At 44.6% G+C, this 57,671-nt stretch carries 46 protein-coding genes, 1 pseudogene and 1 riboswitch (2 of these 48 cut by a window edge); of the genes and pseudogenes, 11 read left to right on the top strand and 36 right to left on the bottom strand.

What is annotated here, in order from left to right; genetic code table 11:
• Nucleotides 1-911, bottom strand: the 5' portion of a protein-coding gene (locus AC50YO_RS21445) for a DMT family transporter (RefSeq protein ID WP_494850222.1). The gene continues 37 nt to the left of window position 1, outside the view; 911 of the gene's 948 nt are visible here — the first part of the coding sequence; its start codon is at nucleotides 909-911; the stop codon falls past the left edge of the window.
• A gap of 252 nt (nucleotides 912-1,163) precedes the next feature.
• Here AC50YO_RS21445 and AC50YO_RS21440 point away from each other — a divergent pair, with 252 nt between their 5' ends.
• A complete protein-coding gene (locus tag AC50YO_RS21440) occupies nucleotides 1,164-1,811 on the top strand; it encodes a transmembrane-type terpene cyclase (protein WP_494850221.1) in 648 nt (215 codons plus the stop codon).
• Nucleotides 1,812-1,838: 27 nt separating this feature from the next.
• Here AC50YO_RS21440 and AC50YO_RS21435 read toward each other — a convergent pair whose 3' ends face one another.
• The 12 genes from AC50YO_RS21435 to AC50YO_RS21380 form a co-directional block, all read right to left on the bottom strand.
• On the bottom strand, nucleotides 1,839-2,975 hold the full coding sequence (locus AC50YO_RS21435; protein WP_494850220.1) for a WG repeat-containing protein: 1,137 nt from the start codon (nucleotides 2,973-2,975) through the stop codon (nucleotides 1,839-1,841).
• Between the two features lie 163 nt (nucleotides 2,976-3,138).
• A complete protein-coding gene (locus AC50YO_RS21430) occupies nucleotides 3,139-3,885 on the bottom strand; it encodes an amino acid ABC transporter ATP-binding protein (protein WP_494850234.1) in 747 nt (248 codons plus the stop codon).
• 15 nt (nucleotides 3,886-3,900) lie between these two features.
• Nucleotides 3,901-4,560, bottom strand: coding sequence for an amino acid ABC transporter permease (locus tag AC50YO_RS21425; protein ID WP_494850219.1), 660 nt, complete (start codon nucleotides 4,558-4,560; stop codon nucleotides 3,901-3,903).
• A gap of 76 nt (nucleotides 4,561-4,636) precedes the next feature.
• Nucleotides 4,637-5,416 (bottom strand): amino acid ABC transporter substrate-binding protein, encoded by a 780-nt coding sequence (locus AC50YO_RS21420; protein WP_494850218.1) that lies wholly within the window; start codon nucleotides 5,414-5,416, stop codon nucleotides 4,637-4,639.
• 648 nt (nucleotides 5,417-6,064) lie between these two features.
• Nucleotides 6,065-7,390 (bottom strand): ABC transporter substrate-binding protein, encoded by a 1,326-nt coding sequence (locus tag AC50YO_RS21415; protein WP_494850217.1) that lies wholly within the window; start codon nucleotides 7,388-7,390, stop codon nucleotides 6,065-6,067.
• A 2-nt stretch (nucleotides 7,391-7,392) separates the two neighbouring features.
• Nucleotides 7,393-10,041, bottom strand: a complete 2,649-nt coding sequence (locus tag AC50YO_RS21410) for a putative bifunctional diguanylate cyclase/phosphodiesterase (RefSeq protein ID WP_494850216.1) — start codon at nucleotides 10,039-10,041, stop codon at nucleotides 7,393-7,395.
• 136 nt (nucleotides 10,042-10,177) lie between these two features.
• Nucleotides 10,178-10,261, bottom strand: a riboswitch (cyclic di-GMP riboswitch).
• Between the two features lie 341 nt (nucleotides 10,262-10,602).
• Entirely contained in the window at nucleotides 10,603-10,845 is a 243-nt protein-coding gene (locus tag AC50YO_RS21405; protein ID WP_494850215.1) for a cold-shock protein, read from the bottom strand.
• An 89-nt stretch (nucleotides 10,846-10,934) separates the two neighbouring features.
• Nucleotides 10,935-11,135: a cold-shock protein gene (locus AC50YO_RS21400; protein ID WP_494850214.1), complete on the bottom strand. Its 201-nt coding sequence runs from the start codon at nucleotides 11,133-11,135 to the stop codon at nucleotides 10,935-10,937.
• Nucleotides 11,136-11,338: 203 nt separating this feature from the next.
• Nucleotides 11,339-11,902, bottom strand: coding sequence for a beta-class carbonic anhydrase (locus AC50YO_RS21395; RefSeq protein WP_494850213.1), 564 nt, complete (start codon nucleotides 11,900-11,902; stop codon nucleotides 11,339-11,341).
• Nucleotides 11,903-12,004: 102 nt separating this feature from the next.
• On the bottom strand, nucleotides 12,005-12,844 hold the full coding sequence (locus AC50YO_RS21390) for a hypothetical protein (protein ID WP_494850212.1): 840 nt from the start codon (nucleotides 12,842-12,844) through the stop codon (nucleotides 12,005-12,007).
• On the bottom strand, nucleotides 12,835-13,611 hold the full coding sequence (locus tag AC50YO_RS21385) for a nucleotidyltransferase domain-containing protein (RefSeq protein ID WP_494850211.1): 777 nt from the start codon (nucleotides 13,609-13,611) through the stop codon (nucleotides 12,835-12,837). The genes AC50YO_RS21390 and AC50YO_RS21385 overlap by 10 nt, the downstream gene beginning before the upstream one ends.
• 642 nt (nucleotides 13,612-14,253) lie before the next feature.
• Nucleotides 14,254-17,040: a glycoside hydrolase family 3 C-terminal domain-containing protein gene (locus AC50YO_RS21380; protein WP_494850210.1), complete on the bottom strand. Its 2,787-nt coding sequence runs from the start codon at nucleotides 17,038-17,040 to the stop codon at nucleotides 14,254-14,256.
• A gap of 533 nt (nucleotides 17,041-17,573) precedes the next feature.
• Between AC50YO_RS21380 and AC50YO_RS21375 the strand changes: the two genes are divergently transcribed.
• Complete coding sequence (locus AC50YO_RS21375) at nucleotides 17,574-18,329, top strand: class I SAM-dependent methyltransferase (protein ID WP_494850209.1); 756 nt, start codon at nucleotides 17,574-17,576, stop codon at nucleotides 18,327-18,329.
• 287 nt (nucleotides 18,330-18,616) lie between these two features.
• On the opposite strand, the gene AC50YO_RS21370 is transcribed toward AC50YO_RS21375, so the two are convergent.
• The 5 genes from AC50YO_RS21370 to AC50YO_RS21350 form a co-directional block, all read right to left on the bottom strand.
• The gene (locus AC50YO_RS21370) at nucleotides 18,617-19,612 is read right to left on the bottom strand and encodes a GNAT family N-acetyltransferase (protein WP_494850208.1); all 996 of its coding nucleotides are present in this window, start codon (nucleotides 19,610-19,612) and stop codon (nucleotides 18,617-18,619) included.
• A 370-nt stretch (nucleotides 19,613-19,982) separates the two neighbouring features.
• Nucleotides 19,983-20,345, bottom strand: a complete 363-nt coding sequence (locus tag AC50YO_RS21365) for a response regulator transcription factor (RefSeq protein WP_494850207.1) — start codon at nucleotides 20,343-20,345, stop codon at nucleotides 19,983-19,985.
• A gap of 23 nt (nucleotides 20,346-20,368) precedes the next feature.
• Complete coding sequence (locus tag AC50YO_RS21360; RefSeq protein ID WP_494850206.1) at nucleotides 20,369-21,997, bottom strand: response regulator; 1,629 nt, start codon at nucleotides 21,995-21,997, stop codon at nucleotides 20,369-20,371.
• Nucleotides 21,998-22,057: 60 nt separating this feature from the next.
• Complete coding sequence (locus tag AC50YO_RS21355) at nucleotides 22,058-24,907, bottom strand: ATP-binding protein (RefSeq protein WP_494850205.1); 2,850 nt, start codon at nucleotides 24,905-24,907, stop codon at nucleotides 22,058-22,060.
• Nucleotides 24,908-25,056: 149 nt separating this feature from the next.
• Nucleotides 25,057-25,377 carry a winged helix-turn-helix transcriptional regulator gene (locus AC50YO_RS21350; RefSeq protein ID WP_494850204.1) on the bottom strand — a complete coding sequence of 107 codons (321 nt, stop codon included), beginning with the start codon at nucleotides 25,375-25,377 and terminating at the stop codon, nucleotides 25,057-25,059.
• A 380-nt stretch (nucleotides 25,378-25,757) separates the two neighbouring features.
• Between AC50YO_RS21350 and AC50YO_RS21345 the strand changes: the two genes are divergently transcribed.
• From AC50YO_RS21345 to AC50YO_RS21335, 3 genes are all read left to right on the top strand, one after another.
• Nucleotides 25,758-26,513, top strand: coding sequence for an SDR family NAD(P)-dependent oxidoreductase (locus AC50YO_RS21345; RefSeq protein WP_494850203.1), 756 nt, complete (start codon nucleotides 25,758-25,760; stop codon nucleotides 26,511-26,513).
• A 150-nt stretch (nucleotides 26,514-26,663) separates the two neighbouring features.
• Entirely contained in the window at nucleotides 26,664-27,929 is a 1,266-nt protein-coding gene (locus tag AC50YO_RS21340) for an MFS transporter (protein WP_494850202.1), read from the top strand.
• A 335-nt stretch (nucleotides 27,930-28,264) separates the two neighbouring features.
• The gene (locus AC50YO_RS21335; protein ID WP_494850201.1) at nucleotides 28,265-29,533 is read left to right on the top strand and encodes an MFS transporter; all 1,269 of its coding nucleotides are present in this window, start codon (nucleotides 28,265-28,267) and stop codon (nucleotides 29,531-29,533) included.
• 80 nt (nucleotides 29,534-29,613) lie between these two features.
• Here the strand turns inward: AC50YO_RS21335 and AC50YO_RS21330 are convergent, their stop codons facing one another.
• Both AC50YO_RS21330 and AC50YO_RS21325 read right to left on the bottom strand, forming a co-directional pair.
• Nucleotides 29,614-30,693 (bottom strand): copper resistance D family protein, encoded by a 1,080-nt coding sequence (locus AC50YO_RS21330; protein ID WP_494850200.1) that lies wholly within the window; start codon nucleotides 30,691-30,693, stop codon nucleotides 29,614-29,616.
• Nucleotides 30,693-31,280 carry a copper resistance CopC family protein gene (locus AC50YO_RS21325; protein WP_494850199.1) on the bottom strand — a complete coding sequence of 196 codons (588 nt, stop codon included), beginning with the start codon at nucleotides 31,278-31,280 and terminating at the stop codon, nucleotides 30,693-30,695. The genes AC50YO_RS21330 and AC50YO_RS21325 overlap by 1 nt, the downstream gene beginning before the upstream one ends.
• 183 nt (nucleotides 31,281-31,463) lie before the next feature.
• Between AC50YO_RS21325 and AC50YO_RS21320 the strand changes: the two genes are divergently transcribed.
• Nucleotides 31,464-32,540, top strand: a complete 1,077-nt coding sequence (locus tag AC50YO_RS21320) for a CopD family protein (RefSeq protein WP_494850198.1) — start codon at nucleotides 31,464-31,466, stop codon at nucleotides 32,538-32,540.
• A 6-nt stretch (nucleotides 32,541-32,546) separates the two neighbouring features.
• On the opposite strand, the pseudogene AC50YO_RS21315 reads toward AC50YO_RS21320, so the two are convergent.
• From AC50YO_RS21315 to AC50YO_RS21305, 3 genes and pseudogenes are all read right to left on the bottom strand, one after another.
• Nucleotides 32,547-33,499 (bottom strand): annotated as a pseudogene (locus tag AC50YO_RS21315) (5'-nucleotidase).
• Nucleotides 33,500-33,566: 67 nt separating this feature from the next.
• On the bottom strand, nucleotides 33,567-34,931 hold the full coding sequence (locus tag AC50YO_RS21310) for a sensor histidine kinase (protein WP_494850197.1): 1,365 nt from the start codon (nucleotides 34,929-34,931) through the stop codon (nucleotides 33,567-33,569).
• Nucleotides 34,909-35,649, bottom strand: coding sequence for a response regulator transcription factor (locus AC50YO_RS21305; RefSeq protein WP_494850196.1), 741 nt, complete (start codon nucleotides 35,647-35,649; stop codon nucleotides 34,909-34,911). The genes AC50YO_RS21310 and AC50YO_RS21305 overlap by 23 nt, the downstream gene beginning before the upstream one ends.
• A gap of 154 nt (nucleotides 35,650-35,803) precedes the next feature.
• Between AC50YO_RS21305 and AC50YO_RS21300 the strand changes: the two genes are divergently transcribed.
• The 5 genes from AC50YO_RS21300 to AC50YO_RS21280 all read left to right on the top strand — a co-directional run bounded on the left by AC50YO_RS21300 (nucleotide 35,804) and on the right by AC50YO_RS21280 (nucleotide 40,535).
• Nucleotides 35,804-36,454 carry a hypothetical protein gene (locus tag AC50YO_RS21300; RefSeq protein WP_494850195.1) on the top strand — a complete coding sequence of 217 codons (651 nt, stop codon included), beginning with the start codon at nucleotides 35,804-35,806 and terminating at the stop codon, nucleotides 36,452-36,454.
• A gap of 166 nt (nucleotides 36,455-36,620) precedes the next feature.
• Nucleotides 36,621-37,403 (top strand): MerR family transcriptional regulator, encoded by a 783-nt coding sequence (locus tag AC50YO_RS21295; RefSeq protein WP_494850194.1) that lies wholly within the window; start codon nucleotides 36,621-36,623, stop codon nucleotides 37,401-37,403.
• Complete coding sequence (locus tag AC50YO_RS21290) at nucleotides 37,390-38,097, top strand: DMT family transporter (RefSeq protein ID WP_494850193.1); 708 nt, start codon at nucleotides 37,390-37,392, stop codon at nucleotides 38,095-38,097. The genes AC50YO_RS21295 and AC50YO_RS21290 overlap by 14 nt, the downstream gene beginning before the upstream one ends.
• The gene (locus tag AC50YO_RS21285; RefSeq protein ID WP_494850192.1) at nucleotides 38,097-38,411 is read left to right on the top strand and encodes a DMT family transporter; all 315 of its coding nucleotides are present in this window, start codon (nucleotides 38,097-38,099) and stop codon (nucleotides 38,409-38,411) included. The genes AC50YO_RS21290 and AC50YO_RS21285 overlap by 1 nt, the downstream gene beginning before the upstream one ends.
• Before the next feature lie 162 nt (nucleotides 38,412-38,573).
• Nucleotides 38,574-40,535: a hypothetical protein gene (locus AC50YO_RS21280; RefSeq protein ID WP_494850191.1), complete on the top strand. Its 1,962-nt coding sequence runs from the start codon at nucleotides 38,574-38,576 to the stop codon at nucleotides 40,533-40,535.
• A 199-nt stretch (nucleotides 40,536-40,734) separates the two neighbouring features.
• Here AC50YO_RS21280 and AC50YO_RS21275 read toward each other — a convergent pair whose 3' ends face one another.
• The 13 genes from AC50YO_RS21275 to AC50YO_RS21215 all read right to left on the bottom strand — a co-directional run.
• On the bottom strand, nucleotides 40,735-41,958 hold the full coding sequence (locus AC50YO_RS21275) for an amidohydrolase (RefSeq protein ID WP_494850190.1): 1,224 nt from the start codon (nucleotides 41,956-41,958) through the stop codon (nucleotides 40,735-40,737).
• A gap of 53 nt (nucleotides 41,959-42,011) precedes the next feature.
• The gene (locus AC50YO_RS21270; RefSeq protein WP_494850189.1) at nucleotides 42,012-42,689 is read right to left on the bottom strand and encodes an ankyrin repeat domain-containing protein; all 678 of its coding nucleotides are present in this window, start codon (nucleotides 42,687-42,689) and stop codon (nucleotides 42,012-42,014) included.
• A 725-nt stretch (nucleotides 42,690-43,414) separates the two neighbouring features.
• Nucleotides 43,415-43,867 (bottom strand): CcdC family protein, encoded by a 453-nt coding sequence (locus AC50YO_RS21265; RefSeq protein ID WP_494850188.1) that lies wholly within the window; start codon nucleotides 43,865-43,867, stop codon nucleotides 43,415-43,417.
• Nucleotides 43,868-44,025: 158 nt separating this feature from the next.
• Nucleotides 44,026-45,210 carry an MFS transporter gene (locus AC50YO_RS21260; RefSeq protein WP_494850187.1) on the bottom strand — a complete coding sequence of 395 codons (1,185 nt, stop codon included), beginning with the start codon at nucleotides 45,208-45,210 and terminating at the stop codon, nucleotides 44,026-44,028.
• Between the two features lie 213 nt (nucleotides 45,211-45,423).
• Nucleotides 45,424-46,089 (bottom strand): cell surface protein, encoded by a 666-nt coding sequence (locus AC50YO_RS21255; protein WP_494850186.1) that lies wholly within the window; start codon nucleotides 46,087-46,089, stop codon nucleotides 45,424-45,426.
• Nucleotides 46,090-46,108: 19 nt separating this feature from the next.
• Nucleotides 46,109-46,642 (bottom strand): matrixin family metalloprotease, encoded by a 534-nt coding sequence (locus AC50YO_RS21250; RefSeq protein ID WP_494850185.1) that lies wholly within the window; start codon nucleotides 46,640-46,642, stop codon nucleotides 46,109-46,111.
• 1,669 nt (nucleotides 46,643-48,311) lie between these two features.
• Complete coding sequence (locus AC50YO_RS21245; RefSeq protein ID WP_494850184.1) at nucleotides 48,312-49,145, bottom strand: carbohydrate ABC transporter permease; 834 nt, start codon at nucleotides 49,143-49,145, stop codon at nucleotides 48,312-48,314.
• A complete protein-coding gene (locus AC50YO_RS21240) occupies nucleotides 49,142-50,023 on the bottom strand; it encodes a carbohydrate ABC transporter permease (protein ID WP_494850183.1) in 882 nt (293 codons plus the stop codon). The genes AC50YO_RS21245 and AC50YO_RS21240 overlap by 4 nt, the downstream gene beginning before the upstream one ends.
• 92 nt (nucleotides 50,024-50,115) lie before the next feature.
• Nucleotides 50,116-51,408, bottom strand: a complete 1,293-nt coding sequence (locus tag AC50YO_RS21235) for an ABC transporter substrate-binding protein (protein ID WP_494850182.1) — start codon at nucleotides 51,406-51,408, stop codon at nucleotides 50,116-50,118.
• A 193-nt stretch (nucleotides 51,409-51,601) separates the two neighbouring features.
• Nucleotides 51,602-53,125, bottom strand: a complete 1,524-nt coding sequence (locus AC50YO_RS21230; protein ID WP_494850181.1) for a glycoside hydrolase family 31 protein — start codon at nucleotides 53,123-53,125, stop codon at nucleotides 51,602-51,604.
• Nucleotides 53,126-53,211: 86 nt separating this feature from the next.
• Nucleotides 53,212-54,777, bottom strand: coding sequence for a response regulator transcription factor (locus tag AC50YO_RS21225; RefSeq protein WP_494850180.1), 1,566 nt, complete (start codon nucleotides 54,775-54,777; stop codon nucleotides 53,212-53,214).
• Nucleotides 54,778-54,788: 11 nt separating this feature from the next.
• Complete coding sequence (locus AC50YO_RS21220) at nucleotides 54,789-56,546, bottom strand: cache domain-containing sensor histidine kinase (RefSeq protein ID WP_494850179.1); 1,758 nt, start codon at nucleotides 56,544-56,546, stop codon at nucleotides 54,789-54,791.
• A 116-nt stretch (nucleotides 56,547-56,662) separates the two neighbouring features.
• On the bottom strand, nucleotides 56,663-57,671 hold the end of the coding sequence (locus tag AC50YO_RS21215) for an S-layer homology domain-containing protein (RefSeq protein WP_494850178.1). The gene runs 3,545 nt beyond the window's last position; the window shows 1,009 of its 4,554 coding nt (coding positions 3,546-4,554); its start codon lies off the right edge, out of view; it ends in the stop codon at nucleotides 56,663-56,665.

Here is a 57,671-nt window from a genome sequence, read left to right as displayed (position 1 = left end):
GTCGTAATAACAGCCGCGAATAGCAGTCGACGAGGCCCATGCGCCTCCTTCAACAAGAAAACGCCTAGCAAAGTGCCAAATACGGTGCTCATTTCGCGGATAGGAGCAAGGTGCGACAGGGGCCCAAGCTTAACCGCAAACAGGAAGAGCAAATAAGAGCCTGGAGACAGGATCGTGCCGATTATAATCTTTTTCCAATTCAGCCTAAGCTCTTCTTTTACCTTGCCTGAGGCGAGTGCAATCGGTGTCAGCACCAGCATCATCCCGATATTGCCTACCATAATGAGCGAAAAGGGAGATATCGCTTGCACCAGCACTTTATCATTCAGCGTATAGCCTGTAATACATAATCCGACGCCTAGAGCTGGCCACATCGTATACAAAAATGGGCGGATGCCCGTTCCAGCCAAGCTGGTCGTATTAATTGCGAACAGCCCCGTTACAATAACGATGATGCCGATCCAGCCCATCCAGGATACATACTCCCCGTAGACCCATACGCTAATAATAGGGACAAGCAGCGCCGCCAATCCACGCATAACGGGATAGGACTGAGACATATCCGCACGCTGGTAGGCGACTGGAAGAAGATAAGCATAGCCCATCTGGAATAATATCGTTATGCCCATGAGGGCATAGCTTCTAGCAGGTATGCCGCTGACGATATCTTGTATCAAGAAAGGGAGAAACACAATCGTGCCACAAAGCGTGATAAGCCAGAGAAAAACATTCTTATTGCTGCTCGTCTTCGTGAACAAGTTCCATACGGCATGAGCCATACCCGAACACAGAACTAACCCAATAGCAGTCGCCATAACCATAACCCCATTTTCTCTACTGACAAAAAGGCTACCTACCGGTTCATAAGGCTTCCTGCTTCGCAGTCTGTTAACGACTGTTCCCTTATTCATGTGGTTTTCCGTTTTATCATGTGTATTTATCTACTAGAACCTCATCATATGTCACAATTATTGAGGAGTCAACATAAAAAAACATGATAACACAATATAAATTATAAAGTCACAATAATCAACACAAAAAAAGCACCTATAAGGGTGCTTTTGCTTTTTAAGTAGAAAAAGAGCTTGTTTATTCACAGGCATAGACAAGCCGGATGAATCATATGGATGTAAGACTAAGCTTGGAAGGGTGAGCGCGTAAGTATGGAACGTATAGAAAATCTATTGTCACCGCAAAATTTGCTCCTATTCGGGATGGCGATTTTATGGATCATCACTTATATTTTGATTATTTATAGAGGCTTCCGGGATCGGACCTGCGGCATGCCTCTCGCCTCCATATGTGCCAATATAACTTGGGAATTTATATTTTCCTTCATTATGCCCTTTAATGCGTTCCAATTCATTATCACGGTCATTTGGTTCGCCTTAGATTGCATCATTCTACTTCAGTATCTCTATTACTCCAAGCGAAAGCATGCCTCGTGGAATAGCCGGCTGCTCATCCTTCCACTGCTTGGCATCGCCTTCCTGCTGAACTACGGCATCTCCATCGAGTTCCATGATTATGAAGGCAAATATGCAGCATTCGGCATCAATCTATTAATTTCGATGCTCTTCATTAGAATGTTGATGGTCAAGGATATGCAGGGACAGTCACTTGCTATCGGATATGCCAAAATGATTGGAACACTATGCGCCTCTATATTAGCTTACACGCAGAATCCGCATTCCTTCCTGCTCATCACAATGGCTCTACTGATTCTTATTCTAGACGTAGCCTATATTCTGATGATCCACAACAAGTCCGTAAAGACGGTTTCTCATTCTAAGATAAGTAGATCCTTATAAACGACTGTATGAGCATTATTCAATAATTTAGCTTCTACTCACTTCCGTCGTAGATTTCCAAACCACGTTCCCTTTTTTATCAATATAGCCGGCTCTCGTCTTTTTGCCATCGGGGTTAATGAACGTAACTTCTGCCATACCTCCCTCAAAGGAGTTAGCATAGTCAAATTGGGCGGGGATGACCATATCACCTTGTTTATTAATAAATCCGTACTTGGAGTCTTCCCCCATCTCTACTGCAACAGGCGCCAATCCTTCTGAAAAGGAACCCGCATCGTCATAAATAGCTGGAATCACATATTCACCTTTCTTATCAATGAAGCCCCACTCCCCATAATGTGTAGCAACAGCGGCAAGACCCTGAGAAAATTCAAGAGCCTGCCCAAACTGAAGGCCAATAACGGCATTTCCTTTAATATCTATATAGCCCTTATCATCTGCTTTACCAACCACGGCAAAACCCTCTGAGAAAGCTTGTCCCACTTCGTAGTCGGTAGATATAACCATTTCGCCTTTCCTATTGATATAGCCAATGTAGCCCTCTTCATCCGAAGAGAGCAGCAGCCCCTCGCTGTATACATTGACAGAGGGAGACGCACTCCATTCAGAAGTAGCTTCTTTTATAATCTTGCCCTGGCTGTCCATTAAACCTTTCTTGCCTCCAAACATCGTATTGTGGCCTTCTTCATCAAGTATGGTGAACTCAGCTAGGCCTTCATAAAATGCTCCAATGTAAATGTAGTTGTCTTGAACCTTGATGTTGCCATCTTTATCAATCAGATAGCTCTCAAATTTCCTATCCTCCATATTGGTATACATCACCGAAGTCCATTTTTCGTTAAAATCATTGACCATGATATAACGGGGTTCTATCACTATATCCCCTTTTTCATCTATGAAGCCCCAATTACATTCATCATCATTAGGAATATTTACGCACACACCAGCACGTCCATTAACGAAATCGTAAGCATTCTCATAGGTTGGCTCGATAACAATGTTCCCATCTCTATCTATGTAACCGAACTTCCCATCCTCCTCAATCAAGAACCTGTTTATCTTCTGTTTCTTCCCTTCCTTATCTTCTAACAGACTACAAGAACTAAGAATTACAACCATCGCAAAAATAAATACCGCGCTTCTAAACCTATTACCAATCATCATACTATTCCTACTTTCGACAGATCGTTTTATAGTACTAGAATAACATAATAATTAGGTAATTTAACCCATACAAATATTAATATTCCATATTAAAAAAAGCTATGACATGAACAAATGTTCACTTCATAGCTTTTCGATTTCCTACTTATGCTTAACGGTAACCTTATTTCAAGCTCCGATTCAAGAAAGCCTTGGTCCGGTCGAATTGCGGATTAGTGAAGAGCTGCTCTGGAGAGCCAGCTTCAATTACTTCGCCATGATCAATGAACATCACCTGATTAGCCACTTCTCTAGCGAAGCCCATCTCGTGCGTTACCACAATCATCGTCATATGCTCCTCGGCAAGATCCTTCATAACCTGCAGAACCTCGCCTGTTAATTCAGGGTCAAGCGCAGAGGTGGGCTCATCGAATAATAAAATATCCGGATTCATCATCAGTGCCCGCGCAATCGCTACCCGTTGCTTCTGGCCGCCTGACAGCTTCCCAGGATATTCAGACGCTCGATTAGTTAAGCCTACTTTTTGCAGGAGCGCTTCACTTCTTTTGGAAGTCTCCGCCGGAGATTCTCCCTTGACCATTCTTGGAGCAAGCTCCAAATTTTCTTTCACCGTCAAATGAGGAAATAGATTAAAATGCTGGAACACCATGCCCATTCTGGCGGTAATCCGCTTGATCTCCTGTGGACGTGAATAGACCCCGTCCTTGACCAAATACTCCCCCGCTACGGCGATGCTCCCGCTATTAATCTCCTCCAGATGGACAAGGCTGCGAAGCATCGTGCTTTTCCCCGAGCCTGAAGGCCCGATTACCGCTATTACATCATGCTTATTCACTTGAAAGGACATATTCTTCAAAACTTCCAAAGTACCATAGGATTTGCTCAGTTGAGAAACTTCAATAATCGCCACATTCGCCATTCCTTTTTATTCAAATTTAAATTTGCGTTCCAGCCATTTGAAGAACAAGGTTAACAGAAGCGTCATGATCAAATAAATAATGGCGGCTATAAAGAACGGCATAATCGTAAAGTCACGATTCACCGCCGTCTGGGCAAAGTGAAGCAATTCAGGAACCGCAACCGCATAGAGCAGTGCCGTATCTTTAATCAGCGTTATGGATTCATTCGCCACAGAAGGCATAACCACGCGAAACATCTGAGGCAGAATAATGCGCGTCATCGTCTGCCACTTGTTGAAGCCCAGCACCTGTGAAGCTTCATACTGCCCTTTATCAATAGACAGCAGGCCGCCTCTGAAGATTTCCGCAAAATAAGCTGCATAGTTCAAAATAAAGCCAAGGCAAGCCGCGGTAAAGCGATCCAGCACCAAGTATTCACCAACTACGGGCAGCATCGGCAGGCCGAAGCAAATAATAAGCAGCTGCAGCAATAACGGCGTGCCTCGCATAACGTATATATACGTGTTGGCAAGCCATGCAAGCGGCTTACGGCTGCTCTTAACCGCTAACGTTAGTAAGAAGCCCAGTGGAATAGATAAAATGATGGCAATCAAGAACAACAGGACCGTCATCTGAGCCCCTTCAAGCATAGGCTTAATCATTGAGGCATAATAATCTTCGAGCATTGCATATTCCCCCAAAAGCAAAACGGGATTCCTCAGATAGAAACCCGTGTGCTTGAATCCTTATTCGGTTAATCTACTATTTCAAGAGTTTATTTTCGCCAAACCACTTTTTGGAGATCTCAGCAGCAGAACCATCTTGATTCATATCATCCATAGCCTTCTGCAGCTTCTCTAGAAGCGCTTCATTCCCCTTCTTGACGCCTACTCCGTATTCTTCTGGGGCAAGGGACTCCTCAAGCAGCTTGAAGGTTCCTTCTTCTTTGGACATATAATAGTTGATTACGACTTCATCAATCGCAACTGCATCGACGCGGCCAATCTTCAAATCGCTTAGAGCAAGAACATTATCAGAGAACTCCGTAACCTTTTTAAGCTTGGCTTGAATCGGATTCGCATTCAATGCATCTAATGCAGAGGATAACGACTGGATGCCTACTACTTTGCCTGTTAGGTCATCAAGCTTCGACAGATCCGAATCTGCTAGTGTGACAACTACCTGTGAATTCTTGAGATAAGGCTTCGTGAACAGCACTTTTCCCTTGCGTTCTTCTGTAATGGTATAGCCATTCCAAATAAGGTCGATGCGACCGCTATTCAGCTCCGATTCTTTTGTCTTCCAGTCGATAGGCTGAAATTCTGCCTTCATGCCCATTTTCTCTGCCGCTGCTCTAGCATAATCAATATCAAAACCGACGATCTCATTCTTCTCGTCCCGGAATCCCAGCGGAGCAAACTTATCGTCAATACCGATAACTACTTTCTCTCCATCGCCAGCTGCATCTTTTGAGCTGGAGCATCCTGTGAAAATGGCAATTGCTGCTGAGATGACTAGTACCATAGCTGCTAAACGTTTCATGAATTGAAATACCACCTTAATTAATATTTACTTTACTACGTTAACACGTTATCAGAGTCGATAATATCATATTTCTTTAAATTTTGTCGAGTGATAAGCGTTCATATCAAATTATTTACATATTAATATTCCATTTTTTGTTATGTAAAATATGAAAATCGACTGTTGTAGCTGCTTTTTGGTTACATCTTCTTTTCTATAGCCCCAAGGATTAGCTTTAAGTTAAGCAATGCGAAACTGCTGGGCGTTGGAGAAGGCTGTAGCGAATGCTAAACCCATCTGCAACCCTTCCGTAACCAGCTACTCAACTAACGTCTCCTCAACTGCGAGCACAATGACTGCCTCACTAATCTGTGAGGCTAGGCTCACCCATACGGTCTGCTTACCCTATACAAGCAGCCTTCTATGAGCCTAGACTCATAGCTCAAGAGCCTAGCTTCCTGAGGGATGAGGCTAGACTCATACTTATCTGTTTCCTGCGCTGATCGCCGAAATTATAGGTGGCTTCCCTCATAGTTATGTGAGCTTGCCTCATACAATCCAAAGCAGGAGTGAAGGAACCTGAGTGAATGAGCCCCCTTAGATAAGCAGAAAAAACCTCCGAAACCACCGGAGAGTGGCAACGAAGGTTTTTAGTTCAATTATTAGTTATTTATTATTCGCCATACTTTTTCGACTCTGTAGAATAGCGAGCTCTTTGCCTAGTGCGGTTTGTATGGATTGCTCCGCAAGATCCAGAATAGTCTGCGAATCCATATTGCGTTCAATGCCCGAGTTAAGCTGTCCTACCCATAAGGGTTTCGCTTTAAGATCGAGAGGAGTTACAGTGAACTCTTCCATTTTTTTCACCAATTCCTCGTGCAGCGCATATAGCTTTTGTCCGCCAAAGTATTCATTGGTTACCTCTAGCTTTTCTGCATTGCCGCGGGCAGGAATATACGCCGGTACACCGCCATTAACCCCTTGCTCTGCCCACTCAGTGACACAGAATTCAATAAATTTCCATGCCCAGGCCTTCTGCTTGGCATTAGACGGCATCATAAAGTTGGAGCTATTCATCCAGCCATATTGATTGAAGGGCAGGCGTGTCTCTCGCCACTTGCCAGCTAATTCAGGCGCCCATTCCTTAATCTGGCTGGCCCCCCAAGTACCTAGATACATCATTACAAGATTTCCATTCCTGACATCCTGTTCCCCTGAGAGTGTCCATACATCGGATGCGGAAGCCAGTCCTTCAGCATGAACCTGCTTGGCAATATTAATCGCACCCAGAAATTTCTCATTATTGCGCGCAAAGTTAAAATTGGAATCAAATATGCCTTGTGTACTTTCGAATACCTGCATAGCCTCCAATGTCCACTGTGCAATATAACGATTGTCCTTTTTCATCGCCTTGCCCATACTAATCCAATTATCAGGGTTCTCCATATATTTCCCCAATTCCTCCGGATCAGAAGGAAACCCGTACTCTTCCATAATATCTGCTCGATAATACGTCCCTAATGGTGAGGTTGCGGTTGGAAACCCGATCAATCGCTCCCCATCATAAGAAAGATTGCTATTCCACAGCGATTTGCTGAAGTCGATCCGATGCTTGTCCGCCCCATAATCCAGCAAATTCTCCAGTCCTGTGATTGCTGTAAACTGGCCGAACTGCTCACTATCCGTTAACATGACATCGGGTGTATTCCCGGCTGCGATGGCCCCAAGATAGAAATTCGCATGATCACTGTACCGAACTAACTTGTCATTTACTTTGACATTAGGATACTTTTTCTGAAAAGCTTCAATGGCGGGGCCCCAACCAACGTAATAAGTCCAAAATTCCAGTTCCACTGGCTCTGTCGATAAAGTGTCGATGGCTGCTGGAGCCGTTGGCTCTACTACCGGATTCGTGGCACTCGGCTTGCATCCTGCCAAGGACATCGCAAAGAGCGTAACGCATATTCCTATAACGCTTAATGATTTCTTCATTATCAAGCCCCTCCAATTGGGTTCACAGCATATTCTGCTAACATATATTGCTCGAATTGAGCACACCGCAACGGCTTGCTGAAATAGAAGCCCTGGAGTTCGTCGCACTGCAGTTCGGTTAAGAAGTTTTGTTCCTGCCTAGTTTCAATGCCTTCTGCTACCACCTTCATCCCCATACTATGAGCAAGCTCAATTACAGCCTTGATAATAGATGACTTTCTGGCATTATGCTCGGCATCTTCAATAAAAGTCCGATCAAGCTTCACAATAGAGATCGGCAGCCGCTGCAATTGACTAAGAGAAGAATAGCCTGTTCCGAAATCATCAATTGAAATATGAATACCCATCTTTCGCAGCTGATCGAGAGACTCAATTACCGTCTCCATCTGCTCTATAAACACGCTTTCCGTAATTTCAATAATCATATATTGAGCCTCAAGACCTGTAGTTTCCAATATGCCGCGAATATTCTCTATCAGGTTGCCTTGATAAAAGTGCTTGGCGGATAAATTAACCGAAACCGGCAATTTGGGAAATCCTTTATCCTGCCATTCTTTCGTTTGTCGACATGCTTCTCGGAAAACCCATAAGTCGATATCGATAATCATGCCGGATGTCTCTGCCAACGGGATGAACTTGACGGGAGAGATAAGTCCCTTATCAGGATGATTCCAACGGATCAGCGCTTCGAAGCCTATCGTCTTGCAGGTCTTCGGGCTAACCTTCGGTTGATAGACCAGAAAGAACTGTCCATCAAGCAGAGCATTACGCATTCCATTCTCCAGATGCATTTTTTCGTTAATGACATCCTCCAGTGCCTGATCAAAGAAATGATAGCTGCTCGCACCTTGCTCCTTCGCAACATACATGGCCATATCTGCTTTTTTCACAATGGCATCAATAGACGTTCCATGCTCCGGATACAGGCTAATGCCGATACTGATCGTCGTATATACAGAAGAATCCTCAAGCTCGAATGGCTCTTCAAAGCATCGGCAGATCTGTTCCGCATAAGCTCTCGGAGCATCGCAGGAATCATAACGCAGGATGAACACAAATTCATCTCCGCCCAGTCTAAATACGCTGCTTCTCTCGTCCATAATAGCAAGGAAGCGCTCCGCTACCTTCTGCAGGAGCATATCTCCAGCTACATGGCCAAGAGTGTCATTGATTTGCTTGAATCGATTCAAGTCAACGAACATAACAGCAACCCATTCATTGCGATTAGTCGCGTGTGACAGCCATTCGGTTAACACGTTCCGGAATTGCAAGCGATTGGGCAATCCAGTGAGGCTGTCATAATAAGCTAACTGATGGAGCTTCTCCTCAGATGTGCGAAGCTGCTGATTCATCCATACCGCTTCTTGGAACATCAACAGCAGGTTCTGGGACATATCCTTAAAGTTGTGTACGAGTGAGGAAATCTCTAATATACTGCTGTTCGGCCATTCCAAAGGGACCATCTGCTTCAGCTTCATAGGCAGATCGGTCGTCGATTCAGCCAGTTGCATCAGGCTGCGGCTTAACCAGCGATTAATAGCTAATGCCAGCATAGCGGCAATCGCGACGCTTCCGAGCATATACAGCAATTGATAAATATATTCTCGGAACATCTGTCCCTGGTACACCTCAACAGGAACACTGACCCTAAGCGTCAAGGGAACCCGGTTCAGCTCAACCTTATAAACATAATGTGCATTCCGCCATTGTTGGGTTGGGAGAAGAACGGTCGATTGGGCAGGTACTTCAATGAAAAAGTTTTCTACGATAGGAATAGCCGACGTTGCTTCAGCATGCTGTTGAGCTGTCAGAGGCATTGCATTGCTGGTCGCCAATACCTTATTCCGCTCTGTGCTGGTGATCGTAAGGTCGAACAGCTTCTGAGTCGTATTTCGATTAATAATTTCTTGAAGATATCCCATCTGTATAATATGCTCTGTGCGAATACCCAGTACATCCTCTTGCTTCCATTGCTCAAGTTCTTTCATTATGCTGTTCGCCGTATTGCTGGCCGTTTGGAGTGTCGTGCGAGTCGACACATCATAGGAATTCCAACCGCTAATGATCATATTCACGAGGAACGATAGAGCTACAACGGCTATCGAGAGGTGGAACAGCACCCTGCGGAACGGGATTGGGCGAGATTTGTCCTTAATAAGGCCAAGCCACCGTGCCAAGGGCAAATAATCGACTAATATTTCTGCGACTAACGTATTGAACAAACCATTGGATGCCGTAATAGCAAGCAGCAGAAAAAATTCGGTCGGAGAGAATACCCCAGAGAGCAAGCAAGCAACAAACGTAATCGGGGTACCGATTATTAACCAGAATAAGCCATCCATCTTAATCATGGAGCCTGGCCTTCTTAACAGCCAATAACCAATCCAACAAACTTCGAGCAGGAAGATACTTACAAACGCTGGATCATAGAATAGGAATATAGCGGCAGCATACACGACGGCAGCAGCAGGCAGTCCAACTCGCAATCCGAACAATCGGACCAAAGACAGCAGCAGAATATTCGTGAAGGTAAACGTAATGCCATAAATAAGCTGCAAGGGCTGTGAAGCGCTACCAAGAGCTAAGATAACAGCTCCTGCAATAAAGAGCCACCTGCGAAGGGGGTCGGAATTAACGAGAAGTCTCCACATGGGCGCAATCCTCCTGACGCATATCAATACAATGGGTCGTGATGAGAGAAAGGTTTGTTTTGATTCCCATATAAAAAAAACCAACAGCGATGCATGTGCAGCTATTTGGTCTCCAATCAACATAATAGATATGTCGGTCTGCAACCCGGCTGTCATATGAATTTACTTAAGACCCGTGGCTTTGCGTCCTATGCTCTCGCATAGTTTGCCTTTTCTATATGTTATTATAATATTTATATTTTACTAAAAGGAACGTGAAATTGGTAGCATTTTCATGCTTTTTTGGCATTATTTTAATACCGACAAACATCGTGTCTGTTCGCGATTTTTAGCTGTTTTTTTCCGACAAATTTCATGCAAAACAACCAAAAAATACGAATTACAGCGGGCGATCCCGCTGTTATCCGTCGATAAAAAAATAAGCCGCGCTAGCTGCTTTCCTCTCTTTTCTATTCATACCAGAAAGGGCTGCATCATATCTCACATTATTGTAACGTCATAATGAAGCTGGACAGCAAAAACCCACAACCTCGTGCGGTTGTGGGTTTACACATCATAGTATTACGATATTTTCCCTGCTTTTTGGTTCTTTCTGTGCAGCTTGATTTGCTGATCGGACGAGATCAGTATCGGCAGAACCTTAGTGCTGCTAATCATAGAAGACTTACACTGCAAGCATACAGGATCTTCTTTGAATGAGAAGCTATCTCTTATCCAACCGTTGCATTGTACGCTTGTACAGGACCAAATAGTGGTCATTTCTTCAGGTAAATTCTCCAACGGTCTATTCCAAGAATAATTCAATGGACCTTCCCCCTCAGAACAATCTTTGTGACTGGGTAGCATGATATTAAAAATCCCCAAACGGTTCGTTTGGGGATTTGATCATTATTCTACAGTTTTACAACGTTCTCAGCCTGTTGGCCTCTTTGACCTTGAACGACGTTAAACTCTACTTTTTGACCTTCGTCAAGCGATTTGAAGCCGTCGCCTGTAATTGCGCTGAAATGTACGAATACATCTTCGCCGCCTTCAACCTCGATAAAACCAAATCCTTTTTCTGCATTAAACCATTTAACTGTTCCTGTTTGCATAGAAACACCTCCAAATTTTACATGAAATTCTTATCCTGTTACAAATAAAAATTCACATATTGCACAAGGTTAGTAATTAAAATAATAACCCTCGGCAATATGTGAATTAGGTTAAATTCCAATATACTAATAATACCTTACTTTGAGACGAATAGCAAATTCTATATTTTAGAAATGATTGCATGGCCTATACCTTAATGGAATTATTCTCTATAATCCTCCACAATCATCTCAAGTGCGCCTGTCTCCGGGTCCATAACAAACCCATGTACAGGGATAGCCTCAGGGAACAGCGGATGCTTGCGGATCATCTTAACGCTATGCATGACCCCATCCTCCGGGCGCTCAAACCCGCGCAGAAACTTTTCCATTCGAATGCCCGAATTTTCAAGTGTCTCAATAACCAAAGGATCGATGCCATGCTCGGCAAACTTGCTGATAATCCGATCCGGTTCAATCTCCGTCATTCCGCAATTGAGATGACCTATGACAATAATCTCGCGTGCTCCTAATTCATATACCGCTACCAGAATGCTTCTCATAGCGCTGCCGAAGGGCTGGGTTAGGATGGCACCCGCATTTTTAATATACTTCGCATCGCCATTCTTCAAACCAAGCGCCTTCGGAAGCAGCTCGCTAAGCCGTGCATCCATGCAAGTAAGAATCGCTATTCTTTTATCCGGGTACTTGTCCGTTAAGTAATCCTCATAGGACTTCTCTTGGACGAATTGTTGATTATATGCCAATAAGCTGGGGACGATAGACATCTGATGGCCTCCTTAAATGATGCTGAACCTGAATAGGTTTTTTTATTTTAACATCAAATTTATAAGGATGGCAAAATTGTCGAAGCCCCGCCGTGCAATGCCCTACAGCCTCGGATCAAGCTCCTTCTCCTTCGCAACCTCGAATAACAGGTTGGCTACGGTTTCTTTGTAAGCCTCATTGGCTGGTGTAATTTCATTGAATCGCACCGATAGCATTCGAGCTCCCAAACGATATTCACTAGCTGATGTTCTGAGCTTCGAGCTAATATTTTTCTGCTTCATCAGCTTGCTGTATTTATGCGGGAATTTGTAGTCGTACCCATAAACAATAGAGAGATAGCTGCTATTGCGCACCTTGAGATAAGGCACGGCGTTATCACTCACCCGCTCCGGCTTAATGACGACCCCTTCCATCTGGTTCTCAACTGTCAGCTTGGAGAAATAGCTCTCTGCCCTTTCATATCCATCCGGCTCTGTAAGGTTAATCAGCATAAAGTCATCCTCTGATAGGAAACGATAGATCGTGGAGGTCGTTTCATCCGGCAAGCGTTCCTCCCCATTCTCATATACTTCCTTGAGCAGCGCGAACGGCTTATAAGCCAGCTTTGCCTCCCCTGCGTATAGCCCCAATTGCTTCTTATAGACTCGGTAAGCCTTCGTATGCTCCGCCAAAGGCATATACGTATCCTGCACTTCTCGAACATGCTTATAATTCTGATACACACTTGAGCCATACTTGTCGCTCAGCGCTGTCTTAGACTGATGGTACTGATCCTTCTCGAACCCGCTCTCGTTATAAGTAGCCGACAGCTTGTCGAAGGCTTCCTCGAAACCGTTCTGTCCCAAGAATGCAAGCTCCGTATCCAATGCCCTCTCGATCAAGCTGAACTGCTTTTGAATCAATCCGTTCCCCATCGCCTTCCATGGCAGGTCTATCCCCACACTTCTTGTAAAGCCGAGCGGAACAATTCATCCAGCTGTGCATCCAGATTCATCCCTACTGCCTGTACTGCCCCAGTCAATTGTTCATAATAAAGCAAACGTTCTTCTATATATTCATTAATCAAGGATATCTTCGGCTCAAAGTCCAATTCTTCTCCTGATTTTTTACGAAGGAGCAGATGCTGAATCTCATGCCACAACGGCGTATCTTGCGGAATAAGGTGTTGCACCAATGTATCGAATTGTATAGGCGGCATTTCATCGTACTTGTCGATCCACCCGCATGCTAGAATCGGGCGCAGCACATAGAAATATTTCTTAATCCTAACCTTCTCGCCTTGCAAATAATCCCGATAGTTGCCGCTAGCCATATTCATATAGTGATATAGGCATGATCGTGGAGAAAAAGTAAGCGGGGACATGCCACGCAATTGTTCTATAATGCTGTATTGTTCCATGTAGCAAATCGGTGACTGCATCCATTCCAATAATGGCGGATTGGACTTGCGGAACAAATGGAGTGCCTTCTTGAGATCCCAGCCGCTAATATCGAGCTTGTTGCTAATAGGTCGTTCAATAACATCACGTTTATCGAATAGAGATAGATACCAATTAACTGGCCGGATATAAATAAACCGAATGTCATAGTCACTATCCTGTGACGGGAAGCCCCATGCCCTGCTTCCGGATTCACAGGCGTATAGGATGCGAATCTGTTCTTCTTGCTCCAGCCTATGCAGCTCTTCTTTAATGGTTTTATCTATCATTTGATATCCGTCCCTTCTAATCAATGACGTTCTGTTGCACTGATCTTCTCACGATTCAGAGTGAACGAACAGGTCGAAAGTATGGCGAACCTGTAGAAAAAGGAGCTGTTTCAAGAGAGACCAGCTATCTAAGGGATAACTTCATCCGCGAGCACACCGATAACCTCACTAATCTGTGAGGCTATTCTCATCCATACAACCTGCTCTTCCGCCATGAGAAGCATTGTATGAGGCTAGCCTCATTGCTCAAGAGCCTAACCTCCTGAGGTATGAGGTTTTCCTCATATCTCAGGGCATTCCACACTAATCGTCATAATTATGGGAGCTTCTCCTCACACTTTGGTGTACTTTCCTCATGCCTCCAGAGTATGAGCGGGGATTGGGATTGCTGCCTTATTGATCAGCTAGTAAGAAGCAGCTTTATTAACACTACTTTGACTATGAGTGTATGGAGGGATTACCGTAATGACCACAAAGAGATTCGCCTGTAAACAGCGAGGATTTCTCCACAAGCAGCAGACTAGTGAATGAAATCCTTAGATAAAAGAAAAAACCTCCGAAGCCACTGTTAAGTGGAAACGGAGGTTTCTCTCTTCACCCAATATTAAACAGAAGCTTACGGGAGCCTCTATACAAATACTCTTACACTTGTTTAAATTCGATCCAGTCGATCTGCAGACCTGGCTTAACGAAATCCAGCTTCAGCTCATATAGCCCTGCTTCAAGAGCAACCTTCACAAGCTTTTGTTTAATCCATCTGCCATCTGTACCATTCGTTTGAATAACCGTCATCGGCTGATCATTAAGCGTCACGCTGCAGGCACTTTGCGCCAGCTCGGATTCCGGAGACATAATGTGTACAATAATCCGATAATCCCCGGCTTGATCTACATTGACTACAGTCGAGCCTGCTGATGCAGGGTTCACCTGTGCATTGTCCGCTAATGACTGTGCATGTTCCTTCGATAGTGCCGGATTGGCTGTGAAGGAGCCTACCGCTTCCTCAATCACCTGTTTTCTAGAGAATACCGGCGCTTGTATGAGGAACTCACAAATATTCATGGCGCTGCGTTGAAGCTCACCGCGGGTCAAAGTGCCATTATCCAGAGAATCGAGTGTGTTGTCATTCCATGCATTGATCTCCGCGCCATAGTTCATGACTACCATATACAGATCATTTTGTGCCCGAACCATCCAATTCGTAAATTTCCGATCTGCTGGGCCTCCATTAACCACGTCATTCATAATGGCCCACCAGTCAGTCATGACAATTCCTTTGAAGCCCCATTCCCCACGAAGAATTGTGGTATTCAAATCATAGTTGGAAGCTGCCCAATGTCCGTTAACCGGATTGTAGGAGGTCATAATCGAATTCGCTCCGCCTTGCTTGACTGCGATTTCGAAGCCCTTCAAATATATTTCCCGCAGAGCGCGCTCAGAGACGATAGCATCGACTTTGCTGCGATGCTTCTCCTGATTGTTGCAGGCGAAATGCTTCAACGTACCATTAGAGCCGCCTTTCATAATCCCGCGGGTGCATGCTGCTGCGAATACGCCTGAGATCAGCGGATCTTCCGAGAAATATTCGAAGTTGCGCCCATTAAGCGGGCTACGGCGAATATTCATGCCCGGTCCCAGCAAAGCATCCACATGATTGCTCAGCAATTCCTGCCCTTCCATAACATAAAGCTCCTCGACCAGCTCCGTGTTCCAAGTTGCCGCAAGCAAGGTTCCGATCGCAACCTGAGTCGCTTTTTGTCCACTATCCATCCGAATCCCGGACGGTCCGTCCGCTGTACACGCTACCGGAATGCCATAATCGAGCAGGCTGTCGCTGACCCCGCCGAATGCCGAAGCCGTACCTGGCGTAACAAGCGGGCTGCTCATGCCTTCTCCTCTAATGATAACCGCCAGGTCCTTATCGCTGAGCTGGGCAATGAAGACCTCCATACTGACCTTCCCGTCATGGACATCCCTTAGTTTATAGCCCTGATCACCAGTCTGCTCCAGAGTACGAGGCAGGTTGCCCTCAATTCTTGCCGCCATGGAAATTTTGCGAGTCGGCACCTCTTCGAAGCTCAGCTCATACGAGCCGTCTTCTTGGCGGGAGCCCGGCTTCATTCTTGTGAAGCTTTCCGTCGGCGCCATGGCTTCTTGAAGCTGTTCCACCAATTGAAGAGCTTCTACTACATAACCATCTTGCCCATCCATGCTGATTTCCTGCACCTTTCTTACGCTGCTGCCCACATACAAGCGGTACGTTCCTGCTTCTAAGACATAAGCCGATGGGAAGCCTGTCACTCCAGCATCATCATAGGAAGCCATAGTATGAACAGGGAAACTCACCGTCAGCTGCTCCGATTCACCCGCCTGCAGCTCCTTGGTCTTCACGAATGCCGCGAGTGCCCTTGCAGGTTGGCCGAGCTTTCCTTGCGGTGCTTCATAATAGACCTGTACAACCTCTTTCCCTGCATAAGCGGTTCCGATATTTTGTACAGTAACGCCGATTTCAATATAAGCCACGCCTTCTTTGAGCGTCAGCTTAGCTTCTTCAGGCTTAATTGCAAACTCTGTATAAGACAAGCCGTAGCCAAATTCATACTGAACACAATCCGGTCGAAACGTTTCGAAAAAACGGTAGCCTAAATAGATATCCTCTTGATAAACATTTTTTAGTTCATTCCCATAATTACGGGTTGAAGGATAATCGTCAATGGAGAAAGCAATGGTGTCCGTTAACTTGCCGCTTGGCGTGACCTCTCCGGCCAATACGTCAGCAATTGCATTTCCGCCTTCCATACCTCCGTGCCAGCTATAAATAACACATGGAATCGGGTGTACGTAGCCTTCATCATTCATCCAGCTCATATCGATAATATTCGATACATTCAGCACGACGACTGTTTGCTCGAAATAGGAGGTTACCAGCTTCAGCATTGCTTTTTCTTCTGCCGTCAATTGGTAGCTGCCCGGCTCATTGGCATTATCTTGGTCTTCTCCTGCTGTACGGCCTATCACAACGATGGCTTTGGCTGATTTATTCCTTGCCGCAGCTACCAGCTCATCCGTGAGGGGCATTTCCTTTTGGTGCCATGGTTCTGCTGCCCAGCCGCCTCCGCCATTATCGAAAGGATTCGATTTAATCCACTCTTCATATACGGCTGCTAATTCTTCGTTAATCGCAATGTCCTTTTTATCCCGAAGGCCATCCAGCAGATTCGTTGTATGGGTTACGTGAACACTGCCCCCAGAGCCTGTGCCGCTGCGATAATAATTAACCTGCGTCCTGCCAAAAACAGAAACCGCCTCGTTTTTCAGAAGAGGAAGAACATGTCCGTCATTTTTCAGCAGAACAGCACCCTCTGCGGCTACCTTCCTGCTAAATTCAGCAAAGCCTTCTAATGGAATTCCGAATTTCTGTGTGCTCATTGTGTGCCCTCCTGGTTGTCAGCTCCGCACCTATTCCTAGATAGGGAGAAACTCGGTTGATAATTGCTTCTAAATGAACGCTCTTTCACTAATAGCCTCTTATAAGCACAAAACGATAGTGTAAGGCATCTACCTAGTATCATAGTAGCAAATGCCATTGAAGAAAAGAAAAATTCGCATGCATCGCATTATTTATTTTTTGAGCTCCCTTAACAAAAAGAACTCACCTTGGGCTAGTTCAGCCAAATACAGCCGACCCAGAGCGAGCTCAAGAAGTATAACCTAACTATTCATTAACCATACGTCCTTCATAGAGCACAATTACTTCATGACGAGCTATCTCTATATCAAAGGCGATAAATACCAATACATTCTCCGTATATCTCTCTCTAACTCTTCATCTATAGTTATTCCTCTTCTATGTTCGCTATTATTAGAAATGGATATAATCAGGTCTAGCCCCGAGAGAGCAAGAGGTTTGTTATCCTCGCTTGCCTATGACAAAATAATAGTTGGAGAGGGAGGCTGACCTTATGGAAACAACAAATAGGTTTACAGGAAAAGCGGCTATTTATGCGGAATATCGTTCGAGCTATCCTCTGCAATATATCGACTATCTCGTTAGCTCCAGCTCTTTGACCCCGGAGCATCGGATCGCAGATATAGGCTCCGGTACAGGCATTTTGACCAGACAGCTGCTTGATCGCGGTCTACAAGTAAGTGCCATTGAGCCAAACGCAGATATGCGTGCTGCTGCTGAGACCGGCCTGCAGCATTATTCTGGATTTTCTTCTTTCAATGGCACCGCCGAGCATACACAGCTCCCGGACCATAGTATAGATCTTATTACGGTTGCTCAAGCTTTCCATTGGTTCGATAAGGAAAGCTTCTTACGGGAATCCCAGAGAATATTGAAGCAAGATGCGAGTGTTGCTTTGGTATGGAACAGCCGAGTATCAACGAGTGATTTGGTTAAGGCGAATTGGGAAATATGCAAGGCGTACTGTCCCGATTTCATAGGCTTTAGTGGGGGGATAGAGGAAACTCCTGCTATCTATCAGCAATTTTTCAGGGATGGGGAATTTGAGTATCGGCAATTTGAGAACCCTCTCACCTTTGATTTGAACAGCTTCATTGGCCGAAATTTATCAGCCTCTTATGCCCCGAGGCAGACCGATGAACAGTATGATCCGTTCGTTCAGGCTCTCACCGAATTGTACGCACAGTACAGCAAGAACGATGTATTGATCATGCCCAATCTGACCCGCAGTTATATGGGGAAGGTGTAATTGTCCTGTAGGATCACTAGGTTCCGAAGTTGTGCAGCGCCTTGCGGAACCACGTTCCTCTATTTATTTCATTGCCTCTCTTTCTTTAAAATAACTGATCTGCATTCCGCTATTTGTTGGAATTCCTCTTCATGCTCTCTCATTCGCAAAAATAACGGAACCGTATTCCGTAATTTATCTCAAATCATTTTAAAAGTCACAAATAGCGGAGCTGCGTTCCGTTAGGTACACAGTTAGCTACACAAGTAGCTTAAATTCATCGAACGCTTCTCGCTCCAAACAAGCATCTAATCCATACCTCGTGTCATCTGGTAATAGCCGGGAACAGGCTTATAGCCAAGCTTTTGGTTAATTCTCAGCATGGGCACATTGAATGAGTCGTTATTCGTGCGGATAGAGTGGCAGCCCCGTACACTGGCTTCGATAATGGACTGCTCTTTGAGTGCCTTAGCAATACCTTGACCGCGATAGGCAGCATCAACACCGGTAAAGCTGTTATAAAGGCTCTTCGATTCTGGAAAAGCAGTAAGCTGCACTACCCCAACAGGTGAATCCGTATCATTAAGTGCTATAAGGACCAACGATCTGTCAAAATCACTCTTATCAACGCTACGCTTGCGCCATTCGCTGTACCACATATATTCCCCCTCGAAGCCTGGAATATCTTCATTCGTCGCACGATACAAATCGTATAACCGACGTTCAAATTCCTCACCCGGTCTATCCGCTAATGTTGCTATCTGGAATCGACCGTCCCCACTGGTGACAAGACCTGAATCCTTACTGCTTGCAAGAACAAGAACATTCTCACTTAATTCAATTTGTGATTCGAACAAATGTCGTTCCTGTGTATAACCCCGATTGGTTGCAAATGCAATAGAAACGGGATCATTATCCCGAATATCGAACACTAGACGATCCGCTTCTACCCTCAAAGCATAGGACATTATGGCCTCATAAAGCCTATTGCCTATCCCTTTCTTTTGTTCATTCGGGTCTACAATAACTTGCCCATACAGTGCGCCCGGAAGCGACCAAGGCGCTCGCCATGCATGAGCGTATCCAAGTACCGATCCTTGATCGTCTTCCGCAATCAAACGCAGTCGGTCATGCCCTGTTAGGCGATCATTCTCGTCACGAGTTAACGATCCTTCCAGCGGTATCAGCGCATCTTCATCTGCAACCTCCTTTATTGTTATCAGCTCTGAAGCAATCCCGTTGAACAGACGGACAGCTGCCTCATAATCCTGAGGCACAACCATCGGTCTAATAATTATCCCCATTTTCTTTTCTCCTCTTATACTCATTCATTATAATCTATAAATATTGGTATTTATTCCATTATAATCAGCCGTCATACCACTTCATAGCAAGTTTAATCATTTGATATAAAAAAGAGACACATTAGTATAAACTGATGTGTCTCCTTCAACGCTATTCCATTTATCGCCTACTTAATGAGCAGCAGAGCCTTTAAGATTAAGAATAACGACCCCTGCTATATGTCGCTTGTAATCGCATGCCGATTTCTAAAACAATAGTGTATCCTGATGAAATAATTAATACAATTTGTTCTCCTTGTTTTCCACTAACATAGGTTTGCTTAATAAAAACGCGTACCCATCAAATATCGGTACGCGCTGATTAGCTATGCTACTCGCCCAAAATTCCCTCTACAATTCCGAGCAGCTCCAATGGGCTGAACGGCTTCGCGATAAAGCTTCTAACTCCTGCATCCATCGCTTTCTTCCGATCTGAGTCCTGTGCCTTGGCCGTCAGCATAAGGATTGGCATCTTAGCCTTTAATTCCTGCGGCAGCCGTTCCAGAATCTCCATTCCAGATAGCTCCGGCATCATATAATCAAGAAGCATTAAGTCATACTCGGTCTGACTTAGCTTCTCCAATGCGATTCTTCCATCCTCCGCCACCTCAATCTGTACATCCAGATCTTCAAGTGTATCGGCAATCAGCATGCGAAGAATTTCCTCATCATCAACGATCAATATTTTTTTCATAGCGCCCCCTTGGCTTGCGTTCCTTATTTATATATTTTGTGTACCAATCGTTCGACTCTTGATACTAGCTCCGTCATTTGGAAAGGTTTAATAATATAATCATCGGCCCCATGCTGCAGTGCATGAATAATATCCGTTTGGTTCGTTCTTGCGGTTAACATAGCTACAACGATATTCCGTTCCGGATATTCTTGACGAAGCTTATTCAATACTTCTACTCCATCCATAGTCGGCATAGCGCCATCCAGCAGTATAATATATTTATCCTGATCGGAATACCAATCCGATTGCAAGAACGCAATGCCATCCTCATAGCCTCGTACTGACACTTGAATAGCTCTGCTCGGCTGCCATTGCAGCAGCTGGGATACGACTATTTCCCGAATAAGCGGATCATCATCCACAATAATAATATTCAGCTTCTGTTCCTTCTGAGCACTTACCATCTGCGGCGAAAAGAGGACCGCTTGATTCCGCCCGGATACTTTGCCTGCGTAGAGCGCTTGGTCAGCCTCTTCAACCATTTTCTCAGGATGGGCATTGCCTGCATGGCTATCCGTAATTCCTGCTGTGAAAGCGACATGGAAGGAATGCCCGGCTGATACGAATAGATGAGCATAGAATTGCTCACGAATACGCTGAAGCAGGTCCAGTGCCTGTGACTTGTCCGTACTCGGAAGAATCAGGGCAAACTCCTCTCCACCATAGCGGCATAAAATATCTCCTTCGCGTTTGGCATCCATTACGATAGCTGCGAAGCTTCTCAGCACCTCATCGCCCATAAGATGCCCGTAGGTATCATTCACCTGCTTGAAGTGATCCAGATCCATGAAGATCAGCGTGAATACTTGATCTGTTCGTTGGAAGTTCGAGATCAACTGATGCATCACTTTGTTGAAATGCTTGCGATTATAAGCCCCTGTCAGCTCATCGACCGTGATCGAATGCTCCCATTGCTGTTTAATTTGGAAGCGATTATCTATTAAAACAAGCAGTAGCTCTTCATCTATCGGCTTGGAAAAGAAGTCCATGGCTCCCAAACGATACGCATGAATGCGGTGCTCTCTCGTATCGTTGGTGCTAATGACAATAATCGGCGAGTGCTCCTGCTGCGATTTCTCTACGATTTGCTTAAGAACCTCCATCCCGTTCGTGTCCGGGAGAAGAATATCCAGAAGAATCATGTTCGGCTTCCAATCATAAAAGAGCTTAAGCCCGCGCTCGGCCGTCAACGCGATATTGACTGGATAACCGCGCTCCTCCAATAGGCCTTTCAAATAAGCAGCCAGTTCCACATCGTCATCAATAATAAGAATGCGTTTCCCTTCCTGCTCATTCAATGACAACTGCTCTGTCGGCACGCTGGAGGGATTTCCATCAATTAGAATCGCCGGGATATGCTCGAATAGGGAGCCTAACAGCGTATGCCACTCTGAATATGTAAAGGGGCGCATGCTCGTATCAGAGAAGAGCTCCAGCTTATGGGCTGCCTCATTCTCTATCTCCACCATTCCGATTGTTCCTGCCGTTCCTTTTAGATTATGAAGAAAACGATAAATTTCCTTCTCCTCTACGAAATCCCTGCTTGCCCATTCATCGAGCGAGCTTCTCATTCGTTGCTCCACAAGATGCTTATACTTTTCTATAATCAATTGACTTCTCCTCAAGGATTCATTTTTTTCAGCCAACGGTTCAACGACAATCCTCTATCCTTATTTGGATATACGCATGATGTCCTCAATAGCTTCAATTAATTTGATCGGCACATAAGGCTTGATTAAGAAATGAGTAATTCCCCAATGCAAGGCCTTTTCCTTCTCTTCAAAAGCGCTAGAGATAATAATCGGGACACTCGCAAGGTTATCTGAGGTTTTCATACGCTCAATCACTTCCCAGCCCGTCATATCCGGTGCCAGCTTCAAATCAAGCACGATGATATCCGGCTGATGTTGTTCCATAGCCTGAAGCGCGCTAATGCCATCCGTAAATACTGCTGTATGATAGCCTCGCTCCACAAGCTCGTCCCGAAGCATAATGGATAGGCTATAATCGTTCTCTACAAGCATTACTTGCAAAGAAGCTTCTTCTGACACTCTATGGGAGTTTGAATTCCCTTGTCTGTCTTCAACAACCGTTTTGTGAAGCGGAAGAACGATGGAGAACGTGCTTCCTTCTCCCAATTCGGTCTTCACGCTCACTTCTCCATGATGCTGATTCACGATCTCTTTGACAATAGCCAGCCCTAGTCCAGTGCCGCCGATTTCACGCCGATCCGAATTATCAACACGATAAAACTTAGTGAATAGATTCGGAAGCGCCTGAGCAGGTATTCCTAAGCCTTCATCTGCTACATTAATTCGTATTTGATCGCCTTCTTTGTGGGCGGATAGACGAATCTCGCCGCCCGCAGGCGAATATTTGACAGCATTATTTACAAGGTTAACCAATACCTGTACCAGTTTGTCCCGATCCCCAAGCACAATCGCCTGCTGCTGCTCTGCATGCCAGACAATGGTGTGGTTTTCTGTACTGGCCTGCTGCAGCTCCTTCACTTCCTCTACAACAGACAAGATATCTACCGGCTTCAATTCATAGAATTGGATGCCTGTCTCCATTCGTTGCAAATCTAGAAAATCATTGACGAGCTGCGTGAGACGCTTAGCTTCCTGATGGATCGTCGCCATATATTTCTGCTGGCGTTCAGGCTTAAGCACCCGATGCAGCATAAGCTCGGAGAACCCCAGAATACTTGCTAAAGGTGTCCTTAATTCATGGCTGACCGTGCTGACAAACTCTGATTTCATTCGGTCTACTTCATGCTCCTTCGTAATATCCCGATGAACGAGCAGAATGCCGAACTGCTGCTTATTGCGATAGATCGGTTCCCAATAGATTTGAATATAGCGAGGCGCTTCACCTTTGAGCACATAATTCATCGTCTGAGCTTGCTCTGTGCCATTCAATGCATTCCTTATAAATTCGAGCAAAGCCTCCGCATCTTCACTTCTAGCCTTCAACAGTGTCACGAATTCTTCCAATAGAACACCATTCAATTCATCTGCTTCATAAGAGAGCTCAAGCAGCTCATATAATGTCACATTAACCTGAAGAGATTGTCCCTCAAGATTCATTAACTGAATGCCCTCTTGAATCGTATTGAGCACATCCTGCGTCATCTGCCTTTGCCCTTCTGTCGCTTCGAACATCTCGAGCTTCTCTAGGGATAGAGAGATTTGTCCCGCCAGACCTGCTATTTCCTGCTCTTCTCGTTGACCAATAGACCGGCCTATACGAGTCAGCACCATACACGCTGCGACATCCCCGCTTCCTTTATATAGAGGAACGAAAATATCATAGGCCTGAACGGACCCTGTGACATAGCCTTTCTCCCCACCTGTCGCTTCCCGCTCGCGCGTATACAGTCTCTTAATTTCTAATGAACGAATAATTGCACTCTGGCCGAAGCCATCCAGAAACTGAGAGGTTTCCTCTTGCGCTAGACCATGCGCAGCATAGTCCCGCGTATCGTTCATCAACAATAAAATTCCTTTTTCTGAGCGTGTAATTTCCACTACATTACGAATAATGCTATCTAAAAGCTCTTTTTTATCCAACGTATTAGCTAAGGATTGCGCTAGTAAATTACGCTTATTCAGATATACTTCGTTTTCTTCCATCTTCTCAATTGCCTTTTGCAGCTCTTCCTGCTGTGCTTGCAGCTCATCCTGCTGTGCCTGAAGCTCCTCGTTCTGAGCAAGAAGCTCCTCTTCCTTCTCTGTAATCTCATGAATCATATTGTCCAGCGACCGGGAGAGCAATCCAATCTCGTCTTTCCTCTTCATCATGGTCGATTGAATGGTTTCCCCTCTGGTATAGTTCAGAGCATAATTAGACAACTGCCGTAACGGATTCCCAATATCCATAGCCAGTTTGCGCGTAATAATAATAGAGAAAATAAGCACAAGTGCACTATATATGAAGAAATTAATGCTTTGCATAAACAGCGTTTGGAACAGCTTGTCATTCTCATTCTTTAGCTGTATCCGAATCTTGGCCTCTGAATCCTGAGCGTACACGATAATTTCATTGACGGGGTTGTTAGCTCCGAGTGTAATGAGCTTGCGGAGTGATTCATAATCGCCATTTTCTGCGAATGCGGCTCCTTTGGGCAGAACATTAGTCAAGTACTCTTCAAAGAAGAGATCCACTCGCTGCACCATATCCTGCTCTTCCACGGTCAACGCTTCACTGCCTTTAATCGCGGCGATAGATTTATCCAGCTCATCCTTGGCTACGAAAATTTGATCATATTCATAGCTGTCTAAATAGGCAAAATAGCCTCTAACCCTTAAAATGATTTCATTCGTATGGTTGACAATATTCGTAATATGCTCTTGGCGTTCACTCAATTGACGGGTTGTACGATCATATTTCTGCACATTCTGGAACGTATTCCACGGTACAATAATCGCACCAGCCAGAACAAGCAACAGACTAACCACCATCATGGAAACAATTCTTCGTTTAATACTATATCGAATATAATCTAGTACTTTGACCACCGCTTGGCCTCCTAGGCATAATTATCACTTCTGTTATAATTCGACAATAATTACACTTCCCCTCTGCCGAATACAAAGGTTTGCACACAAAAAAAACCGAATATTAGAAGTCGGTTTTGGTATGTATATTTTCCCTTAATATGAAGCTCCTAGAGCCATCTCTCCGCCCAGGACTCAACCTTTAAAAGAGCAACTGCCAGATCCAAGCCCTTATCTGTCAGGGAATATTCCACGTATATGGGACGTTCGTTAACAACATTGCGATTAACGATTCCGTAATCCTCTAGCTCCTTAATCCGTTCATTCAGCATACGCTTGCTTAATGCTGGTATAGACACGTGAAGCTGACTAAATCTCTTTGGCTCTATCATCAAATTATGAACAATCAGGCCTACCCACTTCTTGCCTAACAGCTGATAGCCTTCCTCAATCTTATTACCTGATTCATGTTTATTGTCCTGCTCAGTCATCACTTAGTACCTCCGGGCGTTCCATCAACATTTTATAGTCATTATTAATAACATAAGGAAATTTACATTCTAGAATAATTCTATCATACAATTTCTGCCTCAGAAAGGTGTATTTTCAACCTATATTTATTACATTCACATTATTGACACAAAAATATAAAAGAGTTAGTATTGTTATTGGTTATTCAAAGTAACTCGGTTCATTAAAAGTTACTTCAAATATTCTTTACCCAAAAGCGTTACTTTATAAGTGGTATTCATCGTCCGGGGAGAATACAAACTTTAAGCAAGGTAAACGCTATAACATCTAGGTATGCTCCAAATTCAATATTGAATGTTGGAGACGGTACAAATTACATTTTGTTAAGAGGAGAGACATCATGAGCAAACTTGAAGGAAAAGTAGCGATTATTACTGGCGCTGCTGGCGGTATTGGCAAGGGTATGGCAACAGCCTTCGTTAAAGAAGGCGCAAAAGTCGTTATTATCGACTTGAACGAAGAAGCTGGCAACCAAACGATTCAAGAGCTGCAGCAATATCAGCCTGAATCCATGTTCATTCAAGCTAACCTTACCGAGCATGACAAATTAGCTGGTATTGTAAAACAAGTTGTCGATAAGTATGGCAAGCTCGATATTCTTGTAAATAATGCACATGCCTCAAGAATGAACTCAATGGCTGAGACCACGCAATCCGATTTCGATCTATCCTTCAATACTGGCTTCTATCCTACCTTCTATTTCATGCAAGCAGCGCTTCCTTATCTTAAAGAAACAAAAGGTAAAATCATCAACTTTGCATCTGGTGCTGGAATTAACGGCGACGTTAATCAAGTTTCCTATGCTGTTGCCAAAGAAGCGATCCGTGCAGCTACTCGTGTAGCAGCGAATGAATTTGGTCCATTCGGCATTAATGTAAATATCATTGCTCCGATTGCCAAGTCACCAGGCCTGATCGCATGGTCTGAAGAAAACCCAGAATACTATCAAGCTATGCTTAGCAAGATTCCAATGAGAAGACTTGGTGAGCTTGAGAATGATATCGGTCGTGTTGCCGTATTCCTGGCAAGTGAAGACTCCGATTATATTACAGGTCAAACGATCATGGTTGATGGCGGCTCCATCAAATTGCGTTAATCTTGAATCGTTAAGTCCCATGAAGAAAACACTACAATATGAATGGCCTTTAGATAAAGGCCATTCATATTGTAGTGCATAAAAAATGGCGGTTAACGATTAAAAACCATCTTAAAACCCACTACAGGTAAAGAAAACGAGGGATATATTATGCAACAAGCAAAGAAAAAAATTCATTATGCATGGTGGATTCTACTAGGCGTCGCTATAATGATCGGTTTCATGAAAGGCGGCATTAACACAGCAGGTGGATTATTCTTAACACCTGTTACAGAAGATTTGGGCATGGGCATGGGAAGCTTGTCCCTGTACTTTAGTATTTCGTCGATTGTGACAATGCTATTCTTGCCGCTCGCAGGCAAATTGATGATGAAGTATAACATTAGAACGGTACTTATTGCTGGTACAATTCTACAAGCGGGTTCCTTCGCCATGTTTGGTCTTATGAATTCCGTATGGGGTTGGTATTTGTTCTGTATCCCTATGTCCATTGGTTCCGTCTTTGTCTGTCAAATGGCAGGTCCTGTCCTGATCAACAATTGGTTCAAGAAACACAATGGTCTGGCAATGGGCATCATGGCCGCATCTTCTGGTCTGTTCGGAGCAATCCTGCAGCCAATGGCTGGCAACCTGATCTCTAGCGAAGGCTGGAGATATGCCTACATCTTCCTTGGTATCTTGGCAATGGTTGTTGTTATTCCAACTGTCATTTTAACCATTAGAATGGCTCCACAGCATAAAGGTCTACAGCCGCTTGGCATGGAAGAAGTAAAAAGCGACAATAATGCTGCTCCCAAAGCAATCGAAGCAAAAGGGGTTACAGCAGCTATTGCAAGAAAATCTTCATCCTTCTATTTCTTGTTATTGTTCTTCTTCTTCATCACTTCGATCGGAAGCTTTGGTCAATATGTAGCGCCATTCGCAGTTAATGTGGGCTATGATATCTCATTCGCAGGCTCTGCAATGGGCGGCTGGATGATTGGTTCACTTATTGGATCGCTGACTTTCGGTTTCCTGACTGATAAAATCGGTGCAAGAAATACCGCAATCTTTGCAATGAGCTTTGGACTAGTACCCGTTCTCCTGCTGTTAACGATTCCGGGCAACAAAGCCCTGTTTACTCTAGCTATTTGTATTTATGGGTTTGTAGTTGCTTCTATCGGTACATTAGGACCCTTGCTTACAGGCGCTTTGTTCGGTAATAAAGAATACAGCCAAATCTATGCAACCGCAGTAATGGGCTTAGCTATTGCAGGTATCGTTGCTTTGCCAGCATACGGATATATCTCCGATCTCACTGGCAGCTATACATCTATCCTGTATGCCGTAGGCGTTATGTTAGTTTTAAATATCATTGCCATTATCTCTGCTTTCAGAGGCAAAAAGAAGCTGGAAGCTGCAGGCCACTGGAACTAATCCTTTCATGTCTGTCTTTCACAATGGGATCTCCCTCACAGGGAGTCCCATTTTTTGTGGCTGAAAAGCTGTTAGGTATGCCCCTCCGCCTAATAAGTATTGTTTTCTTGCAGAGGGGAATATTACATCACAACTAGCGCGTTCACCCAATTGACAAGCACTATTGTAACGTATACTATTAAAACAAATAACTATAAAAAGTATAGTAAATATATTTTATTAATAAAGATTCATTCCTTACCGATCAATGACGAATGCCTTCTTAGCCTAAGAGCCTCGTAATGTCATCATAGATTTGAATCATGCACTCACAACAAGAAAACGAGGGATTCATCATGAGTAAGAAAACGAAAAAGCTCCACTTTGCCTGGTGGATATTATTAGGCATAGCACTAATGGTCGGATTTGCAAAAGGTGGTATCATGACTGCCGGCGGATTGTTCTTGACCCCTGTTACAGAGGATCTCGGAATCGGAATGGGCAGCCTGTCCGTATACTTTAGTATATCAGCCCTTGTAACGATGGTATTCTTGCCAATCGCGGGGAAATTGATGAGCAAATATGATATTCGGCTTATTCTAATCATTGCAATCATTCTACAAGCAGGCTCGTTCGCTATGTTCGGCCTAATGAATTCCGTATGGGGCTGGTACTTGTTCTGTATTCCCATGTCCATCGGCTCTGTCTTTGTCTGTCAAATCGCCGGACCTGTCTTGATTAATAACTGGTTTAAAAAACACAACGGCTTGGCAATGGGCATTATGGTAGCAGCCGGCGGCTTGTTCGGAGCCATCCTGCAGCCAATGGCAGGCAACTTAATTGCAAGCGAAGGCTGGAGATATACTTATATCGCGCTTGGCGTAATCGTGATGGCGATCGTTATCCCCACTATCATCTTAACGATCCGCATGGCTCCCGAGCAAAAAGGCTTACAGCCGCTGGGTGCCGGTGAAGTAAAGAATGATGATAAGACAGCTTCTAATCATACGATTGCAGCTACAGGCGTTACGGCAGCAGTAGCTAGAAAATCATCTGCCTTCTATGCTCTGCTTGTCTTCTTCTTCATTATTACTTCGTTCGGAAGCTTCGGCCAATATGTAGCCCCATTCGCCATCTCTGTCGGGTATGACATTACCTTTGCAGGCTCGGCAATGGGCGGCTGGCAGATCGGATTGCTGATTGGGGCACTTTCTTTCGGTATATTGACAGATAAGATTGGCGCAAGGAACACGGCGATCTCTGCTATGCTTATAGGCTTGGTTCCCGTTCTTATGCTGATTATCATTCCTAACAACCCTATAGTATTTACGCTGGCAATTAGCATCTACGGTTTCGTAGCTGCATCCATCGGAACAGTAGGTCCTTTGTTAACCTCAGCTTTATTCGGCAATAAGGAATACAGCCAGATCTACGCTTCTGCTGTAATTGGCTTAGCCGTTGCTGGTGTCGTAGCTTTGCCTGCATACGGATTTATCTCCGAGCTAACCGGTAACTACACATCCATCCTATATACGATCGGGATTCTGCTGATCGTGAACATATTTGCCTTAGCGGTTGCTTTCAAAGGCAAGAAGAAGCTTGAGAACGCTGGTTTGTGGAACTAAATATTACAGAACAGAAGGGGCTGCCCAAAAGTCATGTAGATGATTTTTGGGACAGTCCCTCTTTTGTCTCGCCATTTCCTTTATACTGCCGACATAAGGCCATAATACAATAGAACAGCACTAGCTACAGCCCATAATAAGGTCTGTACAGCTTTGCGACGCTTGGCGCAAAGGATTGCTGTCACCATCGCAATAATAGCCGCAGCACAAGCGAAGAGACTTAACTCACCAAAGGACAGAGCCAAATCCTTCTCCTTATCCAACACTCCTCCTGTGAACCATAAATATAAAGGTGATGCAGGCGACTCATTCAATGTATCTGCTACATCATGAGGAGCAGGCTGCTGATTCATAAAGCCGGTTACCGAAAAGATTACCAGAAGAATGATACTTTCGGCTCTGGCCCACGGCTGAGGATTAAATGCTTGGTCAGCGCGAAGCTTTCTTTTCATCCAGAATCCGTTCATAATTGCGAACAGCACTAACGGGATGATCAGCAAATGCTTCACAAGCAAGGCTTGTCCATAGGACAGCTTCCATGCATTCACATATTCAGGAGCAACACCGATCGTTAGGACGAAGCCGGATGCCGCAATAACCGTCATGCACAGGATCGCCAACGGATGGAACCAGCTCAAGAACCGATTCCAATGCTCTGTTCTGTCATTATGCCAGCTTGCTACAAGCAAAGGACCTACCCACAAGGATACGGCCATAATATGTAAGGTCTGAGCAAGAATGCCCCATGTGCTATACCAAGAAGCGACGTGGCTGGACCAACCCTGGGCGACCATTAGAAGAGATAGCAGGAGTAAAATCACCTTAACCCCGCCTGTCCCCTCCAGACGTGCATTCCACAGGATAAGAGCCGCTAATAGAAGAGATAGCGCTAATGTAAATAGATAAGCCTTGCCCTCTGTGAAATCGAACATCACTCGTTGAAAGGTCAGCCCCCACCCGATATCTTCAGCGAAGAACGAGACTATTCTTAATATGGGAAAAAACGAGAATATCCCAATTCCCACTGCAGCAGCAGCTACAAGCCTAGGCGACAATAGAGCCACTGGCCGATAATTAGCCGGGACCAGACTGAATAAGACATGACCGCTAACAATAGCAAAGCACAGATATAGAAAAGGTTCGGCAGCCCAATACCACATTACTGCTTCTTCCTCCTCGCACCCCAAATAATAACGAACAAGGCAACAAGAATGACGCCGCCGATAACCCACATTCCAGCTTGATTACGTTCTTCTTTACTTTCTTGCACAGTCGTATTCTCCTGCGGGGTGTCTGAGGCGTTCGGCTCCGCTGATGGAGCAATCGTCTGTGCAGGCGTGGCCGTTGGCGTCGGTTCTTGCGAAGGCTCTTCTTCTACAGCTTCGACAGGTACATCTACTGTGAATTGAAAATCGCCTTTAATCGGATGACCATCTCGCCCGACAATTTTCCATTCCACCGTATAGGTACCATTCGGAATAGCATGATCGAAACTGCCTATAATTCGATCATCTATAATCTCAACACGCTCGACCGGCAGTTCTGTACCGTCTTCTTGCTGCAATACGAATGAGCTTAACGGTTCAACCTCCGTATTAAAGGTCATTACAATTTCTTTCATTTCTTGTACAATGATAGCGTCAGGTTCGGGTACTGAGCTTTGAAGCTTTGTATGTGCAAAGGTTAGTTGTGGAAACAAGGCAAGCAATAATAACGATACGATGGACATAACATACAGACGACGCAAGGAATAGCCCCCTCCGATTTTTTCGTGCTGCGTTGCAGTTTGGATAATTATATCAGAAGGGCAACTGCAAAAAGTCTTGCAGGTATAACAATATTTTGAACAAATCATATAGGAGCATATATTCATGTATTTCTTTTATGCTATGCTTCTGGGGACCTCATCATCGGATTGGAGCTGCCTATTATGTATATCTACTTATTTGAAACGCTGCTTTATTTGTCCTTCGCGATTACGGGAGGGTATATTCTGCTTCAGTTCATTGCGGATCAAGCCAAGCCCGCCCTTAAAGTGCCTTTTGCCTTATTTCAGTACGCTATTCTAGGCATTCCCTTATTCTCATTCATATCCATGATAAGAACTGCCCTTATTCTGCAGGACTTTACCGCAGACCTTTCTTTCCTTCATGTTCTGCTAATTGTATTGCAAGACTACGCTTATGGGAATGCATGGGTCTGGAATCTTATTATTTGTACGGTCATGTATATGATTACCGTAATGGGGCATCTTGAGCGCAAATGGACAAAGTGGGCGCTAGCCATTACTTGGACAGGCAGCGTCCTTGCCCATGGCTGGGCAAGCCACCCCGCTGGCTTCTCTTCCTCCTGGGGATTTCTATCTCAGTCTATGCATGTAGGTGCCGTCTCCCTCTGGCTCGGAACGCTGATTCTCGTCGCCTGGTTTACGAAGGGGAGCTGGAATTGGAACGCTTTTGTCCGCTGGTATACGCCTCTGTCTATTAGCTGTATGGCGCTTATTATAGCCGCTGGCTTCGTCATGATGTTCTACATTGTCGATGGTTATTTGAACTCATGGGGAATTAATTATGGAGAGGCTCTGCTGCTCAAGCATCTTGTTGTTCTGCCATTACTCCTACTTGGCTTCATGAATGGATTCTTGACCAAGCTGACGGATCATGGCACTCATAAGCGCAGATTGCAGTGGTGGCTCCGTGCGGAGACGTTCATCGCGCTGGCTGTTCTCATGATTACAGCTTACATGGGTGTACAAGAACCGCCCCATGAAGGCGAGCTAGAGGACCCGTCTCCTTCTCCTCTATTCGTATGGCTCCATGGGAATGGGCAGGACCTGCAGCTTCAATGGGACTGGAATGCAGCCTCCATGCTCCTTATCACTATGGGACTAGCCGCACTTTCCTTACTGATCTATCTCTATAAAAAAGAAAAGCGCAGCCTATTCATCACTTGCACGTTGTTAGGCGTCACTCTTCCTTTCCTTGGCTTGCTCTTGTCTGTACAATAGGCGCCCCTATTTGCTCACAGGCACTCCAACATGCTGCTCGATATTGGCAACACCAAAAGGAACATGAGCAGAAGGAAATATGCTCGATACCCCTTCAATATGGCCGACCTGGTCGTCGAAGAAAATATGAGGTCGGAATACTTCTAGTATTCTGGTTTATCTATCCCGCCTAAGAAAAAAGCCTCATCAACACGAATACCATGACTTCTTAGCGTCATTACTACCCGTTGGTGTGCAGGCGCATTTCTCGCGGTTACGATTGCTATTCTTATCCGCGGTACATAATCCGGATCAAGCCGCTTCTTCTCCCATTCACGCTGCTGCAGTCGGGCGACTTCGTGGCAGAATTTGGACAGCGGGCCCGGGGGGAGAGCTTCGGTTGCCCGCTGCTTCTCATTCTTCTGAAATTCATGCATCCCTAATGTTCGAAAAATCCCCTCTGAGGAATCATCGGCAATTATCCCGTCAAAGTCGAAGGCGATCCGCAGCTCCAGCTCCTCATCATTATCAACGAAGGCAGAAGGGAACACCTGAGCAGCAGGAAGACCCATCTTAATAGCCGCACGTACATCATTAGGGTTAGCAGACAAGAATAAGGAGGCGTTGAACGCATCCATATACATGAACGGATTGCCGCCCGCCACAAAAGCAGCCCGTGATATCGCCAGCCCATGATGCTCAATCGAATGAAATACGCGCAAGCCCGTATCGGGATCATTCCTGGATAAGAGGACAACCTCAACAGGCTGCTCACTCTCCTCCTCCCCATTAATCATTAACAGCCGTTTAATTAAAGGAAAAGCAACGCCCGGCTCCAGCATAACCTTTTCATTGGCATGTTGAAATTTCCGATATTCTTCCTCTCCCTTATCCTGAAAAACCTGATCAGACTCGGTGAGGTCGAATAAAGCGCTTGAAGCGACTGCTACAACAAACTTATCCTGTATAGGAAATGGCATTTTATACTTACCTCCTCTATCAGCTATGCTATTTTAATAACATACTACAATATAAGGAAGTATTTTCCTATCCATTTGTCGTAACAGCAGGGAAGCCAAGCGAGAATATGGCCCCGCCTTCCTTGCGGTTGCCTGCAGTAATTCGACCTCCACAGCGTTCCACAATAGCGCGTGATATAGCGAGGCCAAGACCTGTCTCACCATTCTTCCCCTTCACGAAACGATGGAACAGATATGGCAGCAGCTCGGATGCTATCCCGCTCCCATCATCAGATACGGTTAAGGCAATGCCGTCTTTGCTGAGGGCAGCTTCGATATAAATATGTTTATTCGCATGGCGAATCGCATTAGTGGTCACATTAAGCAGCGCTTGCAGCAGCTTATCACGATCAGCATATACTTGCAGCTCTTGCTCTTCCTTTCCAGAATAATGAAGGGTAATATCTTTTTTGACCAGCATGGGGTTTACGCGTTCAATCGTCTCAGTCAGCAAATCCTGCAAGTCTACTCTGGAGGGCTTATAGCTATCTTCCTCACTGTCCAGCTTCGCCAGAAGCGTCATTTCAGTTATAATATTTTTCAATCTACCGCTCTCGCTGAGAATAATGTCCAAGCCCTTGCCGACACTTTCCCCTTCAAATACACCGTCCCTAATGCCTTCTGCGTACCCCGCAATAGACATTAAAGGCGATTTCAGCTCATGAGACGCATTCTGAAAAAACTGCTTTTGCGCGCGATTGAAGCGATTCAGCTCATCCGCCATCTCATAGACCGTCTGTGCTACTGCCCCTATCTCTCCCCCTGCCTTTACTAGATTAACCGTAGAGAATTGGCGAGCCTTCACCTTCGTCAGCTCCTCCTTCAATTTCATTAACGGCTTGATCAGCTTCCTTGTAATGAAATGGCTGAGCACCAGCATTAGAATGCCGCCTATTCCAAACACAAGCAGCAGACGTCCAAGCAAGGCCTGCTCAATCTCTTTGATCTTGCTGACTGGCGTAAGGAGCGTCAAGGTGCCCTGCGGAACAATACTGACCTCCGATAGGAATCGCTCATCGGTTCCATTCCATATTTGCTGAAGGCTGTCCGTTTCAACTGTATCCGCGGAAGTTATTAGTTGAATTTGTCTAGCGCTAATGGGTAGCATATTCTCCATAATATTGCCTTGCGAATCCGTAACGACAGCAGCTATAGACGTTATGCTGGGTGTGGCTATCACTGATTTAGTAATTACATCAGCACTAATCGAAGAATCAATCGTTGATTCCGCTGTCAAGGATTCTGCCAATACTCTTCCCATAGCCTTCATGTCCTGTTGCTGCGTCCCCATGAAATGGTCGAGGAGCACATAGTGAATTAAGACTGCGGTAATACTGAGGACGAGCACAAGTGCAATCCCAAACGCCACATTAATCTGATGAACGAGCTTCATATTCCTGCACACTCCGATCCATTCTCATGCGATAACCATGTCCCCATACCGACTCAATGGGCAAATGCTCGATTTTTTTACGTATCCGTTTGATCAAATGATCGACAGCTCGATCGCTCCCGAAATAATCGTCGCCCCAGACGAGCGTAAGCAGGTCCTCCCTTGTAAAAGCGCGATTCGGCTGCTCGGCGAACACTTTGAGCATCGTGAATTCCTTGCTGGTCATGTCCACCTCTTCCCCTTGCCAGAATACTCGTCTTTCCTCCGGCAGCAATTGCAGCTCTCCCGCTTCAACCCGCGATAACGGTACAGCTGCATTAGAGACCGCATCTTCGGATTGGTTATATTTATACCATCGCTGTAATTGGCGGTTAATCCGGGCTACCAGCTCGCGGGGACTGAACGGCTTGACCAAATAATCATCGCTGCCCAGCTCAAGGCCCATGATTTTATCCACTTCCGTATCTTTGGCAGAGATCATAATAATAGGTACCTCCGCTTCCTGGCGTATCCGCCTGCACAGCTCATAGCCATCCATTCCCGGCAGCATAATGTCCAGCACCCATAGATCAGGAGGATTCGCCTGCCAGAGGTCCATAGCCTCCTCTGCACTTCCCAGACCGATCGTCTGATAATTTTCCTTCTGCAAATAAATTTCAACCAAATTACGTATATGAAGATCATCGTCCACAATGGCGATTCGATAGTGGCTGTTCACATTCTCTACCTCCTGCGTTTCTCTTCAATAAGTATAACAAGATGACGTTTGCAATTGGGCTGTGCCATTGTTTTTCCACAAATACACCAATGTTCTGCCACACTCGCTGTGTAAGGTAGGTGAAGTAAGAACAACCTATTAGGAGCGTGAAACGATGAACCACAAACTAATTATTTCCCGATTTGCCCTGTCCACTGCACTATTAATGTCTGCGGTTGCCGGTCCAGCCATATCGAACGCGGCGGAGCCAGCTGCTCCAGCGCCACTCCAAACGCTGCACAATACTTCTGTCACACAGAGCTTCTCTGTTATTAACAGCTTTACTAACCCTGTAGACTTGGCGAAAAAGTATGCCCCGAATACAGTGGAAGAATGGACAAAAACGTTAGCCGATTATGAGAAAACGATTGGTTCTAATGTGATTACACTCTATTCCGTAATTGAGGGTGAGCCTGTAGACTCCGCTGAATCTGCAACCCTTATTCCCGCAAGTAGTGAGAAGGGTGACACTATCAGCGCTACCCTCACCGTAGCCTCCTCAGCAATCGAAGCTGATTCTATTACTAAGATTGATGGAAAGACAAGTGCTGACACAGTGGTGCCAGCTAAAGAAATCTCAATGGATAAGATAGATATGTTGGCTGTACCAGATACGACTAACGATTCAGACATGACCTTTATTCAAGCAGAGATCGAGCTGGCAAAGGCTGTACAAGCAGAGAATGCTGACGCGATCAAACAATCGCTCACTAAGCTCCTTGCAGCCTACAAGCAGCAAATTGCACAATGGGAAGCAACAAAGTAATAGCATAAAAACCCGTTTTGACAAGCATCCTTAAATCCCTATGAAAAAACCAGCCCATACCTGTTACAGGTGATGGGCTGGTTTTTTTTGAAAATAGATTGACCCTCCCCTATAGTAGAGGGTTTAATCTTAGTACATAATCAAATTCTGGGAATGGGGACTGTGTATGTATCGAGTAGGAGAGCTGTCTGCCAAGACAGGAGTCACGGTAAAAACTCTGCATTATTATGAACGAATAGGCTTGCTCAAACCAAGCAGGCACTCCGAATCAGGCTATCGTATCTATGCCAGCTCCGATATTCTGAAGCTTCAGGAAATATTCATTCTCAAGGAGATGGGGTTCTCGCTATCGGTCATAAAAGGAATTATCAAGCATAATGCCTGGGAGGCTAGCAACAAGAGCAAAGAGGACATCTGGAAGGAAGCCATCACCAAGCAAATTGATTCGTTACGTGATGAGCAAGTTAGGCTGTTCCGAATCGAGCAGCTGCTGCAAGGATCGCTGTATGCTATAGAAGTGAATGCAGAAGTCCGATTGGAAGAAATGATGCGATTCATCAAAGAGCTGCAATCTATAGAGCCTGAAGATAAAAACCATTGGCGCAAGGCGCATTTTACGCCTGAAGAGAATAGCAAGCTTCCCCCTGAGGATCTGGATCATCCGCTGATAAAGGAATGGACTCAACTGCTCAAAGAAATTAAGAAGCATGCTCATGAACCAGCCGACTCCCCTAACTCTATCCGGCTTGCACCGCGTATCCTTTCGATTGCGAATGATCTTTTCCAAGGAGATGAGGGTCTGATTGATAAGTATTGGGAATTTATGCGACCCGCTGAAGGAGAAGTATCCCGTATATATGGAATGGATACGGACACGATGGCCTATGTAGATCGTATTGTGGATTATTATTTGCATACAACGGGAGAGATGAATAATGCGCTGGAATAGACTTATTTCGAATGGATGGGGTTTCATCCTTCATGTTATTTTATTTGCTGTGACTCATATCTTATTCATTATTACAGTCGGAGTTATACCTGCCTCAGAGCTGCCCAGCCATTCGTACTTCGAGCATATCGGTACAAACATATGGAATCACGGCATCAACATCTATCTCAGCGACACCATCAATTCCATCAGCCAAATATGGAAATCCATACTCATTATTCACGGCTTGATCGATCTGTCCTATGTCCTCTTTCCAAGTAAAAAAGCGAAGCAGCATTCGTTAACGAATAAAGCATTCTCATCTGACAGTAAGGTGGATGCGGCAGTAACGCAGAAAGCACTGAAAAAAGAAAAGAAAGAGAAAACAATAAGCTCTCGCTTAGGGTGGCTCTTCGTCTTTATCGGAGGTGCGCTTGAGATCGTATGGGCTTCGAGTATGAAATATAATTTTGTATCGCCATTGATTGTATTGCTCGCATTGTTAGTCAGCTTTGATCTGATCATTCGAGCAGCCAAGGTCATTCCGATTGGGACAGCTTATGGTGTTTTTACCGGAATAGGCACCATTGGACTGGTCATCGTAGAGGCCGTTACAGAGGGGTATATCCGTCCTATAAAATTAGGCGTTATTATGCTGCTGCTCGTATTTATTATTCTATTAAAGCTGACGGGCGATAGAAAGGCGGAAGGTTAATGGCATGGATGCTTTTAATTTTTGCAGGACTAATGGAGATCGTAGGGGTAATTGGTATCAAGCGTGTAGCTCAAAATAATAATTGGCTTAATAGTCTGCTCCTGATAGGCGGGTTCCTTATCAGCTTCTCGCTTCTATCCGCCGCCATGGAAACGATTAATCTCTCTACCGCTTATGCAGTATGGACAGGCATTGGCACTGTAGGCGCGGCTATTGTAGGAATCCTGCTCTATAAGGAATCAAGAAGCCCGCTGCGTCTGTTTTGTATACTAGGTATTATTGGCTGCGTATTTACGTTAAAGCTGCTTAATTAGTTGTAAACTCAATAAAAGATATATGTTAACTGCACTCTTAGAATTAATTTACAATAATCATAGACGATAAGGAAATTTTATATACAATGGAAATAAGAGGGGGAGGGAATCTGGAGACTAGATTTTTTGGCATGTAATAATAAATAAAGGACTGGTGTATTGATGTATAGCAAACTTTTAAAACTCGTTATTCTATCGGCATTATTAACCACTTTATTCACAACAGGCGCTTCGGCTTCTATAGACGGTGAAGTTGCAGGCAATCATCTTGCGATCTATTACGGGTATCCTTCCTCCGTAAACGGGGCGAATGGCAATGTCGCAAAAGCAACAGCAGAATTCAGTAAATTCAATATGATTATTCTAGGTGATGGTGTAGAGCATCCTACTCATGGTGACTATGCTAAGGCTACTCAAATCGTACAGAATTTGAATAACATCGGCGGCAAACAAATATTCGGATATGTCGATCTAGGCGTCTCTACGGATAATCATACGATGGCTACCATCAAGCAATATGTCGACGAATGGAAAGTACTTGGCGTCCAAGGGATTTTTCTTGACGATTTCGGATATGATTACGGCGTTACCAGACAAAGACAGAACGAAGCTGTAGATTACATCCATGAGCAAGGGCTCTATGTCTTCGCGAACTCTTGGAAAGTGGAAGATGCATTAGGAGACTTAGATGAGAATAAGCAGCATAACCCTTCCCATATGGGAAGCGGAGACTGGTATTTGGCTGAAAGCTGGCTGGTTGGAGCTAATCAATACTACAGTATATCCACTTGGCAAAAAAAAGCGGATGCTTGTCTGTTCTATAAGCAAACCAAAGGTGTACAGACCGCTGTTGTATCCACAACAGTATCAAACGGTACCACAGCCAATGACTCCAGCACAGATAAGTTCAAGATGGCTTGGTGGGCTGCAGCCGCATACGGCTTCCCCTTCCAGTGGACGGACAATTCCTATTCCTCAGGATCTGGCAAGCTCTTATATTATGATAACATCACGGCCAATATTGGCACCCCTCTGATGCAAGCGCCTGCTCATTTGAATCCTAATCAGACCTACTTGGACACAAGCAACGGCAGAATTCTCATTGAGGGAGATGGTTCTACTTGGGGAACAGGGCATGTAGTTCCAATACCGGAGCCGACGCCTCAAGGGCACTATGCTACGATTCAAATAGATGGGGCAATAGCAGATTGGACGACGATCAACTCCATTGCCAGTTCTTCTACACAGCAGTTGAAGGCAGCCAACAATAATGACTACCTCTATCTTTCAGCTGCGAGCGACAATCTGACGGGCAGAACCCAGTTCTTCATAGATACGGATCATGATCTAACGACTGGCCTTAACTACTCCAAATTTGCTTATCCATCCGGCTCCGACTTTTTAATCGAAAATAACTACCTGTACAGATATACGGGCACCAATGGCAGCTGGGATTGGACGAGAGTGAAAAAGCTCGATGCGGTAGACTACATCAAAACAGCTAGTGCTATTGAGGTAAGAGTAGACTTCGGCAGCTTGAATATGAATACTCAGACGCAATCCTTGCTAAGAGTGGGATTTGTAAATAGCTCGAATACGACGGTCTTGCCGAGCAATGCCGAGACTCCCGCTTACAAATTAATTATTAGACCGACAATTGCTATAGACGGTAATTTGTCAGATTGGGATAAAGTCGATAGCTTGGCCAGCTCCTCTACGCAATATTTTAAAGGAGCCAATGATGACAATTCCGTTATCCTGTCTGTGTATAGTGATAATCTAACAGGCAGAACGCAATTCTACTTGGATACAGACGGCAATCTGACTACTGGGTATAACTCTTCCAGCTTCGCGAATGAGTCAGGAGCGGACTACCTTGTCGAGAACAGTATTCTATACCGCTACACTGGATCAAATAATGGCTGGGGATGGACACAGGTCAAATATTTGGACGCTGCGGAATATGTAAAAACAGCTCAAACTATCGAGTTGAAGCTTGCCTATTCCCTATTAAATATTAATCCTGCACAGCAAGCCTATATTCATGCAGGATTCCATAATGACGGTAATTCTACTTCCTTACCCAGCAACTCGTCTTCACCGGTGCTTCAGCTACTGCATTGATTGAAGATAGGCTTGCCGCTTCTACGCAAGCAGGAGCCATTCTCAGTCATGCTGCACATGCCCTGCTGGCCTACGAAGAACATACAACGAAGTCTTTGCCTAAATCAGGAGATCCTATCCCTGACTGCTTCTGCTGAACCTTCATTTAAATAACAATACCCGGAGCCTTATAAGGCTCCGGGTATTGTTATTGGTGAATTTACAGCGAGCCGCTCACGAGACGACCTTTGTACCATACGGCTTGGCGCTCCGTTCTGCGTGCCACCGCTTCTGCCGAGCAGCTTGCAGGAAGCAGTACGAAGCTTGCTGCATCTCCAACCTTCGGCCATATCTGCTCACCTTGTTTATTAAGCGGAGTTATTCCGCCTGTAATGAATCCGAGCGTTTGCCCCAAGGCACATTCATCATTATAGCCATACAGCTCTGCGAACCGTCCCGCCTTCTCCAGTTGATCTCCATTCCCGAAAGGAGACCAGTGGTCTGTAAGGCTGTCTGTCCCTAATTTTACTTTTACCCCTTCACTGTGCAGCATCGGGAGCGGCATCGTCGTCTTGCCAATCGGTACTGTCGACGCAATTGACATGCCAAGAGCTGCCATTCGAACAGCCATTTCTCTCGCTTCATTCACATCTGCTCCTGCGAACCAGAAAGCATGACTAACCGTCACCTTTCCTTGCAGTCCCGCTTCCTCGGTCAGGTCAACCAGCCGTAACAGCGCCTGCTTGCCTGCCTCTTGACCATCATGCAAGTGAATATCAATGCCTGCCTTACTCGCCACGGCTATTTCAACCATAGCCTGCAGAGAACGCTCTACGTCCCCATCCACCTTATAAGGGTCCAATCCGCCAACATGAGTTGCCCCTTCGGCCAAAGCTTGTCTTACCAATTGAACAGAATCGGATCTGAGCAAGCCATGCTGCGGAAAGGCTACAATCTCAGAATCTAATTTGCCAGCGAAGGTATCCAATGCTTGCTTGGTCGCCTCTAATCGATGAAGCCCGCTAACGGGTTCAATATTACAATGGCTGCGCACCTGTGTTGCGCCGAATCCTTGTATAAGCGCCAAGATGCTCTCCGCTTGTTGTCTGGCCGTAGGCAGCAGCTTCGGCAATAGCTGCTTCTCTTCCTCAATCCGCTCGAATATACTGGATACCTTCCTTACCGCCTTCCATGGCCCGGCAAAATAAGTTTTATCCAAATGAATATGCCCCTCTTCGAAGGAAGGAAGCATTAACAGCCCTTTGCCATCATGCTTTGGCAGATCACTTTGGAGCTCTTTCTCAGCACCTGTAATCTCGGCTATCGCACCGCCGTCAATCCGGATGTGGCAAATCTCTGTATTCGTACCCGCCACCTGTCCATCTTCCATATGGTAGCTCTGTTCCAGCCTGACATTCGTTAGCCAATAAGAAGCGTTCTGCATCTCTCATCTCTCCTGAACAATCGCAATTTATATAAAAAATACAATTAAATAAATTAAGCTCTAGCTTTCACTAGCAGACTCTCTATCGCTTCGAACTGATGGGCTCGTGCATGCTCTAATGGGGTTACCCCATTGTTATCAGGGATCGTCACATCCGCACCATGCTCAATGAGCAGCTGTACGACTTGTTGCTGCTGGTCGCCGCCATTGCTTAATATAATGGCTTCCATTAACGCTGTCCATCCTAGATCATTCACATGATTCACATTAACTCCTGAGCGGGTAACAAGCTCTTTTACCACCTCAACATAACCATGCTCCGATGCAGGTATAAGTGCTGTTCCCCCAAACCGATTCGTAATCGCCGGATCTGCCTTGGCATCAATCAACAGCTGCACAATGTCCAGCAAACCTTCCGCACCGGCGTATAAGAACGGATTATCCAACTTGTTGTCCTGCAGATTAATATCGGCTCCCGCTTCGATTAAAGCTTTGACCGTATTCACGTGATTGCCATGTGTGGCAGCTAGAATGGCTGTTCGCCCCTGCGCGTCTCTTGTATTAATATCAGTCCCATCCTTGATCCTTTGCAATACGAGATCTGTATCTCCATTTTCCGCTGCTTTAATAAACGATAGATTCATTGCTGTCGCATCCTCCTCAGCCTGGTTTGCCTGCTGCTGACAACCCACGAGCAGGCCGATAACCATTACTATAATTATATATCGCATGTACGTAATGACCTCTTCCTTCCGAATCTACCTCTATGGTAGCATAGCCCTGTACAAGCGAATAATATCTAAAAAGTTGATTTTCCATACTTTTATCATTGGTGACTTTGTCACAGCTGCAGAACTCCCCTAGCTCAAGTCCCTCCTGGCCGCCTCTCCCTATTCACTGATTAACAGCAGCGACATATCTCTTGTTGCTCATTAGCTAACCGGCCCACATTGAATGTGCCAACGCCCAGTTGCTCAGCCTTCTTACACATCTCCATTTACTCAATTAACCTATCCTCAACTGCGTGCGCACCTATAGCCTCACTATTGTGTGAGGCTATCCTCATCCATACTACCTGCTCATCCAACAGAACAAGCATTGTATGAGGCTAGCCTCATACCTCAAGAGCCTACCCTCCTGAGGAATGAGATTGTCCTCATACATTCCAACTTTTCTCACCAATTGCATCAATTATAGGTGCTTCCCCTCACACATTTATGATCTTGCCTCATAGTAACCGGACTCCTCCCCCTAGCTCTAGCTCCTCCTACCTCCCTACCTTCCTCCCTCACTGCACTCACTATTTTCCAGCAATACATGAGAAATGAAGGAATTTCTTCGGTGAGGGTCTTTCTTCGTACGAGCTCATAGGTGTTACAGCTCTTTCTCAAAAAAATAAGCCGAGCAGGTCATCTCGACCTGCTCGGCTACTCTATTTTCCTAATTATTAATTAAATTATTGTGCCGCCAAGTGAAGCTGCTGCACTCTTCTGAATTTCATATAGGAAACTATTCTCCATGGGATGATATAGCAGAAGGCAAGTGTCATGAATAAAGCGGCTAATGTCTGAGGGTCAATGCTGGACAAGTAATAACGAAGCTCGAAACGAATAGCAAGCACAACTAGGAAGGCTACAATAAAGCCCCAGTTCTTCTTGGCATAGATGAGATGATCCTCACGAATTTCATAATTGGTCGTCCATATAAGCGGAATAGAAAGTACCGCACCAATTGCGGCTGCAATCAGCCAATCGTACCATGGGGCATGGACGTCAGGATTAAATAACAAAAACATGCCAGGCAGCATGAACAGCATCGGATACAGCAGCCTTCTGCCATTCCCTTTAATTGGCCGATAAAAGCTCCTCGTCCGCCTCCATAGCACGAGAGCAGCGATGGCAATAATCATTACATAAAATGAATTATCTATTCCTAACACCACTTTCTTCAAGTAAAAGTATGAATTCCATAATTTATTATAGCTGTATATAATCCCTATCGGCAATATACAAAGGACACCCGTTAGGGTGCCTTTTGCGCCTAATATAGTAGAAGTTCATCTGTTTATTATGCATGCCCCGCATTACTCTTCGGTCGGAATCCGAAGCCAAGCAGAGCAAATACAAGAAAAGCAGAGCCTAGGAATAGAAAAATGCTATGAATAGATACATAGCGCATGCCGTAGCCGCCAAGAGTCGGGCCCATAATGCTCCCAATACTGAAGTGGATAGAGGCGATCACATTCGCCGCCGGCAGTATCGCTCGCGGAAGTATATCCGCCGCATAGGCTAAGCCAAGCGAATAGAAGGAGCCTACAACACCACCTGCTAATGCAAATAAAACGAATAATAAGGGAACATTGCTTCCAGCAGCCGGAATTGCAAAAAAGGTCATCGCACCTACGGCCCCACAAGTAATTAATACGGGTTTTCTCCCAATCCGATCGCTCCATATGCCCAGCGGCAGCTGCAGAATCAGCCCCCCTACACCAAACGACATCAGCAGCAGAGATATCCAGTGCTGGCTCAGAGCAATCTGCAAGCCATACAGCGGAAAGCTGCTATTCATCGAGGATTCCATCAATCCATATAAGAGGCCCGGTATCAGAACGAACCAAGCTACGCGATAAGTGGTTACGAAACGATTCTCTTTTGCGACTCCTTTTACAACCCGTTCGGGGATCTCATTGCTCATCCGCAGCATGAGAATAAGCACGATAAGAAAGAACAGGCAAGGCACAAGGAACGGAACTATTCTGCCAAAAGGAAGCAGGTTAATGCCAAGCGGGCCTATACTGAAGCCGAGCCCATAGGACATGCCGTATAGGGAGATATATCTTCCCCGCCCTTTGGCAGGACTGGAGCTTACGATCCATAGCTGGCTCGTATAATGAAGCGCGCTGTCACCTACGCCGACCAGCAGCCGTAATACAAACCACACCGCAAGTGACTCCGTAAACGGGAACAGCATAGTAGCCACTGTGATTATAATAATGCCTGCCAAAATTACTTTTCGATAGCCAAAGCGCAATACAGGCTTCTCTATAAAGAACATCGTACAAAAAATTCCGATATACATGGCTGCTGAATTCAGACCATTCATATCCGGGGACACACCGGAGTCTTCGAGCATAATGGATAGCAGCGGCAGCAGCAGCCCTTGGCTTATGCCCGCAACTACGACGACAAGCAATAATGTAATTAACCGATAACGAAAAGAAAGCGAAGCTGATGTAATAGCACTTGATGACAAACCTGTTGCACTCCCTTGTATGTAAATCATCTTCAGATTTTAGTACTTACACATTGTATCCTTGACCGTACGATCCTGACAACCGCTCTTTCATTGGCAACCCTGATATTAAGAGCATAAGAAGTATACACAACAAAAAAACTGACCCCAAGGAGTCAGTTTTTCCGCTAACAAGGCAAGAATTAAATGCTTCCCCCATGATGAATTTAATTTTCAATTCTTCTTCGTATCATATACGGATACAAATCTTGGACGGGATGTGCTCTTTTCGTTTTCATAAGCACTCACATAATTTCGATATTCTTTTGTTTCGGAGATTTCTGCAGTGTTCTTCCCATTAACATCACCGCTAACCTTCACAGGTACGTTAGAATTAGGTCCAGATATCAATAATGAGCCATCCTTCTGTGCATAAGCAATAAAGATATAAATACCGTCTACCTCTGGCAACTGATCATCCTCATACAGGGTAATTGATTTGCCATCCTGATTTAGACCGCCAGATTTCTGTACAGGATTAGGCACCCCTTTCTCTAATTCACCTTTAATATTCTCCAAAACAGTAATTGAATAGTTCGTGTAAGGACGAGCCGCCTCTCTCGTTCCATTCTCCGTCTCAATCTTTACGGCATTCTTATATTCGGTATTAACCTGCTTATCCACGCGTCCCACAAATACATAATCCGCATCACCGACAACAGCTGCTTCATCTTCCACATCTATGGAAAAAGAAGCATGCAGATAATCTACTGGAATATCCCCCGAGCTCGCGGACGCGGGCGATTCACTGCTCCCTGTGCCCGAGCATCCAACGAATAGTAGTGTGCACACAACAAGTGATAAAAAAAGAACAATACGTTTATTTGGTTTTAGAATCATCATATTCATCCCCTCTCTATTAATAAGCTGCATAGGCTGCATCATAGGATGCTTTATCATTTATGCTTAAAGCGATTACGTCTCTATTATTTTTAAACATGACATCTCCTTCTTCATTATGATCAAGGCCAAGTGCATGACCGAGTTCATGCGTAGCTACATTTTGCTGTCTGACTGATGTGAACAAGTTCATGAGGTATTTATTGAACTCGATACTCCCGTACGAAGTGGTTACACCCGTAGTTGAACTCACTTCATAAATATCAGAGATTGTGACATCTGTAATCGTTGTTATCGTATCGGGACGAATAACACCGCTTTTATAACTGTTCCAAGTCGTCACAGCCGCATTGAATGGAGTGAGATATACCGTGCTTCCATCCCAATCCAGATGTTTTCCGGAATCAACCAAATCCCATGTTAGCAGCTTCACAATTGGAGCAGCAAAGACCTGCTGACTCGACACCACAGAGAAGTACAGTAAAGCAAAGCTAAACAATAGGAGCTTAATTGCTTTATGTTTAATAACACCCTCGTGACTAATCATTTCCATACGTTAATTCCTCCTTATTCTTTTTTCTATAGTGGCATCCTAGAAACTTCTCCGTCCTCCGCGACACTGTCTGTGCCGTATTATATTCCCCCTCTGCTTGAAATAGCTGGAACAATTCAACGAGTAGTGATACATACCTAAGAATAAACGAGCTGTATTCGAGCACATGAAGAAGAGAAATAATGAAGAAGACGAGGCAAGACTGGCTAGTAGTGAGTCAAGCACATGATGGGGTTAGTTCGTGTGAACTGCTAATCGAAGTGGGACACAGTGGAGAAAACAAATCACTCTAACGAATATAATCAGGTTCAACTGCTTGTCCAATGGAAGAATCGTTCCGGTTGAGCAGTAACTATATTTAAGCACTTTCCTTATTCCCTAACAAACGTCTATTGAACTATCTCAACAGTCACTTAACGACTAAGTTATGTCGAAAAGAAAGCCTATCTGTCAGAAGACAAGATGCTGCGGCTCCCCACTATAAAAAAAGAAGCCTTGGTAATCAAGGCTCCTCGGAATACGAGTTTCATTATAGATTAATCCTCATTAGATTTGTAAACTTGGTTGTGGTTTTTTTACAGAGTTAAGATAACATCCTAATCTTCAATCTGTCCTCATAAATAGAACCATTCATCTTATTTGATTTTTGTAGTTCTCATTAATCATTAAAGGGTCTCCGGCTTCCTTTGACGTACCCTTGCAGAGGAGTATAGCTCTGCAATACCTATAATGTTCTGATCATCCTCATAGATCACATTATCTATATTAGATGGAGAAGTTACTTCAGTATGAGCCCTAACTTTCTAATAAGATTATATATTAAATTATACTTTCTTTGTTAATATATATCAATAGAGTTCTCGGAAACATATTAAAAAGCGGAGAAGCCCACTCATACTTAAATGAACCGAAACTAATTCGCAAGCAGTCCAATTTGAGGTTAATATATCTATAATAAATATATCGTAAAAGGACGTCTGACCTCATGAAATGGAAGGTTATACAAGACACCGAACGCTTCCTAGTTTGTCGCAAAACATGGCATTCCTCGGAGTGGATGGGAATTGAGAAGAAGGATATTCGTATGATTTCAATACGTGATCGCGATTGTGCTGTGGAGGTATATGCCGATTGCTCCACGCTTGAGCTAGCTCATAAGTTACTTGCGCTTAAACAAAGGGTACAGTAGCCAAAGTAGCCTTCACCAAATAACAGCCGCCACAACCAAATTGCAAGAAAAGAAAAGGAAACCACTCAAAAAAAGGACTGTCCCAAAAATCATGAAAATGATTTTTGAAACAGCCCTTTCCTTTGTAAATCATCTCTATACGCTACAGAGGAGTATAGGAAGGGTTTACCTTAATTTAGGAAGTGCTTTACGTTAAAACAAGCTTAATCTAGACAACTATTGGAGATAACGTCAGCTATGTTCAGTAGTCAGGACCCGACCTTCCTGACTACTGAACATAGCTTCACTGTTGCTGCTTTTTACCTGTATTAGCCGTGAGATAGCGCAAGTGTATTCCTTACATTGCCCATCACATTCCTTAGCTAGCTTGAGAGCCTGCTTTTCCGGGACAAGCTTTTTTCCTCAATAGCAGGTCCCTCCAACTCCCATTAAGCCTTATATACAAGCAAGCTCAACGGCTCAACGACGTCTCGCCACGCGTTACCCTTTAACAGATCCTGCGACAACCCCATCAATAATTCTTCTTTGCATAATCAGATAGAAAATGATCAGTGGCAGCGTAGCAAGAACCAGCATTGGGAAGAACGAAGTCCAGTTGGTGGAGAACGGACCCACATTCTTATACACTTCCTGCAGCAGGACTGCCTTCTTGGGATCTTGGAGGAATAGCAATGGCGTCATAAAGTCATTCCATATCGCAAGCGTATCCAATATCGTAACCGTAGCGACTATCGGCTTAAGCAACGGGAAGATAATACTCCAGAACGTACGGAACGTACCGTATCCGTCGATAGCTGCCGCTTCTTCTAGTTCAATCGGTACTGTACTGATAAACCCTTTGAACAAATAGATCGACAGAGGCAAATTAATGCAAAATACTGAAATTAATATAACGCCCGGCAAGGTGTTCATTAAGTGCAGTCCCGCGATGATTTTGTACAGTGGAATAATGGCAATTTGGAATGGAATGATCAGGCCGACCATAAAGCTCATGAACATCCACTTGAATATTCTTTTTTTGCTTCTCGCAATGACATAAGCTGCCATAGAAGAAATGATAATTAATATGGTTACCGCACACACTGCAATAATCAAGTTATTGGTTATAGCCTGAGGATAATTCATTGCCTTGAAAGCCGTAACATAGTTATCAAACATCAGCTGCTTAGGCAATCCCAGAGGGCTTGCAGCAGCGTCATCGGGAGTCTTGAAGGTCGTTACTATTAAATAATAAATGGGCAGCAGCATGACAGCGCCAATAACGGCATACAGAAAGTTAATCACAAAACTAGCAATTTGACGTTTAGCTATCATGATATTTTTTCCTCCCATTTATTGAGACAATAAGTAAGAAGCCTTGTTAATATAAATACGATAATGAAGAAGACGACAGCAATCGCAGAGGCATACGCAGTCCGCCCGTTATTGAACCCTTCTCGAATCATTGTTGTAATGATCGTCTCTGTAGCATAGCCTGGGCCGCCCTTGGTCATGGCAAAAATAACATCGAATACTTTTAAGCCGCCAATCAGGCACATTAGAATGTTGAAGGAAGCAGCCGGATAAAGCAGGGGAAGCGTGATTCGGCGCAGCGTTGCTAATTTGCTGGCACCATCGATACTAGCCGCTTCATATATGGATGAATCAATACTTTTCAAGTTCGCAATATAAATAACCATACTCCAGCCTGTCCACTGCCACACCTGTGTGAGCAAGACCGAATACATGGCAATCTTTCCATTCCCTAACCAGTTAACAGGGCTGCCGCCAAAAAACGTAATGATATTATTCAGCAATCCATAATCAGATGACGTCATAATATATTGGAATAGAAAACCTACTACCAGAATACTTAACACTGCTGGGAAAAAGAAAATCGATTTGACGATATTGGCCATGAATCGCTTCTGATTCAATAACACGGCAAATACTATAGCAAATACGTTTTGTACAATCGTAATCAGAATGGCATATTTAATAGAATTTTTAATCGCGGTCAAATTTTTCGTATCGCTTAACAGCTGCGTATAGTTATCCAACCCGTTAAATTGAAAATGCGGCTTATAGACGGAATAGTTCGTTACACTATAGCCAAAGCTCATTATTGTAGGAATGATAAAAAGGATCACGAACCCTATAAAAGCAGGCAGTATCATGAATAAATATGTGCGGTCTCTTTTTTTTGTATTCACCTCAGGCACTTCACCTTCCACGTTTAAATTATAGAAACATCCCTGATTGCCCATGCCAGCAAGCATTCAGGAATGTTTCATTAGCCTAATTGCTATTCCAGAGTTTTCCGCATTGTTTCATTAATGTCATCTGCATCAATCAGAGCTTGCTTCACTGTCTTAGTACCTGCAAGAACCTCTTGAAGCGCCTTCCCGTAGCCTTCTACAATCGGGTTCCCCGAAATCCAAGCAGCCGTCCAAGGAGCATAGACGTTGCCCGCCTTGAATGCCTCTTCAGCATCTTTATAAATATCACCCAAATCAATCTCCATACCTGTCAAGAAAGAGCTGCCCGCGTTGTCCGCGATCAAAGCTTGTTGGGCTTCTGGCGTTGCAGTGAAGTCAAGTATTTGCAAGGCTTCTGCTTTATGAGAAGTTTTTGCGTTGATTGTAAGAGCCGATCCAGGACCACCGATTAACCAGCCTGGACCTTCCTTCATACCCGGAATAGGGAACATGCCAAGCTCCATATCTGGATTTTTCTCCATAATTGTACCTACAGCCCAAGGACCGCTCTCCCACATGGCTGCTTTGCCTGTAGCAAACTCATCCAGCGCTTGATCATAGCTTAGGCCCAGCATGTCTTGTGTTAGAATGCCGTCCGTAATCAAACGGGACCATTGCTCTACATACGGAAACCATGCATCAGCCAGCTTAGCTTCGCCAGCATTGAACTTCTCATCGAAATCTTTGTTAGCTTCATTAGAGTAGAACTCGTTGTTAACTAGTCCAATGCTTTGCTTCATCATAGGCTCCCAAGATTGTGCACCCATGGTTTGAGCCTTAATGCCTGCTGCTGCAAGGTCTTTATGGATTTTTATAAATTCATCGAAGGTTTTGGGCACCTCGATATTGTTGTCGCGGAACATCGCCTTGTTGTAGAAGATACCCTCATACCAGCTTTGCAGCGGAGTAGCGTATACTTTGCCCTCCACGGAATAAGGAGCAAGACCGGCATTCGCATATTTTGAAGTAAAGCTTTCATTCGTGATGTCCATTAGATGGCCTGCATTAGCAAGCAGCCTAGCTTCGCCGCCAACTTCGATAATATCTGGGCCTTGTCCCGCATTAAGCTGCGTGTTCAGTACATTATTGAAATTATCAAGAGCAACGAATTCGAAGGTTACTTTAATATTAGGAAATTTCTCTTTGAGCAATTTGAGGTAAGTTGCCCGAGTGGCTTCCGCATTATAGCCCATAATGCGAATCTCTACTTGCTTGTCAGACTTATTAGGCTCAGTTGAGCCTGATGTCTTCCCATCGTTGCCATTCCCGTTCCCGCACCCTGCAAGAACAGAGCTAACCAATAATAAGCTAGTCGATAGTAACGTCCATTTCTTTTTCATTTATTTTTCCCCCATGTTCTAGTTTGAATGAACTGCATATTGATCATAACAAGCAGGCATATTCTACAAAAGCAACTCCATTCTTCACTGTTAGCAGCAAATTATTATTCTGCTCTGCTATAAAACTCGCCGACCTGATTTTTATGAAATCGCTTGCATTTTATTACGATTTGGCTTGATTTCTAATGCTATATTACGTTTTTGAAGTATCTTGCCACTCAAGCACGATTGGCATATCTGCCGGAGGAGTAAATAAGAGCCATTCACCTTTACTTAAAACCAAGGTATCACCAAACTTCCATTTCCCCTTAGGAACGGCAACAGTACGGCTTGCAGCACCCTTTTCATATAAAGGCGCTACTAATAATGTATCTCCAAGCATGAACTGGTCCGTTACGTTCTCCATTCCCTCGCCCGGGAATTGATATTCCATATAGCGAATCATTGGCTCGCCTTGCTCTCTAGCGTCGTTAAGAGCCTGCATCAATTGTGGCATGTAATGCGTACGAAGAAGCAGTTGATCATGAATCTTCTCCAAATATGGAGCAGACAATACTCTCCAAGGCGCTGCCGAGAATTGAATAGACGGCATTAGACAAGCAATCTCACTATGGCGGCTGAAGAGCTCCTGATCCAGGCCATTGGTCTCCAGCTCAGCAAAGTTCAAGTACTCGCCTCCGCCAACCATATCCGGGCAGCTGAATGGATGACCTGTTATTCCTTGCAGCAGGCTATCGGGAATAAGAGCTTGAATTCCCTTCTCGCCCCAAGAATGCTCTTTGTCGCATAATCGCTGGAACAACGAATAGCCGCCCGCTTTAAAAGTAACGCGATATTCATTATAGGCGTATTTGGTACCATACGAAGCCCATAGAAAAGACTGCATGTCCGGTGTTACATGGCCATAGGTCACGTTGTCTTCACGGTAATAGCAGCTATCGCCTGCATCGAATTTGAATCCGTCAATGCCAAGCTCCAGAAGCTGCTGCATTTGGCGATCAAACCAATCTACAGCTGCAGGATTGGAGAAGTCTAGTACAGCGGAATGCCCATTCCACCATTCACATATATAAGGAGCCCCTTCAGGCTTCTTAATTAATAGATCAAGCTTTTTTGCCTCTCTATAAGCGACTGTATCCGGCGTTATGAAGGGGCATACCCATAGCATAACGGCGAATCCCATCTGCTTGAGCTCCTGAATGAATGGCTTCGCATTCGGAAATTTGCCGGAGTGGAATGTCCAATTGCCATAGTACTCGCTCCAGCCGTCATCAATCATCAGCACGCCTGGCTCGAATCCATTAGCCACAATTTGCTTCGCGTATTGCAGCAAGTCCTTCTCATTCTGATCAAAGGTCAGTTCAATCCAGCTATTAAAAATAGGCTCAACAAATAGCCTCTCCGACAAGTTAATTTCCGCAAAAGGAAAATGCGCCTTCATGGCAGCAAGATAGGCACCACGAAGCGTTTCGAAGCCGCTCGCCAGCAGCACATCATCGGGACAAGTGATGCTCCCTTTGTTAAAGTCAATCGTAAATCCGCTGTCTCTCCATAGGTAACGGCCCTTGGAGGATATGAACAGGGGCATTGCTTGGTTTGGCGTAGGATTCTGGTCGAACACAAATTGAATTTGATCCTCTGCTCCTACAGGCATGCGGCTCCCTTGGCTAACACAGCCGCCATACCAATATTCTTGTTCTAGCATCTGAATAATCATATAGGCTTACCCCTCCATTCTACAATTAGAATACGGAAGAATAAGCCTGGCTACAATTAACTGTATTCTGTTTTTATATTCCTTTATTACTTATTTGCCATACGGAAATCACTAGGGGTTTGGCCCGTATATTTCTTGAATAGCTTGGAAAAGTAGCTTGGATTATCATAGCCAACCTTATAAGCAATTTCATAGCTTTTCAAGTCGCTCTCAACTAGCAGCTCCTTGGATTTATTAAGCCGAATATCTGTTAGATAGGCCCAAAGGTTTTGTCCCGTCTCTCTTTTGAACAAATAGCTGAAGTAGTTCTTGCTTACAGCGAGCTCACTGCATATATCATTCAATGAGAAGTTTCGATCATACTTTTCATGCAAATACTGTATTCCTTTATAGACTAGCGTGCTATATTCCAGAGTCGCTGACTGGGAGTCCGAGAGGAACAGCAAGAGATGGCGCATAAACTGATTAATTTCTTCAACCTTGGATAGCTGTGCAATATCCTTATAGCTTAAATTCAATACATAATTGTTCTCTTCGGTTATCTTATTATTCGTAATTAACTGATCTCTTATCGCACACGCTACATTATAGAAAAACTCGAAAAACAGATGAAGTGACTGGGGATCTGCCTTGCAGGACAACAGCAGAACCTCATCCAATGTTTGCGCAGCAAGCGGAATATCCTTATTCCGCAGAGCCTCTGTCAGGTTATGCATATACGGGAACAGCTCCAATTGCTTGAAGGTCGTCTCCTCGCAGTTATAGCCATAGCCTAGTATGGGTTCGTCCCCCACATAGAAGCTATAACGGCTAAGATTACAGATCCGCTCATACATAGGAGGCAATTCATTCATGCTGCTGCCTTGCTGGCTGAAGCAAACATAGAGATCGATCTTGAATTGGGCAGCTAGAAAAGCAATCAAATGCTCCGAGCATGGCACTAGCTGCTGCGAATCCATCTCTGTCACGATAGCCGTCCAGCCATTATCCTCGTAATCAAACAAAGTGCCTTGGCCATATTGGTTCAATACCGTAAGCATTTGCTCCATGATATATTCCATTTGGGCCTCTAATTGCAGACTATTCTCTATATAGTCATTCATAGAGCTGTCTTTCAGAACGAAACGGAATAAGTGATAGAAAGAGAAATTAAGATTCAAGTTAGCGGCACTTTTGACGGCCAGCAATTGATTCTTTCCTGTATTCATAAAGCGATAGAGGCCTTGCAATTCGCGCTGCTTCCAATTTTTCACCGCATGCTTTTCAGCCAACTGTTTATCATTGATCTTGGTCGTAATCTTCTTGATGGTTCGCTCCAGCTCAAACTCATCAACTGGCTTGAGTATATAATTGGAGCAGCCCAGCTCAATTGCTTTTTTGACGTAATCAAAATCAGCATAAGCGCTAATTAAAATAAACTCCGTATCGGCACTGCTCTCTTTAACCTTCTTTACAAATTCCAACCCGTTTAATTTGGGCATCTTAATATCTGTAATAATGACATCGGGCTTGTGCTGGTAATAAAGATTCAGAGCATCAAGACCATTTTGAGCCGTACTGACAATGACGATTCCAAGGCTATTCCAGTCCACTATATTTTCCAACATTCGCAAGGACAGCAATTCATCATCCACGATCATAGCTGTAAGCATCTAAACCCTCCTCACTTTGGGATTGTAATGACAACACTCGTTTTCATGCCTTCTCTAGACAGCATCTTTAATCCTGCTTGCGGGCCAAAGCTGCTCTTGATGCGTTGATTCAAGTTCAATAGCCCAATACTTTGCTTCTGCTTGTACGTATCCTCACGGCTGAGCATGGCATTAAGGCGGGCAACCTCGGCCGTATCTAAAGTGAAGCCATCGTTCGTAACCGCAATATAGAACTCATCGCCTGCATCCTCGGTCACGATCGAAATATGCCCTTCCTCATGATTAGCAAACCCATGCTCTATTGCATTCTCGATAAGCGGCTGAATCATCATCTTAGGAACTTGCATCGACAGAAGCTGCTCATCACAATCGATTTCATACGTAATTAACTGATTGAATCTAATATTCTGGATACTAATATAATTCTCTGTATAATCCAGCTCCTCTTTCAGCATAACTTGCTCATAAGGATTGTACACCGCATACGACAGCGTTTTGCCAAGCAAAGTCGTAACTCTAGAGATCGACTTCGTATCTCCGGATACAGCCATCGCTTTAATGGACTGCAGCACATTGTTCAAAAAATGAGGATTAATTTGATTTTGCAATACTTTGAGCTGCTCCATGGACAGCTTCTTTTGCTCATCCAGCACTTCATTCGTTAAGTGATTAATGTTCCTGAGCATATGCTCTGCGGTCTTAGCTATGGAGTTAATTTCGATGCTTTTCGTTTCTTTGAACACAACATGATGATTGCCAGAAGCAATAATCTTGAAATTAGCTATTAGGCTGTTCATCGGTGTAAGGATCGATCTTGATATAAGACCAGATGAGATTAATACAAGGAGACAGGCCACTACAATCATGATGATGACGAACCATATATTCGTTGCCCGCAACTGCTCAATTTCTGTAAGCGGCATAATGCCAAGCATCGACCATCCCGACTTCTGTGACACCTCATTTGCAACCAGATAAGATACAGAATTGTCTTTGGTCTTAGGCAATATGAAATACTTCTTCTTCTCTTCTAACGCTTCTACAACCTTCTGCTGCTGGCCTTCTGACAAATAGCTGGTTCCAAAAGACTTCACTGTCGTCGTGCCATCGAATATCGCCATCTGGACGGTTCCCTCATCCTCTTTATCCGCAATAGCGGGCCTGAGATTGAAATCACACATCAAATAAGCCGATTTGGGTTGTCCGTAGGGGTTCAGGCTCAATATTGGTATGATAACCGATACCGTCTCCTGTCCTTTACTATTGAGCAAATAGTCCGTAGGATGAAAATTCATGAATCGAACGTATTTGCTGTTATCATTGACAGCCTTCGTAAACCATTCTTGCTCAGCAAAGTTGTAGCCCTTCACCGGCGAGCTGCCGTAGTAATACAAATACTCATTATTCGCGCCTATAATTATGGCATTAGAGATATCGCCCAGAACGTTCAATTGCTCGATCTTGTCAGCAACCTCGCGCTGATTAAACAATTCAATCGAGTAATCGATTTGATCCACACTATTACGGTAACTGACCGCCCGGACAATGCCTGGGTCATTGGCGATAATCTCCGATATATTAATCAATTGCTCAAAATAATTGTCGGCCATATGGATATTCACTTTTACAATTTTATAAATGTAGTCATAGCTTTGTTTCTGATAGCTGGAGCTATTATAATTCAAGACCAAGCCGCCAAAGAGGATCATCAGAAGAATAAAAATGACTGAGAAACTAATCACCATTTGTGACCGCAAGGACAGCTTCAACGTTCCCCCTCCTCCTGCACTCTTGACCTATCTAAGGCATTAAACATCGAATAGAGCCTCATAAATGAAGCTCTATTCGATGCTATTCCTAAAAGATATTTATTGTACGGCTTCAATCAAATTTCAAGCTGCTTCAACGCATTCAAAATAACGACTGCCGCCTCAGCACGAGTAGTGAGGCCCTTAGGAACAAACATCCCCGGCTGACGGCCTTGAACCAACTCCAGCTCATAGGCCATAGCAACGTACTCCTGCGCCCACGAAGCAATGTCGCTTGCATCGGAAGTTTCAGGCTTGCCAGCAGATGCAATATCCTTGCCCGCTGCTTCCAATGCTCTAATAAGCATGGCGACCATTTCCTCTCGCGTAATATTCGCTTCCGGACGGAAGCTGGAATCGACATAGCCTTGAACGATCCCTGCTTGTACAGCTGCCTCAACCGCATTCTCATACCAGCTATTGGCCGCCACATCGTCGAATTTCAGCTCGCCGGCATATTTTAACTGAAGCGCCCGTGTCAGCATGGTTACGAACTCTGCTCTTGTTACATTTGCTGATGGGCTAAACGCCGCACTGCTTGTCCCATTAATAATAAGCCTCTTCGTTAGTTCCTCAATAGCCTCTGCAGCCCAATGGCTGTGAGCTACATCAACGTATGGCTTGGTCACCTCTAGTAAAGCATACGTTCCGTTCTGCTCAAGCTGTACGACAATTTGCTTATCGGTGACTGTTCCCCCCACATACTCCAGTGTACCATCCTCATGGATACGATACACTGCTGCATGCCGGGCTTGAAGCGTCTCAGTCAAAGGAATACGCATCGTAATTGGAGCTACTTGAAGCGATGCTCCATCTTGTTGTTTAATCGATAAATCCAGCTCGATTATGGAGCCGCGCAGCTTGGCATTCACATTGTTGCTACCTGTTACTAGCTGCATGGTTCTGCTCTCTTGTGCCCTATCTTGTTGGTGCAGCGACAAGTTAAATGTGCTAGCTAGCAATTGTTCCTTGGTGAATGACTCAGTCAGCTGCTTCATTACAGCCTTGGTCACTTCCAATGCCATTTGCTCTGTCTGAATAGCAACTTTATCCGCTTGAAGCACTTCACTCATCGTACTGCTGGTT

The organism is Paenibacillus sp. J22P59, from assembly GCF_059383895.1.
Note: the sequence above shows the minus strand (reverse complement) of the source record. Positions and strands in the feature narration are given on the sequence as shown.

Excerpts from the sequence above, each read along its gene's own strand:
- AC50YO_RS21440 (WP_494850221.1), top strand. The coding sequence starts at position 1,164 with ATGGAACGTATAGAAAATCTATTGTCACCGCAAAATTTGCTCCTATTC.
- AC50YO_RS21435 (WP_494850220.1), bottom strand. The coding sequence starts at position 2,975 with ATGATGATTGGTAATAGGTTTAGAAGCGCGGTATTTATTTTTGCGATG.
- AC50YO_RS21425 (WP_494850219.1), bottom strand. The coding sequence starts at position 4,560 with ATGCTCGAAGATTATTATGCCTCAATGATTAAGCCTATGCTTGAAGGG.
- AC50YO_RS21420 (WP_494850218.1), bottom strand. The coding sequence starts at position 5,416 with ATGAAACGTTTAGCAGCTATGGTACTAGTCATCTCAGCAGCAATTGCC.
- AC50YO_RS21415 (WP_494850217.1), bottom strand. The coding sequence starts at position 7,390 with ATGAAGAAATCATTAAGCGTTATAGGAATATGCGTTACGCTCTTTGCG.
- AC50YO_RS21410 (WP_494850216.1), bottom strand. The coding sequence starts at position 10,041 with ATGTGGAGACTTCTCGTTAATTCCGACCCCCTTCGCAGGTGGCTCTTT.
- AC50YO_RS21400 (WP_494850214.1), bottom strand. The coding sequence starts at position 11,135 with ATGCAAACAGGAACAGTTAAATGGTTTAATGCAGAAAAAGGATTTGGT.
- AC50YO_RS21395 (WP_494850213.1), bottom strand. The coding sequence starts at position 11,902 with ATGTCTATCGTCCCCAGCTTATTGGCATATAATCAACAATTCGTCCAA.
- AC50YO_RS21385 (WP_494850211.1), bottom strand. The coding sequence starts at position 13,611 with ATGATAGATAAAACCATTAAAGAAGAGCTGCATAGGCTGGAGCAAGAA.
- AC50YO_RS21380 (WP_494850210.1), bottom strand. The coding sequence starts at position 17,040 with ATGAGCACACAGAAATTCGGAATTCCATTAGAAGGCTTTGCTGAATTT.
- AC50YO_RS21375 (WP_494850209.1), top strand. The coding sequence starts at position 17,574 with ATGGAAACAACAAATAGGTTTACAGGAAAAGCGGCTATTTATGCGGAA.
- AC50YO_RS21370 (WP_494850208.1), bottom strand. The coding sequence starts at position 19,612 with ATGGGGATAATTATTAGACCGATGGTTGTGCCTCAGGATTATGAGGCA.
- AC50YO_RS21365 (WP_494850207.1), bottom strand. The coding sequence starts at position 20,345 with ATGAAAAAAATATTGATCGTTGATGATGAGGAAATTCTTCGCATGCTG.
- AC50YO_RS21350 (WP_494850204.1), bottom strand. The coding sequence starts at position 25,377 with ATGACTGAGCAGGACAATAAACATGAATCAGGTAATAAGATTGAGGAA.
- AC50YO_RS21345 (WP_494850203.1), top strand. The coding sequence starts at position 25,758 with ATGAGCAAACTTGAAGGAAAAGTAGCGATTATTACTGGCGCTGCTGGC.
- AC50YO_RS21340 (WP_494850202.1), top strand. The coding sequence starts at position 26,664 with ATGCAACAAGCAAAGAAAAAAATTCATTATGCATGGTGGATTCTACTA.
- AC50YO_RS21335 (WP_494850201.1), top strand. The coding sequence starts at position 28,265 with ATGAGTAAGAAAACGAAAAAGCTCCACTTTGCCTGGTGGATATTATTA.
- AC50YO_RS21330 (WP_494850200.1), bottom strand. The coding sequence starts at position 30,693 with ATGTGGTATTGGGCTGCCGAACCTTTTCTATATCTGTGCTTTGCTATT.
- AC50YO_RS21320 (WP_494850198.1), top strand. The coding sequence starts at position 31,464 with ATGTATATCTACTTATTTGAAACGCTGCTTTATTTGTCCTTCGCGATT.
- AC50YO_RS21310 (WP_494850197.1), bottom strand. The coding sequence starts at position 34,931 with ATGAAGCTCGTTCATCAGATTAATGTGGCGTTTGGGATTGCACTTGTG.
- AC50YO_RS21300 (WP_494850195.1), top strand. The coding sequence starts at position 35,804 with ATGAACCACAAACTAATTATTTCCCGATTTGCCCTGTCCACTGCACTA.
- AC50YO_RS21295 (WP_494850194.1), top strand. The coding sequence starts at position 36,621 with ATGTATCGAGTAGGAGAGCTGTCTGCCAAGACAGGAGTCACGGTAAAA.
- AC50YO_RS21290 (WP_494850193.1), top strand. The coding sequence starts at position 37,390 with ATGCGCTGGAATAGACTTATTTCGAATGGATGGGGTTTCATCCTTCAT.
- AC50YO_RS21285 (WP_494850192.1), top strand. The coding sequence starts at position 38,097 with ATGGCATGGATGCTTTTAATTTTTGCAGGACTAATGGAGATCGTAGGG.
- AC50YO_RS21280 (WP_494850191.1), top strand. The coding sequence starts at position 38,574 with ATGTATAGCAAACTTTTAAAACTCGTTATTCTATCGGCATTATTAACC.
- AC50YO_RS21275 (WP_494850190.1), bottom strand. The coding sequence starts at position 41,958 with ATGCAGAACGCTTCTTATTGGCTAACGAATGTCAGGCTGGAACAGAGC.
- AC50YO_RS21270 (WP_494850189.1), bottom strand. The coding sequence starts at position 42,689 with ATGCGATATATAATTATAGTAATGGTTATCGGCCTGCTCGTGGGTTGT.
- AC50YO_RS21265 (WP_494850188.1), bottom strand. The coding sequence starts at position 43,867 with ATGATTATTGCCATCGCTGCTCTCGTGCTATGGAGGCGGACGAGGAGC.
- AC50YO_RS21255 (WP_494850186.1), bottom strand. The coding sequence starts at position 46,089 with ATGATTCTAAAACCAAATAAACGTATTGTTCTTTTTTTATCACTTGTT.
- AC50YO_RS21250 (WP_494850185.1), bottom strand. The coding sequence starts at position 46,642 with ATGGAAATGATTAGTCACGAGGGTGTTATTAAACATAAAGCAATTAAG.
- AC50YO_RS21245 (WP_494850184.1), bottom strand. The coding sequence starts at position 49,145 with ATGATAGCTAAACGTCAAATTGCTAGTTTTGTGATTAACTTTCTGTAT.
- AC50YO_RS21235 (WP_494850182.1), bottom strand. The coding sequence starts at position 51,408 with ATGAAAAAGAAATGGACGTTACTATCGACTAGCTTATTATTGGTTAGC.
- AC50YO_RS21230 (WP_494850181.1), bottom strand. The coding sequence starts at position 53,125 with ATGATTATTCAGATGCTAGAACAAGAATATTGGTATGGCGGCTGTGTT.
- AC50YO_RS21225 (WP_494850180.1), bottom strand. The coding sequence starts at position 54,777 with ATGCTTACAGCTATGATCGTGGATGATGAATTGCTGTCCTTGCGAATG.